This is a genomic window from Motiliproteus sp. SC1-56, from assembly GCF_017309075.1.
In the GTDB taxonomy this organism is placed as follows: domain Bacteria; phylum Pseudomonadota; class Gammaproteobacteria; order Pseudomonadales; family Balneatricaceae; genus Motiliproteus.
In genome coordinates this window covers 1-54,595 of the sequence record NZ_JAEMGS010000001.1, presented here as the reverse complement: position 1 = coordinate 54,595, position 54,595 = coordinate 1, and the positions used below count along the sequence as shown (strand labels likewise).

The following is a 54,595-nucleotide window of genomic DNA, read 5'->3' as shown; positions in this document are numbered from 1 at the left end:
GTGGGATTGGCGGTGTTGCCGATCCGTGGGCCGATCTTGAAGCCGCGGGAGCCGTCCCGATTGGCGTAACCCACACCCCAGCGTACCCCCAGCTCCTTGGTGATATCCGTGGTGACGGTAACGATACGGGCCTCGATCATGACCTGGCGCACGGCGATGTCCAGCTTCTTGAGGGCGCGGCGCACCTTGGAGATGTTGTTATCCGTATCCTTGATCAGCAGGGTGTTGGTGCGCGGGTCGGCGCGCACGCTGCCGCGCTCGGACAGCAGCCCCTGTTCGGTGCCCAGCAGGGCGACGATCTCGGAGGCTTTGGCGTAGTTGACCTGGAGGAACTCGGTGCGCAGGGGCGCGAGCTCGGCGACCTGCTTGTTGGTCTCGATCTCGAACCGCTCCCGCTCGGCGATCTCGGATGCCGGCGCGATCATCATCACGTTGCCGATGATCCGCTTATCCAGGCTCTTGGTCTTGAGTACCAGTTCCAGGGCCTGGTCCCAGGGGACGTTCTTCAGGCGCAGGGTGATGTTGCCGCTGACGGTGTCGCTGACCACCAGGTTCATGTCGGTGACGTCGGCGATGATCTGCAGCACCGAACGAATATCGATATCCTGGAAGTTCAGGCTGAGCTTCTCGCCGGTGTAGGGGAAGCGCTCGCGCTCGCGCTCCTGGGCTTCCAGGTCGGTAACCGGCTTGAAGTCGATGATCAGCTGATTCTCGGATTGGTAGGCGAGGTAGTCGTAAGGCTCGGCGGAGGGCTTGACCAGGATGCTGGTGTTGAGCCCGTCGCCCATGGCGTCGATAAAGGTCACCGGGGTGGCGAAGTCCTGCACATCCAGGCGCTGCTCAAGTTCAGCCGGCAGTTGTGCCCCGATCAGGTTGACCACGACGTTGCTGCCTTCCTCGACGATATCGACACCGGCCTTGCTGTCGGTGAGGTCGATCAGCACGCGGCCCAGGTTTCCTTCCACACGGCGAAAATCAATGCTTTGCACCTGGGTGCGCATCGGTTCGGGGGCGGAGGCGGTCTGTGCCGGCGTGTCGTCGGAGGCGGTGTCGACCGCGGCTGCAGCGCCCGCGCCAAAGACGATGAAGAGGCTGTTGTCTTCGACGTAGGCGTTGTACTCGGCGGGCTCATAGAGGTTGGCGATGACCCGCACGCGGCCTTTCACCTCGGCGATGCTGATGCTGTCCACCTGGCCGCTCTTGATATCGATGTTCTTGGTGGCAAGCCCGTTGCGCGCGTCCCACAGGTCCAGAACCACTCGTGCGGGCTCTTCGATCATGTAGCTGCGGGGCAGGGGAGGCGCGCCGTCGAAATCAAGGCGCACTTCCATGCGGTTGCCGGGAAGTGACACGAACGAGGAGTTCTCAATCGTCACCTCGGCGCGCGCCAGGCTGGCCAGCAGAAGGCAGGTGGTGAGTAGCAGCCCCTGCACGAGGCGAAGGGGTGCCCAACCAATATTAGTATCGTGATTAACAGCCATCTTCATTTCCATACCTTCTTATTGGTTTTCCACCAAGACTAAGTTTCTCGGGCGCTTCATCCATCCGTCCCGCCCGTTGGGAACGATCTCCAGAATATCCAGCTGGGTTTCGTCCACCTGAGTGATTTCGCCGAAATTGCGTCCCAGGTAGTTGCCGCTGCGCACCCGGTGAATTTCGCCGTTGGCGTCGCGGATCAGGGCAGTGAGGTCGCCGTTCTCGAGCATGTGAATGGTGCCGACCATGCGCAGGTTTTCCAGTTTGAACGCTTCGAGCGGCTCTTTCGGGCGCTCAAAGTCGGGCTTGAGGTCGTTCTTGACGAACTCTTCTTCATCGCTGGGCTCAATGCGAACCAGCTCCTGGAAGGGCCCCCGCAGGCTGGTGGCCCGGTAGAGGAAGCTCTCGTAGGGTTCGAACTTGGGTAGCGGGTCGATCCGGCCGCTGGGCTTGGCCTGGGTCTCGCGTACATACTGCTGCAGGTCCGAGAGGTCGTTGACCTGGCTGCAGGCTTGCAGAAGCATCAGCCCAAGGGCGGTAATCGCCGCTCTTGCCAGCGGCCGGCGCTGTTTACTGGGTGTCGTCATAACGATAAGTCCTTGCCGCGATGGTCATACTGAGATCGCCTGCCTGCGAGATCGGCCGAATGGAAAAGTCGTGCAGGGTGACGATGCGGGGGAGTGCTGCGACTCCGCTGACGAATTCGCCCAGCTGGTGATAGCTGCCCTTAACCTGGATATTGATGGGGAGCTCGATGTAGAACTTGACCTTTTTCTCCGGCGCCAGGGAGATCACATCGAAACTCAGGCCGCTGTTCTGGCCGATCTCGGTGATGTCCTCCAGCAGGCCGGGCACCTCGGTGTCGGTGGGCAGCTGTTTGAGCAGCTCGGCGAAGGTCTCCTCCACGTCCGCCATCTGCTTTTTCAGTGCCTCCAGGTTGGCCACCTGAAAGGCTTTCGATTGGTATTGACGCTTGAGATCCGGTTCCTTGGCGATCTCCTGCTCGAGGCGGGTCTGCAGATCCTTGATATAGAAGTGGTAGCCGCCTGCCGAGACGGCCACGAAAACGATCAGGAAGAAGACGGCCTTGACCCCCACCGGCCAGGAGCCGGCGGTGTTGAAATCCAGGTTGTTGATGTCAAAACCGCGGAAGGCGTTTTTCAGCTTTTCCATGATCAGCCCTCCTGCTTACGCTGGGGTTTGGTGAGCCCCACGTTCATGTCGAAATTCTTGTAGGTGTCGCCCTTGCCCACGGTGCTCAGGTTGGGGTTCTTGAACCACTCGGAGCGGTCCAGGTTGCGCATCAGGGCGGAGACGTCCTTGTTGTTCTGTGCCCGCCCGGTTACGTGTAGGCTTTCGCCCTGGCGGGTCAGCGCGGTGTAATAAAGCTCGTCGGGAAGCACCCGGACCAGTTCGTCGAAGGTGCGCACAATCACGGGCCGGTTACCCTGCAGGTCCTGAATGGCCTGCAGGCGCTCCAGCAGGCGCTCGCGCTGGGCGCGAAGAGTGCGGATCTCTTCGATCTTGGAGTCCAGCTTCGCCATCTCCTGGGTCAGGAAACTGTTGCGGTTCTGCTGCTTGGTGGTCTGGGTCTGAATATAAAAGCCCACCGCCCACACCAGCACGATGGCCATGATGGTGGTAAAGAAGGTGGAGACCACGAAGCGCTGCTGGCGGTCCTTTCTTCGGTCCTCACGCCAGGGGCGCAGGTTGATCAGCGTTGCTGCCATGGTTAGTCCTCGAAACTTCTCAGTGCCAAGCCGCAGGCCAGCACCAGCGAAGAGGCTTCTATATCAAACTTGCCGCGGTTGATGCGGCTATCGATCGCCATGTCCCGGAAGGGGTCGGCGATTTCGGTGCGCACGCCGAGTTCTTGAGTCACCGTATCGGCGATCTCGGGCAGGGCCGCCACGCCACCCATCAGCAGCAGGCACTCGATTTCGCCGTGGGTGCCGGAGGAGTAGTAGAACTGAAGGGAGCGAGAGATCTGCTGCGCGGTGGTCTGTTTGAAGGGCTCGATGTAGTCACGCACCAGGTCGTCGGGGAGCTCGCCCAGTTTTTTGGCCCGCTCGGCTTCATCGGCGGTCATATCGGTGATCTGGGTGAGGTTGTGGGTCAGGTCGTTGCCGCCAAATGCCTGCTCGCGGCTGTAGATCACTTCACCGCCGTCAAAGACGTACAGCGTCATGCTGCTGGCCCCGATGTCCACCAGGCCCACGGTCTTGCCTTCCAGCTCATGGACCGCGCTGAGGGGCTTGAAGGCCCGTTCGAGGGCGTAGGTGTCGACATCGATCACATCGCAGGTCATGCCGGCCCCGTTGACCGCGTCTTCTCGGGACTGAACGCTGTCCTGGCGGCAGGCCACCAGCAGTACCTCGTTGAGGTCGGGGCTGGTGGCGGACTCGCCCTTGATCTGGAAGTCGATCGCCACCTCGTCCAGCGGGTAGGGGATAAACTGGTCGGCCTCCACCTTGATCTGCTCTTCGAGCTCATCTTCGGTGAACGATTTACTGAACTCGAGGTTCTTAACGATGACGACTGAGGCGGGCACCGAGGTCACCGCGGGTTTCAAACGGCTGCCGGAGACGCGGAGCGCTTTCTCCAGGGCCTCTGCAACCACCGGGACATCTTGGACATTGTTGTCAATTACCGCGCCTTCGGGAAGGTGGGAGACAGCGTAGGAGTCCACCTTGAATCCCTGCGAGCTTTGGGAGAGACCCAGCAGCTTGACGTAGGAAGAGCCGATATCGACACCGAGGAGGGACTTGGACTTGCTCTTGAAAAAGCTTATCACCGATTGATCCTTGAACTATCTACACCGACAACCTGACTAGTTCGGTCGATTTTCGGCAGTGTAAGGCAAAAAGACTCGATTTCGAATCCGTCAGTAAACTGGCATTATTATATATCGCCAAAGAGCTCTTCACCTTTAGGTTATCATGATCAAAATCAAAACTCTGTTCAGCTTCTTGCTAATAACCGGTCTTATTGGAGTGGTTTTGGCCGTATTAATAGTCGCTGGCGGCTATTTTTACCTGAAGCCCGGCCTTCCGGATGTGGAGCGGCTGCGCGATATCCAGCTCCAGACCCCCCTCAGGATTTATTCGCAGGACGCCAAACTGATCGCTGAATTCGGCGAAAAACGGCGCACGCCCATCGACTATGAACAGATTCCGGAGCGCTTTATTCAAGCGATTCTGGCGGCCGAAGACAGTCGCTTTTTCGATCACCCTGGCGTTGATATTAAGGGACTGGCGCGGGCGGCTTTTCAGCTGGTGAGCACCGGGCGGATTCAGACCGGCGGCAGCACCATTACCATGCAGGTGGCGAAAAATTACTTTTTGACCCGGGAGCGTACGTTCGTGCGCAAGTTCAGTGAAATCCTTCTGGCGTTGCAGATCGAGCAGGAGCTGACCAAGGAGGAGATTCTCGAGCTGTACGTCAACAAGATCTATCTGGGAAACCGGGCTTACGGCATCCAGGCGGCCGCCAATGTCTATTACGGTCGGGATATCGACGAGCTGACCCTGGCGGAGCTGGCGATGATCGCTGGCCTGCCCAAGGCGCCCTCGGCGTTTAACCCGTTGGCGAACCCGGAGCGGGCCTTGGAGCGCCGTAACTGGATCCTTTCCCGCATGCGTGATCTTGGCTTTATCGAGGAAGAGGCGTTCGAGGTTGCCCTTCAGGCCCCGGTCAGTGCCGAGTACTACGGTTCCGATATCGAACTGTCTGCGCCCTATGCCGCCGAGATGGTGCGGGCGGAGTTGCAGCAGCAGTACGGGGACCGGATCTATACCGACGGCTTTCGCGCCTACACCACCCTCGACAGTACTCAGCAGGCGGCGGCCAACCAAGCGCTGGTGGATGGGCTGCTGGCTTACGAGCGGCGCCACGGCTACCGGGGGCCGGAGAAGCAGCTGCCGGACCCCGCTGACCGAGAAGCGCTGTTGGCGGCGCTCGCCGAGACACCCAATTACGGCAGCCTAGTGCCGGCGGTGGTGCTGGCGGTGGAGGAACAGCAGGCGCAACTGCTGCTCGCCGGCGGCAGTGAGGCGCTCCTGGCCTGGGAGGGGATGAGCTGGGCGCGGCCCTACATCGACCAGAACCGTCGGGGCCCTGAACCGAAGACGGCGGCGGACATTCTCGCACCCGGCGATCTGGTCCGTGTGCGCCTGACTGAAGAAGGGATGCAGCTCAACCAGGTGCCGACCGTGCAGGGGGCGCTGACCGCTCTTTCCCCACGAGACGGCGCGATTCGGGCGCTGGTGGGGGGGTTCAATTTCGCTCATAGCAAGTTCAACCGCGTGACCCAGGGAACCCGTCAGCCCGGTTCCAACTTCAAGCCGTTCATCTACAGCGCGGCCTTGGCCAACGGCTTTACGCCCGCTACCCTGATCAACGATGCGCCGGTGGTTTTTGAGGACAGCCAGCTTGAGAGCCAGTGGCGGCCGGAGAACTACAGTCGCAAGTTTTACGGACCTACCCGCCTGCGCGAGGCCTTGTACAAGTCCCGCAACCTGGTCTCCATTCGTATTCTGCGCCGGATTGGTATTCGCCCTGCCCTGGGCTTCGTGGAGCAGTTCGGCTTCGATCCTGCCCGGCTTCCTGCCAATCTCTCGCTCGCCCTGGGTAGCGCTGATGTTACGCCTCTTGAGCTGGCTACGGGGTACGCCACCTTCGCCAATCAGGGCTTTAAGGTGGATCCTTACCTGATCGCCCGGGTCGAGGACGTGGACGGCAGCGTGCTTTACCAGGCGGAGCCGGCGACGGTCTGCGACGGGTGCCGGCGGGTGCCGGTGGAAACCACCATGGCGGCTGCGTCTGAAGCGACAGTGTCACTGGCAGAGTCCGGTGAGGCTACCGAAGGTGATGCCGGTGCCGAGACCGATGCTGAAGCATCTGCGTCAGGAGAGCTGGTGACGACCTTGCCTCTGGCCCCCCGTATCGTCGACCCCCAGACCGTCTACCTGATCAACAACATCATGCAGGATGTGATCAAGCGCGGGACGGGGCGCAAGGCCAAACAACTGGGACGCAGTGATCTGGCCGGCAAGACCGGTACCACCAATGACCAGAAAGACGCCTGGTTCTCCGGTTTCAACCAGAACCTGGTGGCCTCGGTCTGGGTGGGCTTTGACCAGCCAAAAAGCCTGGGCCGACGTGAGTTTGGCAGTACCGCGGCCCTGCCGATCTGGATCGACTTCATGGAAAAAGCACTGGCGGAAACCCCGGAGACGCCGCTGATTCCCCCCGAGGGTATCGTCAGCGTGCGCATCGACCCGAAAACCGGGCTGTTGGCGGCCCCCGGCCAGGACGACGCTATCTTCGAGGTGTTCAGGGAAGGCGAGGTGCCGGAGAAAAGTGCGGTGGCTGAAGCCGCTGTTGGCGAACAGATCAACCCGGAGCAGCTGTTTTAACGCGGCTCAAATCAGGTGCGGTGCGCCATTTAGGGGCCGGCTGAGGCATTAATGGTGTGGGCGGCTGGAAGCCCGGTTGTTCTGTCGCACCGCCCCCACCCCGCTGAAAACCATCGCTTTAGCCAGGCGGATGAGCGAGCGGAACGAAGAGAACCCGGTGGTTTAAGTCTAGACTTCAGCCCATGCCCGGAACCGGTGACCGGGGAAAGAGGGGGGAGCTGCGATGCTGATGAAGTTGGAGGAGAGCCGTACCGACATCCTGGGCTTTATGGCCAGCGGACGGCTGACTGACAATGACTACAAAAACTTTCTGATCCCGCAGGTCAAGGGGGCTATCGAGCGCGAAGGGCGCATCCGCCTGCTGTTTCGAATGGACGGCTTTCGTGGCTGGGACATTCAGGCCGCCTGGGACGATTTGTCTTTTGGTATCGAGATCAACCCTCAGGTGGATAAGATCGCCATCGTGGGTGATCGCAAGTGGGAGCGTTGGGTAGCGCGCCTGCTGGGGCCCTTTGCCCACGGTGAAATTCGCTATTTCGACGTCGCCGAGTTGCAGGCAGCCTGGTCCTGGATCAGAGCGTGACGGGCTCGCCTGACGTCTCCTGCCGGTACAGCCATAGCGCCAGGGTGGCGGTAACCATGAGTACCGCCAGTGAGCCCCCTACCACCCCGGACCAGCCCCAGGGCAGCCAGAACAGGTTCAGATAGATGCCGCCGGCGCTGGCCCCCAGGTAATAAAACACCAGGTAGAGTGAGGACGCGCTGGCCCTTGCGCCCTGGGCATGGCGGTTGATCCAGCTGCTGGCCATGGAGTGGCAGAAGAAGAACCCGAAGCTGTTGATCAGCAGGCCGCCGATGATGGCCGGGAGGCTGTCGATCAGCGTCACCAGCGAGCCACTCATCAGTATCAGGATCCCCAGCAGCATGCACAGCGACTGCGGCAGCTGTTGGGCCACCCGCCCGGATAAGGCTGACCCCAGGGTGCCTGAAAGGTAGGTCAGAAAGAGCATCCCCAGCCAGGTGGGGGGCAGGCTGTAGGGCGCCTCGCTGAGTACGTAGGTGATAAAACTGTACTGGTTGGCGAAGATAAAAAAGTTGAGCCCGCCCACCGCGTAAGCCGCCAGCAGCAGCGGGTTGCGCAGGTGCCCGCCGAGATCGCGCAGCATGGTGGCGGGGCGCAGGGGGCGGGGCTGGAAATGGCGTGAAGGCGGCAGCAGCCAGATAAACAGCACCACGGCGACCAGGCTGGCGGCCGCCAGCGCCTGAAAGGCGAAAGGCCAGTCCACCCGGTCTGTGAGCCACCCGCCCGCCAGCCGACCGCCGATGCCGCCCAGGCTGTTGCCACTGATATAAAAACCCACCGCCATCAGCAGCGCCTTGCGGTTGAACTCGTCGCCGAGGTAGGCGATGGCGATGGCGGGCAGCCCGCCGAGGAAGAAACCCTGCACCACCCGCCAGCCCAGCAGGGCGCCGTAGCTCTCCACCCGGGCGATCAGAAAGGGCACCAGCACGGCTCCCAGCAGACTCACGATCATGATTTTGCGTCGGCCCAGAGCATCGGAGAGGGGCCCATAGAGCAGCAGCGACAGGCCCAAGCTCAGGGTGCAGATCGACAGGGACCAGGTGGCTTGCAGGGCGCTGATTCCAAAGCGGGCGCTGAACAGCGGCATCAACGGCTGGGTGATGTAGAGGTTGGCGAACACCAGGAAGGAGCCCAGGCAGAGGGCCAAGGTCGCGCGCCAGAAGGCATAAGTGCCGGGTTCGATCATGGGGGGCCTCGTCATCAGGATGAAGCGATCGTACCCGGATAGCGTTAATATATTAAATATATACTTAATATCTTAACCATATATAAAATATATGAATGGATCTGAAAAAACTGCGCATCTTCAATACCGTGGCTGAGCGCCTTAGTTTCACGGCGGCGGCCGAAACCCTGCACATGGCACAACCGGCGGTGAGTATCGCGGTGCGCAAGCTGGAGGAGGAGCTGGATCTTCTCTTGTTTCACCGCCAGGACCGGCGCATCGCCCTTACCGCTGAAGGCGTCGCGCTCAAGCGCCATGCCGAACGTCTGCTGGCAGATGCGCACCGGGCGCAACTGGAGATGGCCGAGCTGCGCGGGCTGCGCAAAGGGACGGTGCGCATTGGCATTCCCAGTATGCTCGGCAGCTATTACTTCCCCGAGGTGTTGATGGCCTTCAAGGCGGCGTATCCGGCCCTGCAGCTGCAGGTCCAGGAGGCGGGAGCGCGCGATATTCAGCGCATGATCGACCGGGGGGAGCTGGACATGGGGATTATCGTCCGCGAGGAGGTGCCCCCGGACCTGGAAGCGGCTTTGTTTCTGCGCGAAGAGATGGTGGTCGCGGTCCCCCTGGATCACCCCTTTGCCCAGCGCGAGAGCATCAATCCCGAGGCCTTGTTCGCCGAGCAACTGGTGCTGTTCCGTCCCGGCTATTTTCACCGCGAGTTTATCAACCGCTTGGCCGAGGCCAACGGGCAGCCGCTGCAGGTGGCGTTTGAGACCAACCTGATTCCCCTGATCCGTGCGGTCGTAAAGAAGGGGTTTGGTATCACCACTTTTCTGCGCATGGTGGTGGAGGGCGACCCGGAACTGCATGCCTGCCCCTTTACCCAGCCGGTCTGGCTGGACTTGTGCATTGCCTGGAAGCGCAACGGCTACCTCTCCCACGCGGATCGACGATTTGTCGACTTCCTCCTCGAAAATGCGCCCATTGAGAAGGATTCATAGGTCTGGGAAAATTTTTCACCCCTTTGAATTCGGGTACTTAAATCTCTCTGTGCTATGATTGGCGCCCCTTTATAAGCGGGGGCTCCGTGACCGGCTCCTGAGGCAAAACAGAGGTTTAAGCGAACCCTATGAGCAAGATTACCTCCCTGGAAAAGAGCAAGATCAAGTTTTTGCTGCTGGAAGGCGTGCATCAGTCAGCCGTCGACACCCTCAACGCCGCCGGCTACACCAATATCGATTACCTGACCACGGCGCTTCCCGAGGAGCAGTTGATCGAGCGGATCAAGGACGTGCACTTCATCGGTATTCGCTCGCGTACCCAGCTTACCGAGGCGGTGCTGGAGGCGGCGGAGAAACTGCTCGCGGTGGGTTGCTTCTGTATCGGTACCAACCAGGTGGATCTGACGGCGGCCATCGAGCGCGGCATCAGCGTCTTCAACGCCCCCTACTCCAACACCCGCAGCGTCGCCGAGCTGGTGCTGGCCGAAGCCATCATCCTGCTGCGTGGCGTGGCGGAGAAGAACGCCAAGGCCCATCGCGGGGTCTGGGAAAAATCTGCCAAGCACGCCTACGAGATTCGTGGCAAACGCCTGGGTATCATCGGCTACGGCAGTATCGGCTCCCAGCTCAGCGTCATGGCCGAATCCCTGGGGATGGAGGTCTGCTTTTACGATGTGGTGACCAAGCTGCCGATCGGCAACGCGACCCAGGTTGGCAGCCTGCAGGAGCTGCTGGAAACCTCCGATATCGTCAGTCTGCATGTCCCCGAGACCCCGGCCACGAAGAACATGATCGGTGCCGAGCAGCTGGCGCAGATGAAAGAGGGCAGCATCCTGATCAACGCCGCCCGCGGAACGGTGATCGAGATCGACCGCCTCTGCGAAACCCTGCGCTCGGGCAAGCTGCTGGGCGCGGCCATCGACGTGTTCCCGGTGGAGCCCAAGTCCAACGACGAGGAGTTTGTCTCCCCCCTGCGTGAGTTCGACAACGTGATCCTGACTCCTCACGTGGGCGGCAGCACCATGGAGGCGCAGGAGAACATCGGCTACGAAGTGGCGGAGAAGCTGGTCAAGTACAGCGACAACGGCTCCACCATCACCTCGGTCAACTTCCCCGAGGTGGCGCTGCCCGCCCACCCGGGTAAGCACCGCCTGCTGCACATTCACCGCAACGTGCCCGGGGTGCTGACCAAGATCAACACCGTGTTCTCGGAGAACAACATCAACATCAGCGGCCAGTACCTGCAGACCAACGACAAGGTGGGCTACGTGGTGATGGACATCGATGCCGAGTACAGCGATCTGGCGCTCAGCGCACTGCAGCAGGTGCCGGGTACTATCCGTTGCCGGGTGTTGTTCTGATCGCACCATGCTCTGACGACTAAAAGAGGGCCCTGAGCCCTCTTTTTTTGTTTCTGAAACTTTGTTTTCAGGTCAGGGGTATCGCGTCTATGGCAACGCGGCTTTCTGACCTTGGACCTTTTCCGTCACGCTTGCGGGTGGGTGCGACGCCGCTGCTCTTGCAAGGCCAGCCAGGAGTGGACGCTGATGGCTGCCAGGATTACGGAGCCGCCCACCAGGGTCAGGGGCGGGATGGGCTCGTGGATCACCAGCCAGACCCAGATGGGACCGAAGACGGTTTCGATCAGCAGAAACAGGCTCACCTCCGGCGAGGAGAGGTAGCGGGTGGCGTTCATGATCAGTACCGAGGCCAGGGGCATCTGCACCAGTCCCATCAGCGCCAACCAGGCGAATTGCTCGGCGGGCAGGATGAGCGCCTGACTCATCGGCAGCGCAAGCCCCATCATCACCAGCCCGCTCAGGGCAATGATCAGCATGCGCGGAATCTGCGCGTAGCGGCGCATCAGGCTCAGCATCACCCCCATGGAGAGGGCGAGGATCAGCGCCAGCAGGTCGCCGCGCCAACTGGCCAGCCCCAGCGAGCCGGCGAACACGATGATCACGCCGGCAATGGAGACGGCGATGGCGGCCCAGGTGCGCCGGCGCACCGGCTCACGGAGCAGCAGCCAGGAGAAAAAGGCGGCAAAAAAGGCGCTGCTGCTGAGAATCACCACGGTGTTGGCGGTACTGGTGTGGCTGATTGCGAGCACGAAGAGCAGGCCATTGACGCCGTAGAGGACCGCCAGCGCCAAGATGGCTTTCCAGAAACGGCGCGCCAGGGGCAGGTAGTCTAGCCGGCGGGTGAGGACCATCAGTCCTCCCAGGCTCAGGGTCGTGAGGATGCCGCGCCAGAAGGCCACGGTCCAGGGGTCGGCGTTGGCCAGACGTATCAGCAGGGCATCGAAACTGAGCACCAGCACGCCGCTGACGGCCAGCTGGATGCCGAGGCGGTGATCGGTGCTGGGGTGGTGGCTCGGCACGGGCTTCCTTGGGCTCGGGTAAGGGGGCACGCCATCATACTTGGAGTTTGGCGGTGGGGAAATCTGGCGTTGCTACTGATGTGGTCGGGCGTGGAGTGGCTCGCGTGTGCGAACAGCGCTAGGGCGGATCCCGTTCGAGCAGCCAGCGGCTGGCGCGTGTGGTCAATTCGGCACCGGACTTAAGATGAAGCTTCTGCTTGATTCTGGAGCGATGGGTCTCGACGGTATTGGGGCTGATGCTCAGACGCTGCGCGATGGTGCGGGTGGCCAGGCCCTGCCCGATCAGGGTGAAAATTTCCAGCTCACGGTTTGACAGCGCATCGGCGAGGTGGGTTTTGTGGTCCTGGCTGCGGTTTAGTGAGCGCGACAGCAACTCTTGGAAAAGAGCCTCGTCCAGGTAGAGTTGGTGGCGGGCGACCGTTCTAATGGCTTCAACCACTTCCTGGGTGCTCTGGGTTTTGCAGATGAATCCCAGGGCGCCGGCGCGTATCGCGCGCTCGGCGTAGAGCGGCTCGGCGGAGGCGGCCCAGAGCAGTATTGCTACCGGGTAATTCCGCGATTTGATTTGCCTGACCAGGGTGAGCCCGCTGCCGTCGCTGAGGTTCATCTCGATGACCACTGCGTCCGGTCGAGACTGTTCAAGCTGCTCCAGGGCTTGTTCAATGCTCTTTGCCTCGGCGCAGACGCTCATCTTTGATTGCTGGCTGATACGCCATGCCAGCCCCTCCCGCGAGGCGGGGTGAGGATCGACGATCAAAACACGACAGGTCCCCATTCAGGACAGGCTCGACGATGGGGGGGGCTGAACAAGGGTGCTTGGCTGGAGGTGTTCGCGTTTGCCCGGTCTTGCCGGAACGGGGGGGCGGACAGCCTTTGGGTCTTTCATGGCGTCTCCCTGGGCGCTTGAGCGAACCCTTGCCGACGATGGCTTTGGGGGGCTGCGGTGGCGGCGCACGCGCCCGGCCGGTCAGTCCCATGGTTGGTTGGCGTGAGTGGAAATGACGCTTCCCAAGAGGGTACACGGGCTGCGCAACCCTGGTCAATTTACTCCCCCCTGCTCATCGGTTATGGTGTGTTTTGTAGTTGAATTAACTACAAGCAAATGAATGAATACAGGGATATCCCCGATTAGATGCCCTTGCGATGATAGATGCCTGTATAAGGCGTCAGTATTGGTTCTGTAGTTGGGTGTTTAGTCCGGCTGAGGCTCGCTGGTTGTGATCCGCCAGGATGGTTGGTCCCGCTTTTCCGTGGTTTTGCCATTGGCAAGCTGTATGTTCATTGACAAAGGGAATTGGCCACTGTTTTGGTCGAGACAAACGCGATGGAAAATGTCAATTATAAAGATCCATTAACCGGCCTGTACGATCACGATTTCTTTCAGCAACAACTCTCTCCTCTCCTCAAGCAGATGGCGGACAATCAGCGCTGGGGAGCCTTGGTGTTGGTTGAGCTGAAGAACCTGGATGAATTGAGCCGTACTTCCGGGCAGGAGGTCGCCGATAGAATACTGGCGCGGGTGGCCGAGATGGTCCGCTACAGTGTCCGTATCTCCGACTTGGTGGCCCGTTACGGCGACAACCGCTTTGCCATCCTGCTGCAGGAGGGAATGCAGCCCACCGCCGCGATTAACCTGGTGAAGCGCCAGTTTAGCCGGCTTGCCGAACCGATTCGGGTCCGCGGACAGCAGGTGGAGCTGGAAATAGCTGTCGGTATTCGTGTCGTTGCCCCAGAGGGGCGTGAAGCGGTCGAGCTGATTGCCCAAGCCGAACGGGCGCTTGAGGAAGCGAAGGGAGTCGAGGGCGGCGGCTACCATATCTTCCAGGAGGAAGATGACCACCGCTTCGATATCGCCCCTTCTCACAGTGGTGGGCACTTGGCCCACTGAACCGCTAGACGCAAGCGCGGGGTTAGAAGATCCCCGCTTCCAGCCCTGCGGCCAGGCCCATCCCCAGCTCTTCACACTGGCCGAGAAAGGCTTCGTCAAAGGGGCCCCGCATCACCAGCGGGGCTTGCACCGCCCGCCACCTGAGTCCCGCGACGATCCTCTCCACGCTGCTCACCGCGCCCCGACCATCGTTGCCGGCTCTGACAAAGAGCGCATAGGGGCGGCCTTGGGTGTGCTCCAGGCATGGATAATAGATGCGTTCGAAAAAATCCTTCAGGGCCCCGCACATGTAGCCGAAATTCTCCGGCGTGCCGAGTATCAGGGCGTCGGCGGCCAGCACCTCTTCGGGACCTGCGTCAAACGGCGAGCGCATTTCCAGTTCCACGCCCGCGATATCCGGATGGCGAGCGCCGCGGGCGACGGCCTCGACGAGCCGTTTCAGGTTGGGGGAGGGGGCATGGGCGACCAGCAGCAGGCGGGGCATAATCAGATCATCCGGGTCACAGTCAGGCTACCGAGGTCATAGTCAAACCGTCCAGTGGCGTTGCAGCCAAGCCAAGTACTCGTGCCGGATTTCGGGGGCTTCATTGGCGAGGTGGTGCCGTCCCTGCTCCAGGTAGCAGATTCGGCAACCGGGAAATTTGTCCTGCAGTACCCCCAGATTGTAGCGCCAGTCCACGGTGCCGTCCTCGCGTCCCTGGATGATCAGGGGGCGGTAGTCAGGGGCTGGTGCCAGCGCCAGAAAACCAGGAATCCAGCGTCGCAGCGCGCCGATCCAGGCCGCAGAGATGATGCGCGCCTGCAGGGGGTCTTGCTCGCGCAGGAAACGCAGGAAATCGACATCGTGGCTGTTGCTGGTGAAGGTGCGGGGGATTCCGTTCGTCCACGGGGTCAGCAGGCGGTGAGCGGTCTGCACCAGCTGCCATTTGGCCGGGCGTACCAGGGGGGCGAGCAGCACCACGGTACCGTCGGGGCTCGGGCGCTGCTGCAGCAGGTGCTGGCAGAGGATGGCGGCACCGGTGCTCTGGCCCAGCAGGTGCAGCGGGCCGGGCCAGTCCAGCGTGGCCCGGTGGGCGAGCACCCCCTGTAGCACCTGCTGGTAACGGTCGAAGTCGTCGATGCTGGCCCGCGGGCCGGCGGAGAGACCGTGGCCGGGGAGGTCGAAGCAGAGCACCGCCAGGTGGCGCTTGAGGGCGTACTCGATCAGGTGGCCGTATAGACCATGGTGGTCCTGGTAGCCGTGTACCAGCAGTACCGTGCCGCGGGGTGCGTGGGGCAGAAAGTGGTGCACGGCGATGGTCACGCCACCGACGGTCAGCCCCTGGAGCCAGCGCCGGCGCACGAGCCGAGCGGGGAAGTCGAGGCCGTAGTAGCGGCTGAAGGCAAGGCCCGGCTCTGCCAGCTGTTCGGGGGAGGCGCCTGCGTGTAGCCGGGTCGCCAGGGGGGTGGGATCGTAATCCATTGGATTTCACAAAGAAAAAAGGCGGCTAAGCCGCCTTTTTTACGCGAGATACGCGCCGGGGTAAAGCCGTGATCAGTTGACCTTGGGGTCCAGCTCGCCGCTGAGGTAGCGGTCGGTCATCGCTTCCAGGGAGAGGGCGCTGATGCTGGAGGCCTTGCCGGCGGTACCGAAGGCCTCGTAGCGGGCGATACAGATATCGCTCATCGCCTGCATGGTGGCCTTGAGGTATTTGCGCGGGTCGAATTCGGCGGTGTTCTGGGCCAGGAAGCGGCGTACCGCGCCGGTGGAGGCCAGGCGCAGGTCGGTGTCGATGTTCACCTTGCGCACGCCGTGTTTGATCCCCTCGACGATCTGCTCCACGGGGACCCCGTAGGTCTCGGGGATTTCGCCGCCGTGCTCGTTGATGATCGCCAGCCACTCCTGGGGCACCGAAGAGGAACCGTGCATGACCAGGTGGGTGTCGGGCAGGCGGTTGTGGATCTTCTTGATGGTGTCGATGGAGAGCACGTCGCCGGTGGGCGGGCGGGTGAACTTGTAGGCGCCGTGGCTGGTGCCGCAGGCGATGGCCAGGGCGTCGACCCCGGTGCGCTTGACGAAGTCGGCGGCCTCGTCGGGGTCGGTCAGCAGCTGGTCGTGGGACAGGATGCCCTCGGCGCCGATGCCGTCCTCTTCGCCGGCCTGGCCGGTTTCCAGGGAGCCCAGGCAGCCCAGTTCGCCTTCCACGGAGACGCCGCAGGCGTGGGCCATCTCGACGGTACGACGGGTGACCTCGACGTTGTAGTCGTAGTCGCTGGGGGTCTTGCCGTCTTCTCGCAGGGAGCCGTCCATCATCACCGAGGAGAAGCCCAGCTGGATGGAGCGCTGGCACACCGCCGGGGAGGTGCCGTGATCCTGGTGCATACAGACCGGGATATGGGGAAACTCCTCGATCGCGGCCAGGATCATGTGCTTGAGGAAGTTGGAGCCGGCGTACTTGCGGGCACCGGCCGAAGCCTGGACGATGACCGGGCTGTCGGTCTTGTCGGCGGCTTCCATGATGGCGCGCATCTGCTCAAGGTTGTTGACGTTGAAAGCCGGAATGCCGTAGCCGTGTTCGGCGGCGTGGTCCAGCAGTTGACGCATGCTGATCAGAGCCATAGTTGTCTCTCTCGTTCTCTTGTTTGGGCCGGTTGGTCGGGCCGATGGTTAGACCGGTTGTCAGGCGTTCGCCCGTTCTTCAAGGATGGCCACCGCGGGCAGGGTCTTGCCCTCGACGAACTCCAGGAAAGCGCCACCGCCAGTGGAAATATAGGAGACCTGGTCGGCGATGCCGTACTTGTCGACCGCGGCCAGGGTATCACCGCCGCCGGCGATGGAGAAGCCGCTGCTGTTGGCGATCGCCAGGGAGAGGGCCTTGGTGCCTTCCCCGAACTGGTCGAATTCAAAGACCCCTACCGGGCCGTTCCAGACGATGGTCTGCGCCTCGGTGAGCAGGTTGGCCAGGGCCGCGGCGGACTCGGGGCCGATGTCGAGGATCATGTCGTCTTCGCGGATCTCGTCGACTTTCTTCACCGTGGCGGCGGCGGATTCGGCAAACTCGGTGGCGACCACCACGTCGGTGGGCAGCGGAATCTGGGTTTTGGCCATCAGCGCCTTGGCCTGGTCGATCAGGTCGTGCTCGCAGAGGGACTTGCCCACGGAGTAGCCGGCGGCGGCGAGGAAGGTGTTGGCGATGCCGCCGCCGACGATCAGCTGGTCCACCTTCTCGGACAGGGCCTCGAGCACCGTCAGTTTGGTGGATACCTTGGAGCCGCCGACGATGGCGGTCATCGGCCGGGCCGGGGTCTTCAGGGCCTTGGCCAGGGCGTCCAGCTCGTTGGCCAGCAGGGGGCCGGCGCAGGCGCTGGGGGCGAACTTGGCGACGCCGTGGGTGGAGGCCTGGGCGCGGTGGGCGGTGCCGAAGGCGTCCATCACGAAGACGTCGCACAGGGCGGCCATTTTCTTAGCCAGGGCATCGTCGTTCTTCTTTTCGCCGACGTTGAAGCGCACGTTCTCAAGCAGCACCAGCTCGCCTGCGCCGACCTCGACGCCGTCGAGCCACTCCTTTAGCAGCGGCACGTCGCGGCCCAGCAGGTCGCCGAGATGTTCGGCCACCGGGGCCAGGGAGTAGGCTTCCTCGTAGTCGCCCTCGGTGGGGCGGCCCAGGTGTGACATCACCAGCACCCGAGCACCGGCCTTGAGGGCGTGCTCCAGGGTGGGCAGGGCGGCCCGAATGCGGGCGTCGCTGGTCACTTTGCCGTCCTTGACGGGGACGTTCAGGTCTTCGCGGATCAGCACGCGCTTGCCGCGCAGATCCAGGTCGGTCATTTTCAAGACACTCATGGGCGCTTCCTATAAGTGGTGCTTAACGTTCAAGGTTTGGAATCGGGTAGTTTGAGCCAGGCCTGGGCCACGTCCAGCATTCGGTTGGCGAAGCCCCACTCGTTGTCGAACCAGCACAGCATTTTCAGCAGGGTGCCGCCGCTGACGCGGGTCTGGGTACCGTCGACGATGCCGGAGCGGGGGTCGGTGTTGAAGTCTACCGAAGCGTGCGGCTCCTCGGTATAGCCTAGCAGCCCGGCAAGGCTGCCCCGGGCCTGGGCCTGGAACAAGCGGTTGACTGCCTGGGGGGTGGTGGCCCGCTGCAGTTGCACTGACAGGTCCATCACCGAGACGTTGATGGTGGGCACCCTCAGGTGCAGGCACTGAAAACGGCCTGAAAGCTCCGGCAGCAGCCGGTCGATGCCCCGGTCCAGCCCCGTGTCCACGGGGATGATCGACTGCAGGGCGCTGCGGGTCAGGCGCAGGTTGGTGTGGTGGTAGCTGTCGATTACCGGCTGGTCGTTCATTGCTGAATGCAGGGTGGTGGTGACCCCGTGCTCAATGCCGAAGGCCTCGTGCAGCAGGTTCAGCACCGGGACGATACAGTTGGTGGTGCAGGAGGCGCTGGAGACGATGCGGTGTGCGGGCTTGAGCAGGCCGTGGTTGAAGCCGTAGACGATGGTGGCGTCCACTTCGGCGGAGGCGGGCTGGGAAAACAGCAGGCGTGAGGCGCCGCTGCTCAGGTGCTGGCTGGCGGTGGCGGTGTCATTGAAGGATCCTGAACACTCCAGCACCAGGTCCACTTCCAGCTCGGCCCAGGGCAGGCGGGCGGGGTCGGGCTCGTTGAGCACGCGGATGGCATGGTCGCCGATCATCAGGTGCTCGCCGTTGCGTTCCACCGGCAGGGGAAAGCGGCCGTGGGTGGTGTCGTAGCGGGTCAGGTAGGCGAGGGTGTCGATATCGCTCAGTTCGTTGATCGCCACCACGTGCAGGTCATGGCGGGCGCGGTGGGAGTAGAGCGCCCGCAGCACGCACTGGCCGATGCGGCCGTATCCGTTGATCGCTACCCGATATCCCATAGGCTTCCTTCAATCGTCGGATCCCGGCAAATTGCGTTGCCGGGATCCACGCTATGCCGTCAGACGGCCGCGTTTACAGCAGCTCGCGCGCGGTTTTGACCAGGTTGTCCACTGTAAAGCCGAACAGCTTGAACAGCTCGCCGGCGGGGGCTGATTCGCCGAAGCGGGTCATGCCGACGATGCGCCCGTTCAGGCCCACGTACTTGTACCAGAAGTCGCTGTGGGCCGCCTCGACCGCGATGCGGGCGGTGACCGCCGACGGCAGCACCTGCTCGCGGTAGTCGTTGGATTGCGCTTCGAAAGCCTCGGCGCAGGGCATGGAGACCACCCGCACCTGTTTGCCGTCCGCGGACAGCGTCTCTGCCGCTTCCATGGCCAGCGAAACTTCGGAGCCGGTAGCGATGAAAATCAGGTCGGGCTGGCCCTGGCAGTCGCGCAGGGTGTAGCCGCCGCGGCGGATGTTGTTGAGGCGCTCGGCGCAGCGCTCCTGGTGGGGCAGTCCCTGGCGCGAGAAGATCAGGGCACTGGGGCCGTCGACCCGGCTCAGGGCCTGCTTCCAGGCGACGGCGGATTCCACCGCGTCACAGGGCCGCCAGACGTCCAGGTTGGGGGTGTGGCGCAGGTTGGCGATCTGCTCGATAGGCTGGTGGGTGGGGCCGTCTTCACCCAGGCCGATGGAGTCGTGGGTATAGACGAACAGGGCCCGCTGCTTCATCAGCGCCGCCATGCGCACCGCGTTGCGGGCGTATTCCATGAACACCAGGAAGGTGGCGCCGTAGGGAATGAAGCCGCCGTGCAGGGCCAGGCCGTTCATGATCGCGGACATGCCGAATTCGCGCACGCCGTAGTAGATGTAGTTGCCGTCGGCTTCGTCTTTGCTCAGCCCCTTGCAGCCTTCCCACAGGGTCAGGTTGGAGCCGGCCAGGTCGGCGGAGCCGCCCATCAGCTCGGGCAGCAGCGGGCCGAACGCGTTGAGGGCGTTCTGTGACGCCTTACGGCTGGCGATGGACTCGCCTTTCTCCTGCAGGTTCTCGATAAAGCGGTCGGCCTGGGCGGCGAAGTCTTCTGGCAGGTCGCCGCTGATGCGCCGCAGGAATTCGGCGGCGAGCTTGGGGTGCGCCTCGCTGTAGGCGGCAAACAGCTCGTTCCAGCTGTTCTCCACAATGCAGCCGTCATCCTTGGCGTCCCACTCGGCGTAGATCTCTTCGGGAACTTCGAAGGGGGCGTGCTTCCAGCCCAGGGCTTCACGGGTCAGGGTGATCTCGTCGTCGCCCAGGGGCGCGCCGTGACAGTCCTCCTTGCCCTGCTTGTTGGGCGAACCGAAGCCGATGACGGTCTTGCAGCAGATCAGGGTGGGCTGCTCGGTGTTTTCGCGGGCCTGCTCGATGGCCGCGGTGATCGCCTCGGGGTCGTGACCGTCGATTGCCGGAATGACCTGCCAGCCGTAGGCTTCGAAGCGCTTGACGGTGTCGTCGGTGAACCAGCCTTCGACTTCGCCGTCGATGGAGATGCCGTTGTCGTCGTAGAAGGCGATCAGCTTGCCCAGCCCCAGGGTGCCGGCCAGGGAGCAGACCTCGTGGGAGATGCCTTCCATCAGGCAGCCGTCGCCGAGGAAGGCGTAGGTGTAGTGATCGACAATGTCGAAGCCGTCACGGTTGAACTGCCCGGCCAGGGCCTTCTCGGCGACAGCCATGCCCACCGCGTTGGCGATGCCCTGGCCCAGGGGGCCGGTGGTGGTTTCGACACCCGGCGCATAGCCGAACTCGGGGTGACCGGCGGTCTTGGCGTGGAGCTGACGGAAGTTCTTCAGATCCTCGATGCCGAGCTCGTAGCCGCTCAGGTGCAGCAGGGAGTAGAGCAGCATGGAGCCGTGGCCGTTGGAGAGAACGAAGCGGTCGCGGTTGATCCACTGCGGGTTGCTGGGGTTGTGCTGCAGGTAATCGTTCCATAGCACTTCAGCGATATCCGCCATGCCCATGGGGGCACCGGGATGACCGGATTTGGCGCGCTGAACGGCGTCCATGCTCAAGGCGCGAATGGCGTTGGCAAGTTCTCTGCGGGAGGACATTGAGGCTAGCTCCTGGGTTGGACCCTGAGGGTAAGTCGAAAAAATCAGACGCGTATTCTCTCTCACTCCTTAAGCAGCTTCAAATGGGAATCGGAAAAAAACGACCGGTTGAATTGATTTCAGGTGATTACGCCGATTTTTCCGGGCTTTTGGCCGCAAAAAAAATGCGCACCGAGGTGATAGCCGGTATCATACGGCTTCTTGATTCCCGCCCCGGCCAAGTCGCCACGCGACACCTGCGCCGGTAAGACCGTCACTCGGGCGCTCAGGAACCCGCTGTAGACGTTTTATTGCTTGGTAATTAAGTCACTGTTTTTATCAAAACATTCAATTATTAAGGCAACCGCTTTATGAGTAACTATTCCCTGTTTACCTCCGAGTCCGTGTCCGAGGGGCACCCGGACAAAATGGCCGACCAGATTTCCGATGCGGTGCTGGACGCCATTCTGCGTGACGACCCCCATGCCCGCGTTGCGGTGGAAACCCTGGTCAAAACCGGCATGGCGGTGATCGCCGGCGAGGTGCGTACCTCCACCTACGTGGATCTGGAAGATATCGTGCGTAACGTGATTCTCGATATCGGCTACACCAGCTCCGAGGTGGGGTTTGACGGCGCCTCCTGTGCGGTGCTCAACGCCATCGGCAAACAGTCGGTGGACATCGCCGTGGGCGTTGATGAAGGTGAATCCAAGGATCTGGGGGCCGGTGACCAGGGGCTGATGTTCGGTTACGCCACCAATGAGACCGAGGTGCTGATGCCGGCGCCGATCTACTACGCTCACCGACTGGTGGAGCGCCAGGCGCAACTGCGCAAGAAGGGCATCCTGCCCTGGCTGCGGCCCGACGCCAAGTCTCAGGTCACCCTGCGCTACGAGGATGGCAAGCCGGTAGCGGTGGATGCGGTGGTGCTCTCCACCCAGCATGCCCCCGATATCGAACAGGCCGATATCCGCGAGGCGGTGATGGAGGAGATCGTCCAGCACGTGCTGCCCAAGGAGTGGCTGCACAAGGACACCAAATACCATATCAACCCCACCGGCCAGTTCATCATCGGCGGCCCCATGGGGGATTGCGGTCTGACCGGGCGCAAGATCATCGTCGACACCTACGGGGGCATGGCCCACCACGGCGGGGGCGCGTTTTCCGGCAAGGATCCCTCCAAGGTTGACCGTTCCGCCGCCTACGCCGGGCGTTACGTGGCCAAGAACATCGTTGCCGCGGGTCTGGCCGAGCGCTGCGAGATCCAGGTCTCCTATGCCATCGGCGTCGCCGAGCCCACTTCGATCAGCGTCAATACCTTTGGTACCGGCAAGCTGAGCGACGACAAGATCGTGGCCCTGGTGCGCGAGCACTTCGACCTGCGTCCCCAGGGGCTCATCGAGATGCTGGACCTGCGCCGTCCCATCTACCGTCCGACGGCGGCCTACGGTCATTTCGGTCGTGAAGACGCAAACTTTACCTGGGAGCGTACCGATCGCGCCGAGGCCCTGCGCGCCGCTGCCGGCCTCTAACGGCCTGTTAAAAGGGGGCTGCGAGGCGGCTCCTTTGAGTATCTGCTTATGCGAGTTCCCCGCGTCTACGACCCGCAACCGCTCCACGAGGGCGCTGAGCTTGCGCTCGGTGCCTTTGCCGCCCAGCACCTAGGGCGTGTCTTGCGCATGGGTCCCGGCGATGAGGTGGTGGTGTTCAACGGTGAGGGCGGTGAGTTTCCCGCCCGCATTGTTGAGGTCACCAAGAAAACCGTCCGGGTACAGTTGGCCGAGTGCAGGCCGGTGCCGGCTGACCCCCGGCTGAGTATCAGCCTCGGCCAGGGCATCTCGCGGGGCGAGCGCATGGACTATGCCCTGCAGAAAGCCACCGAGCTGGGAGTGGGGACGGTGACGCCCCTGTTTACCGAGCGCTGTGAAGTGCGCCTCAACGCCGAGCGCCAGGCCAAGCGAACCGCCCACTGGCAGCAGGTGGCGGTGAGCGCCGCCGAGCAGTGCTTGCGCAGCCGGGTACCCGATGTCAGCGCGCCGCGGGTGCTGGCTGACTGGGTTCAGCAGGTCGATGCGGAACTGAAATTGATCCTTCATCCTGAGGCGCCTCGCGCCCTGGGCGAGTTTGCCCGTCCCGCCTCCGTGGCGCTGCTGGTCGGCCCCGAGGGCGGGCTCAGCGATACCGAGCTGGAGCAGGCCCGCGCCGCCGGCTTTGTGCCTCTCTCGCTCGGCCCACGGGTGCTGCGCACCGAAACGGCGCCGGTGGCCGCGCTTTCGGTGCTGCAATACCTGTGGGGCGACCTAGCCTGAAGCGGGGCTTACCGTTACGCTTTTTGTCCCCCCGGTGCAGGCCTGATCTGGTACTATGGGAGCCCGTGAATTTAGACCCTTCTACTCAAGGCGACAGGTAGCTTTATGAGCCTAAACGTCGGCGTGGTCATGGACCCGATCGAGTCCATCACCTACAAAAAAGACAGTACCCTGGCGATGCTCTGGGCGGCCCAGGACCGGGGCTGGAATCTCCATTACATGGAGCAGTCCGGACTGTTCTCCCGGGACGGCCAGGCCATGGCGCGCATGGCTGATCTGCGGGTTGCCCGGGATCCTGAAGCCTGGTTTGAGCGCGGGGCTTACAACGAAAAGGCTCTGGCCGAACTGGATGTGATCCTGATGCGCAAGGATCCGCCTTTTGACAACGAGTTCCTCTACACCACCTACCTGCTGGAGCAGGCCGAACGGCAGGGGGTTCTGGTGGTCAACCGGCCCCAGAGTCTGCGGGATTTCAATGAAAAGCTGTTTGCGACCCAGTTTCCCCAGTGCTGTCCGCCCCTGCTGGTCAGTCGTGAGCCGATGCTGCTCAAGGAGTTTTACCGGGAGCAGAAGGACGTGATCTTCAAGCCTCTGGATGGCATGGGCGGCGCGTCCATTTTCCGTTGTAAGGAGGGGGATCCCAACCTCAGCGTGATCCTGGAAACCCTGACCCAGCACGGCCAGCGCCAGATCATGGCGCAGCGTTTTATCCCCGAGATCAGCGAGGGCGACAAGCGGATTCTGATGGTTGACGGGGAACCGGTAGATTATGCCCTGGCGCGTATTCCCGGTGCCGGTGAGACCCGGGGCAACCTGGCCGCCGGCGGACGCGGCGAAGGCCGCCCCCTGACCGAGCGGGATCGCTGGATCTGCGCCCAGGTGGCGCCGGTGCTGCGGGAGAAGGGACTGTTGTTTGTCGGCCTCGACGTTATTGGCGACTACCTGACGGAGATTAACGTGACCAGCCCCACCTGCATTCGCGAGCTGGACGATCAGTTCGGTCTGGATATCGCCGGGCGGCTGATGGATGTTATCGCCGAGCGCTGTGCAAAGCGCTGAGGGGCATATGGCTGTGCAGTCTGTGTCTCCGGTCCGTCCCATCACGCCCTTCGACCGCCTTGGGTTTACCGTTTTTCTGGCCATTGCGGTACACGCCATCGTTATCCTGGGGCTCGGTTTCAAAACCGATACCGCCAAGCCCGTGGCCCGCACGTTGGAAGTGACTCTGGCTCAGTTTGAAAGCGAGCAGGCCCCGAAAGAGGCGGACTTCCTTGCCCAGCACGACCAGGTGGGCAGCGGCAACGTGGCCGAGAAAACGCTGCCAAGTACCCGGGAAGTGGCCCCCTTCAAAGCCAACCAGCCCCGTGACGTGGCGCCCCGGGTGCAGCCTGCTCCCGCCCAGGAACAGGCCCTTGAGCCTCAGCCGGTACCCGCGCCGGAACCGGTGCCCGAGGTGGTTGAGCCCAGTCCGAAACCGCCGGCCGAGAGTCGCAGTCTGCGCGAGCTGGTGGTGACGCAGAGCGAGCGGGCGTTGTCGCTGCTCAGTGACCGGGCGAACGCGGAGGCCGCGGCGGCAAGGCCCGCGACGGGGTCGGCGACCTCGCTGTTGGCCCGCAGCCTGGAAATTGCGAGCCTTGAGGCCAAGCTGGATCTCTACCAGCAGCAGAGCGCCAAGCAACCGCGGGTGCGGCGGCTCTACTCGGCCTCCACCCGCAAGGCGTTCGACGCTGCCTACCTGGATAGCTGGCGGCGCAAGGTGGAGCGCATCGGCAACCTTAACTACCCCGAGGAGGCCCGGAAGCGAGAGCTTTACGGGCACCTGCGGTTGCTGGTGGTGATTCGCCCGGACGGTTCTCTCGAGCGGGTGGATGTGCTCCAGAGCTCGGGCTACAAACTGCTGGACGACGCCGCCCGGCGTATCGTGCGTCTGGCGGCCCCCTTTGCGCCTTTCCCGCCGGAGCTGCGTAAGCATGCCGACATGGTGGAGATTATCCGTACCTGGAAATTCGAGCGCGCCCGCTTCGGCCTTAACAGTTAGGTCGGGGCCGGTTCCTACCGTCTTCGGCTAAAATTCAGCCATCAGTACTTGCATCCTGTTCTCTTCAGGAGGTTTGAGATGGCTGTTACTCCCTTGGGAAGCGGGTCTAGCGCGCCGGCGCGAAGCGATCAGCCTAGTAATCCCGCACCCGCGCAACGAACCCTTTCCCCTGTCCAGCGCCAGAACCTCGCCGTTTTGGAGGCGGGCCAGCGGGTCAGCCTGGCCGCCGGTAATCAGCCTCTCGCGTTAACCTACGCCGCGGCGATCGAGGCCATCAACGAGACCCTGGCGCCGGCGCTGGGTGCCGATGCGCTGCAGCGGACGCGGCAGGAAGCTCTCGACGTGTCGCCGCAGGCTACGGCGGAGCGAATCCTGAGTCTGAGCACGGGGTTGTTGGCGCGCTTTCAGGCGCAGCACCCGGAACTGACCCAGCCTGAGCAGGTGGAAGGCTTTTTGGAGCTGATCGGCTCCGGCATCGAGCGCGGCTTTGAGGAGGCCCGCGACATTCTCCAGGGGCTCGGGGTGCTCGAGGGGCGTATCGCCGATGACGTCGACAGTACTTATCGCCTCGTGCAGCAGGGGCTGGAGGCGTTTCGTGAGCGGATGTTGGGCGAGGCTTGAGGAGTGCGCTTGAAGGAGCGTCTATAAGGGTTGAAAGCGAGCCCCGAAGCCGGGGCCCGGGCTAAAATCAGGCCCCCGGAACGTATTTCCCGCTGACGGTGCCCTTGGCGATCATTCGCGACAGGTAAGACAGTTTGGCCGGATCCTGGTCCACCAAGGTGGTGGTCACGTTGATCAGGCTGCTGTCCATCGTCGGCTCGGCGGCCTGCAGTTGATGCACATAGGCATTGAGCCGCGCGATGTCTTCGCCGGCCGACCCTTGCTCCAGATCCACCACCACCGACTCGAGGATCGAAGGTACGCCGTCCTGGGCGCGACACACCAGGATGATCTGCTTCAGGCTCATGGATTTGACGATGCATTGAACCGTCTTCTCGCCAAAGCGCAGGTGGGCCGAGCTCTTCATGGCCGTCTGTTTGGGTGCGGGCGGGGCTTTGCTCGCGGTCTTGGCGGTCAGTGCGGCGACGCTGCCGCCGGCTGCGGGCTTGGGTGCGGAGGCGGGTTTGGCCGCCGGCTTCACCGCGCGGCCGCCGGTCAATGCCTGCAGCGAGCCGTCGCCGACATTGCCGCTGCTGACCTGTCGCCCGCCCTCCATGGCCTGGAGGCTGTGACGTTTACCCATCACCTTGAGCACTTTGCCCAGCAGCTTGTCGTTGGAAAAGGGCTTGCCGATATAGTCGGTCACCCCGGCCTGGATCGCCTCGACCACGTTTTCCTTGTCCCCCCGGCTGGTGACCATGACGAAGGGGGTGTCGGCCTTGTGCTCCTGGCGCAGCCAGGTGAGCAGTTCAATGCCGGACATTTCAGGCATCTCCCAGTCGCACAGTATCAGGTCATAGCTCGTGCGGCTGAGGATCTTCTGGGCTTTGCGGCCGTCGATCGCCTCGTCCACTTCCATGCCGGGGAAGCGTGCGCGGATCGCCTTGCGCACCATGTCGCGAATAAAGGCCGCGTCATCCACGACCAGAACTTTCAATTTTGTCATATTACGGCGCCATCCTCCTGAAGCGCAAAGCATAACCGAGGGGGTGAGGGGACGCTAGGCGCCAGATCAATGTTTGGTGTGCACGGGGGAAGTTGAGGGCGCGCAAATGGACTTGTGTAGCGGAGTTTAGGGATCGATACTAAGGCCATGGAAGCCTCAATGAACGACATTAATCTGCGCGATCACTTTTTGATCTCCATGCCGCACCTGAATGACGGCAATTTCAGCCATACGCTGACCTATATCTGCGATCACAGCGACCAGGGGGCGATGGGGCTGGTGATCAATCGGCCGATGGAGCTGTCCCTCAAGGATATACTGGGTCACCTTGAGATCGACGTCGAGGCGCTGGCCAGGCCCGAGATGCCGGTTTACGCCGGCGGTCCCGTGCAGGGGGAGCGCGGCTTCGTGCTTCACCGGCCCTGCGGGCGAGCGTGGAACTCCACCTACGAGATCAACGCTGACCTCCACCTGACCACTTCCCTTGATATTCTCGAAGCCATTGGTGCCGGCAAGGGGCCGGATCAGTATCTGATCGCGCTGGGCTATGCCGGTTGGGGCGCCGGCCAGCTGGAACAGGAAATGAGCGACAATGCCTGGTTAAGTTGCCCCGCCGATTTGGATATAATCTTCGCCACCGCGGCGCCGGAGCGACTCGAGGCGGCAGCCTCGAAGCTTGGGGTCAATCTTGACCTGCTGACCTCGCAATCCGGGCACGGCTGAATTTGGCGCAGGGACAACGGAAAGCGGATTGATATTAGCCTTTGATTTCGGCACTCGCCGTATCGGTGTGGCGGTCGGCCAGCAGGTCACCGCGACGGCCACCGCGCTGGCCCCGGTATCGGCCCGCGATGGCGTCCCGGCCTGGGAGGCGCTGGATGCGTTGATCGCAGAATGGCAGCCGCAACACCTGGTGGTGGGCCTGCCCCTTAACATGGACGGTTCCCTGTGCGAGATGTCCTTCCGGGCGCGTAAATTCGCCAACCGGCTCCAGGCCCGTTACCAACTGATCGCTTACCTGATGGACGAACGCCTGACCAGTCACGAGGCCAAGGGGATCCACCTGGCCCGCGGCGGGCGCGCCGACTTCAAGACCCATTCGATGGATGGCATGGCCGCCCAGCTGATTCTCGAGAGCTGGTTCCGGGAGCCCTCCCTGCGCAACAGTCAGGACAAATTAGAGGAGTAGTAATGTCCGAAACCCTCGCTGTCGAGCCTTTGCTGGAGAGTATCCAGCAGCAGCTTCGCGCCTACCTGGACCAACGCCAGATAGACAACCCACTGCTGGTGGGCATTCGCACCGGCGGCGTCTGGCTCGCAGAACGCCTTCACCAGGCGCTGGAGCCGAGCAGCCCGGTGGGCGTGCTGGACATCAGCTTTTACCGCGATGACTTTACCCGCATCGGGCTGAACCCGAAGGTGCGGCCCTCGGCACTGAACGAGGCGGTGGAAGGGCGTCATATCGTGCTGGTGGACGATGTGCTGATGACCGGACGGACCATTCGGGCAGGCCTGAACGAGCTCTTTGACTACGGTCGCCCGGCGTCGGTGACGCTGGTGGCCCTGGTGGACCTGGAGGCGCGGGAGCTGCCGATTCGCGCAGACGTGGTGGGGCGCAGCCTGAACCTCGACCCCGGTCAGCAACTGAAACTGACCGGGCCCGAGCCGCTGCGGCTGGAGCTGCAGGAAAAAAACCGCTGACCCTTTTACCCCGTTTTCGGACCCGACACCATGAATCAGCCTTGTGATCTTGCCAAGCTGCAACTGAACCGGCGCGGCCAACTGCGCCACTTCCTGACCACCGAAGGGTTGAGCCGTGAGCTGCTCACCGAGATTCTCGATACGGCCGACTCCTTTGTGGACATGAGCGATCAGGCGGTAAAAAAGGTTCCCCTGCTGCGCGGTAGCACCGTGGTTAACCTCTTCTTTGAAAACAGCACCCGTACCCGCAGTACCTTTGAGCTCGCGGCCAAACGACTGTCCGCCGACGTACTCAACCTGGATATCAGCACCTCGGCGACCTCCAAGGGGGAGACCCTGATGGACACGCTGCGCAACCTGCAGGCCATGCACAGCGACATGTTCGTGGTCCGCCATCCCGACAGCGGTGCGGCCCACTTCATCGCTCAGCACGTCACCCCGCGGGTGGCGGTAATCAACGCCGGCGACGGTCGTCATGCCCACCCTACCCAGGCGATGCTGGACATGCAGACCATCCGCCGTCACAAGGGCGACTTCGGGGCGCTGAAGGTGGCCATTGTCGGCGATATCCTGCACTCCCGGGTGGCTCGCTCCCAGATTCACGCCCTCAATACCCTGGGAGCCGGAGAGGTCAGGGTGATCGGCCCCAAGACGCTGCTGCCCAAGCACATCGAAGAGCTGGGGGCGCGGGTTTACTATGACCTGGGCCAGGGCCTGCGTGACGTGGATGTGGTGATCATGCTGCGGCTGCAGACCGAGCGCATGGCCAGCGCCTTTCTGCCGAGCCAGAGTGAATTCTACAAACTTTATGGTCTGACCCGAGAGCGTCTGGCGCAGGCTAAGCCGGACGCGATCGTGATGCACCCCGGCCCGATCAACCGCGGGGTGGAGATTGAATCCGAGGTGGCCGATGGCAGCCAGTCGCTGATTCTTAAGCAGGTCGGTTACGGCGTTGCCACCCGCATGGCGGTGATGTCGATGGCGGTGAGCGGTCAAACCACCGAACACCTCAATGAATAGTCGAAACGGTACAGCAGGCGAGTGAATCCTCCGGTGATCAATCAACAGACGCAATCCATGAACATTCACATTCGGGGTGGACGGCTGGTCGACCCCTTTAACGGGGTCGACGCCCATCAGGACCTCTTTCTTCAAGCCGGCCGGGTCGTGGCCATCGGCGACCACCCGGCGGGGTTTGAGGTCGAGGAGGTTGTCGAGGCCGAGGGTTGCGTGGTCGCGCCCGGCTTTATCGATCTGCAGGCGCACCTGCGTGAGCCGGGACTGACCCAGAAGGGCACGATCGAAACCGAAACCGCCGCCGCTGCCGCCAGCGGGGTCACCACTCTGTGCTGTCCGCCCCTGACTCAGCCGGTTATCGACACCCCCGCCGTGGTGCAGCTGATTCTGGACCGGGCCGCCGAGGCGGGCTATTGCCGGGTGCTGCCCCTGGGGGCTTTCACCCGGGGGCTGGAGGGCGAGCAACTGAGCAACATGGTGGCGCTTAAGGAAGCTGGCTGTGTGGCCTTCACCAATGCCCGCCGGCCACTGCCCAGCAACCGCACCCTGATGCGCTGCCTGGAATATGCCGCCACCCACGACCTGCTGGTCATGGTGCAGGCGCAGGATCCGGGGCTGGGAGCCGGCGGTTGCGCCCACGACGGGGCCACCGCCGACCGGCTCGGCCTGGCCGGGATTCCGGAAACCGCGGAGACCGTGGATGTGGCACGTCATCTGCTGCTGGCCGAACAAACCGGGGCCCGCCTCCATTTTGGCCAGCTCTCGTCCCGCGCCTCGTTGCGGATGATCGAGGAGGCCCGTGCCCGCGGCCTTCGCGTCAGCTGCGACCTGGCCGTGCATCAGCTGATCTTCAGCGACGCCGACCTGAGCGGCTTCGACAGCCGTTTCCACCTGCTGCCCCCCCTGCGCTCGCAGGCCGATCGCGACGGCCTGCGCCAGGGTCTGGCGAGCGGGAGCGTTGATGCCGTCTGCTCCGACCACCAGCCCCATGAGGCAGCGGCCAAGGCGGCGCCCTTCGCCGCGACCGAGCCGGGTATGAGTAGCCTGGAAACCCTGTTGCCCCTGGCGCTGGCGCTGGTGGAGCAGGGCGTGCTGACGCTGGATCAGCTGGTCGCCCGGTTGACCGTCGGTCCGGCCCGGGTGCTGGGATTGGCCCATGAGGGGCTGAAAGAGGGCGCGCTGGCGGACATCTGCGTGTTCGATCCGGTACGGGAGTGGAGCCTGACGGCAGAAAGTTCACGCTCGCGGGGGCTCAACAGCCCGCTGCTGGGGCAGCCCCTGAAAGGGCAGGTGAGGACGACCCTGCTGGAGGGGCGGGTGGTTTTCAGGCAGCCCTGAGTGAACGGCCTTGCGGATACGAAAAAGGCGATGGATGACTCCATCGCCTTTTTTCTTTCGGGGTGGGGCGCAAACGCCCTTCGCTGTTAGAAGTTGAGGTAGTCGTCCTCTTCCTGGAGGAAGAACATATCGCCGTCCTCGCCGCCCTTGATGCGGCTCTGCAATTCCGGGTTGGTTTCGGCCGAGAGCTTGATCATCAGGCGCAGGTCGTTGGCCGAATCCGCGTGGGCCAAGGCGTCTTCGTAGGTGATTTTGCCCTCCTCAAAGAGGTTGTAGAGGGCCTGGTCGAAGGTCTGCATGCCCACGTTGGTGGACTTTTTCATCAGCTCCTTGAGCTCGTGAACCTGGCCCTTGCGGATCAGGTCGGAGACCAGGGGCGTGTTCAGCAGCACCTCGATGGCGGCGACGCGGCCCTTGCCGTCGGAGGTGGGCAGCAGCTGCTGGGCGACGATCGCCTTGAGGTTGAGGGACATATCCATCCACAACTGGTTGTGGTGATCGGCGTCGAAGAAGCTGACGATCCGGTCCAGCGCCTGGTTGGCGTTGTTGGCGTGCAGGGTGGCAAGGCAGAGGTGGCCGGTTTCGGCGAACTGCAGGCCGTAGCCCATGGTGTCCTTGCTGCGAATCTCCCCCATCAGAATGACGTCGGGCGCTTGGCGCAGGGTGTTCTTCAGGGCTACCTCAAAGCTGTCGGTATCCAGACCCACCTCGCGCTGGGTGATGATGCACTTCTTGTGGTCGTGGATGAACTCGATGGGGTCCTCGATGCAGATGATGTGGCCTTTGCTGTTCTGGTTGCGGTAATCGATCATCGAGGCCAGCGAGGTGGACTTACCGGTGCTGGTGCCGCCCACGAAGAGGATCAGCCCGCGTTTGCCCATGGCCAGATCCTTGATGATCGGCGGCAGGCGCAGTTCGTCCATGCTGGGGATTTCGTTCTTGATTCGGCGCAGCACCATGCCCGGGGAGTTGCGCTGGAAGAAGGCGCTGACCCGGAAACGGCCGATGCCCGGCGCGCTGATGGCATAGTTGCACTCGTGCTTGGCCTCGAACTCGCTCTGCTGCATGTCGTTCATGGTGGCGTAGGTGAGGCCTCGCGCCTGGGAGGGGGTGAGCGCGTCGCGGGTCAGGGGCTTGAGGGTCCCGTCCACCTTGATGCTGGGCTGGGCGCCGGCGGTGACGAAGAGGTCGGACGCGTCCCGCTCGACCATGACTTTCAACAGCTGGGTGAAATCCACGACATTACCTTCAATGTTGTAAACCTAGAGGGTCGCGGGGCTGTGTGCCCCCCGGCTCCTCGGGAAGCCGGACCCCGGTCGTGAGCCGGGTACCGGGCCTATGATAACCGAATCAGAAATTCTGCGGCATCTTCGCCTTCTCGCGCGCCGCCTCGCGGGAGATCAGTCCTTTCTGCATCAGGTTCTGCAGGCACTGGTCCATGGTCTGCATCCCGAAAGCGGCGCCGGTCTGAATGGCGGAGTACATCTGCGCGACCTTGTCTTCGCGAATAAGGTTGCGGATGGCGGGGGTGCCGACCATGATCTCGTGGGCCGCGACCCGGCCGCCCTTGGGCTTTTTCAGCAGGGTCTGGGAGATGATCCCTTCCAGCGATTCGGACAGCATGGAGCGCACCATCGCTTTCTCCTGCGCCGGGAACACATCGATGATCCGGTCGATGGTCTTGGCGGCGGAGGTGGTGTGCAGGGTGCCGAATACCAGGTGGCCGGTTTCGGCCGCGGTCAGGGCCAGGCGGATTGTCTCGAGGTCACGCATCTCGCCCACCAGGATGATGTCCGGGTCTTCCCGCAGGGCCGAGCGCAGCGCTTCGGCAAACCCCAGGGTGTCGCGGTGCACTTCCCGTTGGTTCACCAGGCACTTCTTGCTGGTGTGGACGAATTCGATCGGGTCCTCGATGGTGAGGATATGGTCGTTTCGGGTGTCGTTGACGTAGTCGACCATGGCCGCCAGGGTGGTGCTCTTACCGGAGCCGGTCGGGCCGGTCACCAGCACCAGTCCCCGGGGGCGCTCCGACAGGTCCTGGAACACCTTGCCCATGCCAAGGGTTTCCATCGACAGGATCTCGGTGGGGATGGTCCGAAAGACCGCGCCGGCGCCGCGGTTCTGGTTGAAGGCGTTGACCCGGAAACGGGCCAGGCCCGGTACCTCGAACGAGAAGTCCGTCTCGAAGAACTCCTCAAAGTCCTTGCGCTGCTTATCGTTCATAATGTCGTAGATCAGCGAATGGACCTGCTTGTGATCCAGCGAAGGCATCTTGATCCGGCGCATGTCCCCGTCCACCCGGATCATGGGGGGCATGCCGGCGGAAATATGCAGGTCAGAGGCGTTCTGCTGCACGCTGAAAGTTAGAAGCTCTGTAATATCCATGGCACCGCTGGACCCTGTAAACGCAATCAAATAAAGTTGGGCCCCCCCAACCACCCGGGTGGCTGATGACCCCTGAAAACGAGATGTTTAGCATAACAGAGAATATTTCTCGAACGTTGACCCTGATCAGAGAAGCAGAGCTTCGCGCAGGCCGCCCGGAAGGGGCGGTGCGCCTGCTGGCGGTCAGCAAAACCAAGCCGGCGCGAATGGTCCGCGAGGCGGCGTCCGCGGGGCAGCGGGATTTCGGTGAGAACTACCTGCAGGACGCGCTGGATAAAATGGCGCAGCTGACCGACCTTGACCTGGTATGGCATTTCATCGGTCCCCTGCAGTCCAACAAGACCCGGGCCGTGGCCGAGCATTTCGACTGGGTCCACAGCATCGACCGGCTCAAAATTGCCCGCCGCCTGAGCGAACAGCGTCCTGTCGGCCTGCCGCCTTTGAACGTCTGCCTGCAGGTAAACATCAGTGGAGAGGCGAACAAGGCCGGGGTTACGCCTGATGAAGCGCCGGCGCTGGCGGAGGCGATCGTCAAACTGCCCAACCTGATGCTGCGCGGCCTCATGGCCATTCCCCGGCCGGAAACGGAACAGGCGGCCCAGCGCCATGCCTTTTCCCAGCTGCGCCAGCTGCAGGAGCGGCTCAAGCCCCAGGCGCCGACCATGGATACCCTCTCCATGGGCATGAGCGGTGATATGGATGCGGCGATCGCTGAAGGCTCGACCCTGGTGCGTATTGGCACCGCCCTTTTCGGGGCGCGTGACTAGCGAACGGTCGCCAGAAACTCCCAACCCAGAAGGAACACACCGTGACTGGACAGAACTCTTACCCCGTGCTGGCATTTATCGGTGTCGGCAACATGGCTTCGGCGATTATCGGTGGCCTGCTGGCCAATGGTTATCCCCCCCGGCGTATCTGGGCCACGGCCCGCTCCGCGGACAAGCTGGAGCGCCTGCATGCCGATTGGGGCGTCCAGGTGACCACCGACAACGAAGCGGCGGTGCGCGTCGCCGAGGTGGTGGTGCTGGCGGTCAAGCCGCAGATGTTCAAGGATCTGTGCGTCTCCCTGCGTGAGGCTATTGCCGAGACAAAGCCGCTGGTGGTGTCGGTGGCCGCCGGCGTCCTCTGCTCCAGCTTGGAGCAGTGGCTGGGGCGCGATACCGCGCTGGTGCGCTGCATGCCCAACACGCCGTCGCTGGTGCAGAGCGGCGCCAGCGGGCTTTACGCCAACGCGGCCGCCAGCACGCTGCAAAAGCAACAGGCAGAGCGGGTGATGAAGGCAGTCGGCTTGACTGTCTGGGTGGAGGAGGAGGCGCTGCTGGATGCGGTGACCGCGGTGTCTGGCAGTGGCCCGGCCTACTATTTCCTGTTTATGGAGGCGATGATCGCCGCCGGCCAGAAACTGGGGTTGAGTGACGAAGTGAGTGCCCAACTGACGCTGCAGACGGCACTGGGAGCGGCCCGAATGGCGCAGCAAAGCGATCTGACACCGGCAGAATTGCGCCGGCGGGTGTGCTCGCCCAACGGTACCACCGAGCGGGCGATCAAGGCGTTTCAGGCCGGGGGGCTCGAGCCCCTGGTGGAGAAGGCGATGCAGGATTGTGTCGAGCGGGCCCGGGAGATGGCTGAGGAGCTGGGGCGGGGCTGAACGGTGGAAAAGCCCCCCGCGCGCCCCTATTATAGGACCCTCGCTTTCAATGGCTTGGCAGCATAACCGGAGATTTCTGCTCAATGGGACACGACACTTTAAGCCTGATCATCCGTACACTGGGGGAGTTTTACGTTTTCCTGGTGATTCTGCGCTTTCTCCTGCAGATGGCCCAGGCGGACTTCTACAATCCCATCTCCCAGGCTGTCTACAAGCTGACCCAGCCCCCGGTGTCACCACTGCAGAAGCTGCTGCCGCGACTGGCCGGGCGGGACTTTTCTGCCTTGGTCCTGGCCCTGTTGGTGAAGATGCTGACCTTCGGTCTGCTGTTTGGCCTGCGCGGCGGTTTCCCCGAGCCGGTCAGCCTGCTGGTTGTGTCCCTGGTGGGCCTGCTGAGCAACATTCTGGATATCTATTTCTACGCGGTGATTGCCTCGGTCATCATCAGCTGGGTGGCGCCCAACAGCTACCACCCGGCGCCGCAGCTGATCAACCAGCTGTGTGAGCCGGTCTTCAACCTGGCCCGTAAGGTGGTGCCCCCCATCGGCGGCCTGGATCTGTCGCCGATCCTGATTTTTCTGGTGATCCAGGTGATCCAGCTGCAGTTGCACCGCATTATCTGATGAGCGGGCCGGGCCGCTGGCAGGGGGAGGACCTCTACCTTGCCTGCTATCTGCAGCCGCGGGCCTCCCGTGACGAGATTGCCGGGCTGCACGGTGACAGTGTTAAGATACGGCTCAGCGCACCGCCGGTGGATGGCCAGGCCAATGCTCAGTTGATTCGCTTTATGGCCAAGGCCTTTGGTGTCGGCCGCCAAGCCGTTGAAATTGTCAGCGGTGAGCGGAGTCGGCGCAAGCAGGTGCGGATCCAGCATCCTTCCAGGGTGCCGCCGGAGTTGGGGATCACAAGGGACGACTGACCATGGGCTATTACGAGATCAGGCTGCTGTACGACATGTAAGGCGCGACGCCGATGCTCCCGTTCTGTCCGTATTTTTGCTTCGAGTAGACTGATGCCCCACGATTTTCCCGCCGATTCGGTCGGTTTGGTCGAGCCCCAGACCTTCCATTTCAACGAGCCCTTGCTCCTCACCTGTGGCCGCAGCCTGTCCAGTTATGATCTGGTGGTTGAGACCTACGGCGCCCTTAACAGCGAAGGCTCCAATGCCGTCCTTATCTGTCATGCTCTGAGTGGTAACCACCACGTGGCCGGCTACCACAGTCCCGAGGACCGCAAGCCCGGCTGGTGGGACTCGGCGGTTGGTCCGGGCAAGCCAATCGACACCGATCGCTTCTTCGTAGTGGCGCTCAACAACCTGGGCGGTTGCCACGGCAGCACCGGTCCTGACAGCATCAACCCGGAGACGGGGGAGCGCTACGGGCCGGACTTTCCCATGGTAACGGTGCGGGACTGGGTTGCCAGCCAGGCCCGCCTGGCGGACCGCCTGGGTATCAGGCAGTGGGCGGCGGTGGTCGGCGGCAGCCTGGGTGGCATGCAGGCCATGCAGTGGGCAATCGACTTTCCCGAACGGCTGCGACACTGTCTGGTGATTGCTTCCGCGCCCAAGTTGTCGGCCCAGAATATTGCCTTTAACGAGGTGGCGCGGCACGCCATCAGCAAAGATCCTGAGTTCCTCGGGGGGCGCTACCAGGATCACGACACCTACCCCAAGCAGGGCCTGATGCTGGCGCGCATGGTCGGCCATATCACCTACCTGTCTGATGATGCCATGGGGGCGAGATTCGGCCGCGAGCTGCGTGGCGGCAAGCTGAGTTTTGACTACGATGCCGATTTTGAGGTCGAAAGCTACCTGCGCTACCAGGGGGAGACCTTTTCCCGGAGTTTTGATGCCAACACCTACCTGTTGATGACTAAAGCCCTGGATTACTACGACCCGGCCGCCGAGTACGGGGACGACCTGGTCAGTGCCCTGGAGCGAACCCGCTGCCAGTTCCTCGTGGTGTCGTTCACCACGGACTGGCGCTTTTCGCCGGAGCGCTCGCGGGAGATCGTCGATGCTCTGGCCGCGGCGGGTAAGCCGGTCAGTTACGCCGAGGTGGATGCACCCCAGGGCCACGATGCCTTCCTGATGCCGATTCCGCGCTACATGGATATTTTTCGGGGCTATATGCAGCGGGTGGCGCGGGATATTCCGGGGACGGAGGACAACTGATGCGTGCGGATCTGGAGATTATTCAGGAGTGGATCAAGCCCGGCGCCCGGGTGCTGGACCTGGGCTGCGGACGGGGCGAATTGCTCAGTTTTCTTACTCGTCACAAGGGTGTCCAGGGCTATGGCCTGGAAATCGATCCGCACGACATCACCGCCTGCATCGAAGCTGGGGTCAACGTGCTTGAGCAGGACCTGGACAAGGGGCTGGGGAACTTCAAGGACAACAGTTTCGACGTGGTGGTGATGACCCAGGCGTTGCAGGCCGTGCATCGTCCCGACCGGGTTCTGGAGGAGATGTTGCGGATCGGCAAGGAGACCATCGTGACCTTTCCCAACTTCGGCCACTGGCGCGCACGCTTCTACTTGGCCTTTCGGGGAAAGATGCCGGTTTCGAAATTTCTCCCCTATACTTGGTATGACACGCCCAACATACACTTCTGTACTTTCAATGACTTCGAAGAGCTTTGTTGGCAGAAGAACATCCATATCGTGGAGCGGACCGTGGTCGACAGCCGTCACCGCAATCGCTGGTCCAACCGGCTGTGGCCCAATATGTTGGGAGAAATCGCTATCTATCGGGTGACCCGATAGCCCGCGGGGCGGTCACCGCAGCGTTCAAGGAGAAGCTTTATGCGACTGACCCGTCTGGCTGCCGCCGTTCTGGTTCTGTTCGGAATGGGGGCGGGGAGCGCGGTACACGCCGAGCAGTTCCAGCCCTTCGATGACTACGAAGTCCACTACAACGCCTTTAACAGCAGCTTCCTGCCGCCCGAAGTGGCCCAGGCCTACAACATTCAGCGCAGCAAATACGGCGCGCTGCTGAACGTGGCGGTGCTGCAGGTGGGGGACAACGGCAAGAAGCCGGTCCGGGCCAACGTGGTCGGGACCCTCAAGAACCTGATGGGGCAGGTGCAGGACCTCGAGTTCAAAGAGATCGAAGAGGGAGAGGCAGTGTACTATATCGCCGATTTCCGCTTCACCAACGACGAAATACTGAGCTTTGACCTCAAGGTGGTGCCGGCACCGACCTCATCCGCGTATGAGATCAGCTTCAGACAACACTTCTACGCCGATTAAGGATTTATGCAAAAGATTGTACTGGCCAGTGGCAACCGGGGAAAACTGAAAGAATTCAACCAGGTGCTCGGCCCGCTGGAGTGGGAAGTGCTGCCCCAGGTCGAGCTTGGGGTCGCCGATATTGAAGAGCACGGGCTGAGCTTCGTGGAGAATGCCCTGATCAAGGCCCGTCACGCAAGCCGCTGCACTGGCCTGGCTGCCCTGGCCGATGACTCCGGCCTTGAGGTGGATGTGCTCAAAGGTGCGCCCGGAATCTATTCCGCCCGTTACGCCGGTCCCGGCGCCACCGATGCCGATAACAACGCCAAGTTGCTCGAAGCCCTGGAAGGGGTGCCCGAGGAGCAGCGTACCGCCCGTTTCCAGTGCCTGTTGGTATTTTTGCGCCATGCCGAGGACCCCACCCCGCTGATCTGTCAGGGGACTTGGGAGGGGCGTATCGCCCTCGCCCCCAAGGGGGCAAACGGCTTCGGTTATGATCCGCTGTTCTACGTGCCCGAACACCGCTGCCACAGCGCCGAGCTGGACCCGGCGCAAAAGCACCGGCTGAGCCATCGCGGCCAGGCGGTGGCGGAATTGGTTCGGCGCCTGCAAGCGCGCCAGGTCTAAGTCATGGTCAGCCAGGACGGGGCGGCGCTCTTGCCGCCCCTTGGGCTTTACGTGCATGTGCCCTGGTGTGTGCGCAAATGCCCCTACTGTGACTTCAACTCCCACGCTCAACGGGGAGACCTTCCCGAAGATGATTACCTCGCGGCCCTGCTGCAGGACCTGGAAGCCGAGGCGCGGGAAGCCGGCGGGCGTCCGTTATCCAGTATTTTTATCGGCGGCGGCACCCCCAGCCTGATGAGTGCCGAATTTTACCGGCGGCTGCTCGATGGAATCGAGGAGCGCTTCCCCGGGGTTCGTGATCAGGAGATCACCCTCGAGGCCAACCCCGGTACCTTTGAACAGGCGCGGTTCGAGGCGTACCGAGCGGTGGGAATCAACCGCCTATCCCTCGGTATCCAGAGTTTTGCGGACGACAGCCTGCGGCGACTGGGCCGTGTGCACAGCGGCGCGGAGGCGCTGCAGGCGGTGCAGGCGGCGCAGCGAATTGGCTTTGAGCGACTCAATCTCGACCTGATGCACGGCCTGCCGCAGCAGACGCCCGCCATGGCTCTGGGCGACTTGGAGCAGGCGCTGGCCCTGGACCCGGGCCATCTCTCCTGGTATCAGCTGACCCTGGAGCCCAATACCGAGTTTTACAGCCGTCCGCCGAATTTGCCCGAGGACGAGGCCTTGTGGACCATTCAGGATCGTGGTCAGGCCCTTCTGGCGGAGCGGGGTTATGCCCAGTACGAAGTTTCCGCCTACAGCCGCGGCGGCGATGAACGCTGTCGGCATAACCTCAATTACTGGCGTTTCGGTGATTACCTGGGCATCGGCGCCGGGGCGCACGGCAAGCTTACCGATATCCGCACCGGCAGTATCCGCAGACGCTGGAAGCCGCGCCAGCCCAAAGCCTATATGGGCGGGCTCCAGCCGGTAGGGGAGCAGGTGTTGAGTCGTGACGAGCTGCCGTTGGAATTCATGATGAACGCGCTGCGATTGAGCGAGGGGGTTGAGGCGGACCTGTATCCGCGCCGGACCGGGAGCCCTTTGGCAGACCTGAAGCCGGGGTTGGACCGGGCGAGGGCGTTGGGGCTGCTGGAAAACCGGCCGGACAGGCTGCAGCCCAGCGAGCGAGGCCGGCGCTTTCTCAACGACCTGCTTGAGCTGTTCCTTGCCTGAGCTAGCCGTCGGCGCCTGATCCCTGCGTCGGCGCCTGGTTGGCGAGGGCTTCAATCGCCGCCGGAATATCGCTCAGGCAGTGCACCTCTAGGCTCGGCGGTTTTGCCCCCGGCCAGGGTTGGCGCTCGAAGTTGACCCAGAGACTGTGGATGCCGGCGTTCTGGGCGCCCAGGATGTCGTGCTCGGGGTGGTCGCCGACATGCACCACCTCGGTGGGCTCGGCCCCGGTAAAGCGCAGCATCTGTTCAAACATCAGCGGATCCGGCTTGGCTCGGCCGACCTGGTCGGCATTGAAGCAGAAGTCGAAGTACTCTCCCAGCCCCACCTTTTCGATATCGGCATTGCCGTTGCTGAGGGCGCCCAGTTGGTAGCGCTGACCCAGGTGGGTGAGCATGGCAAGGGCGTGTTGGAAGAACTCCACCTGATTGCGGGCGTTGAGAAAGTGAGTGAAGGCGGCCTCGGCTAGATGCTCTGTGTCGTGCGGGCTGTAACCGCTGGCGCGCAGTCCTTTGCGCAGCACGCCCAGGCGGATCGCGGTGACGCTGTGGGCCCACTCCGGGTGTTCTCGGACCACCTCTCTGCGCAGGCTGTCGAAGTCTTCCGGTTGCCAGCGGCGGGTGAACAGGGGCGCCTGCTCGTCGAGCCAGGTGTAGAGTTCGCGGTTGGCACGCTCGATGACCGGGGCGACGGCCCAGAGGGTGTCGTCGAGATCAAAGGTGACGACGCGGATCATCGTTGCTTCTTGGCCCGAGGATGGGCGCGGTCGTAGACATCCGCCAGGTGGCCAAAGTCCAGGTGGGTATAGATTTGGGTGGTGGAGATATCGGCATGACCCAGGAGCTCCTGGACCGCGCGCAGGTCGCCGCTGGATTCAAGCAGGTGACTGGCAAATGAGTGGCGCAGCCGATGGGGGTGGAGATGGCCGGCGTGGCCCACCTGCAGGCCCCAGCGCTGCAGCCGGAGCTGCACGCTGCGCTGACTCAGCCGCCGCCCCTGACGGCTGACGAAAAGCGCCTGTTGCTCCGGGGACGCCAGCGCATCGCGCTCATCGAGCCAGCGATCCAGAGCTTTAAGGGCCTTGGCGCCGATGGGCAACTGGCGGCCCTTGCGCCCCTTACCCATCACGCGCAGGCTCGCGTCGCGAAAATCGATATCGCCCAGGTCGAGCCCGACCAGTTCGGCCAGGCGCAGCCCGCAGGAGTAGAAGAGCTCCAGCATGGCGTGGTCGCGACAGGCCAGGGGGCCTTCCACAGGTTGCTCGAGCAGGTGGTTGAGCTGATCGGCATCGAGGGTCTTGGGTAAAGGTCTCGATGCCTTGGGCGCGGAGACTCCCAGGGCCGGGTTATGGGTGACGCGGCCCTCGCGCAGGAGAAAGTTGAAAAAAGAGCGGGCGCTGGAAAGGTGGCGTTGCAGGGTACGCCCGCCCAGGCCGACACCGTGGAGACCGGCGATGTGACGTCGCAGGCCGCGGGTGGTCAGCGCCGACCACTCGTTTAGCGCCTCCGCCTCCAGGGTCTGGGCTAACCGGTCCAGGTCGCGACGGTAGTTGCTGAGTGTGTGCGGCGAAAGCTGCCGCTCCGCGGCCAGGTGGTCGATAAAATCGTCAATCCAGGCGCTTAAGCCGCTCACTGGAAAGGCCTAAGCGTCGTCCCGGCTCAGGCGAAACAGCACCCGGCTCAGCACTTCGCCAACGTAGTTGAGAAACAGGGTGCCCATGCTGCTGTGAAAGTAGTTGGCCTCGAAACTGCCGATGGCGAGCAGCCCCAGGTTACGCCCCTTGACCAGGGGGACTACAGCCGCCGAGAGCACCTTGTCGGCCCGGTCATCAAACAGAAAGCGGCGCTGGGGCTCGGTGAGGCTGCCGCAGATGGCCCAGTCGCTCTCGGTGAGCTCGGCGACCTGGGTTTCGGCTTCAGCGGGCGGCAGGCACTTGAGGTGGTTGCCGGTGATCCGCTGGTGCTCGTCAAACAGGATGATGCGGGTCAGGTCGCCGTTAAAATCCTGGCAAAGCCCTTCGTCCACCGCCATCACCAACTCGTCCAGGTTGTGGGCTTCGAGCATCGCCAGGATCAGGCGCTTGGTGCGTTCAAACTGCAGGTCGTTCTGTCGTGCCGCGTCCAGCAACTCATTCAGCTGGCTGCGCATCTCCCGGTTCTGCTCCCGCAGCAGGCTGGTCTGGCGCTCCACCAGTGAGATAGCACCTCCGCTGGCGTGGGGAATACGCAGGCTTCCCAGCAGCCCCTGGTGGTGGGTGAAAAAGTCGGGGTGCTGTTTTAAGAACTCGGCCACCTGGGCGGCGTCGGGAAGGGTGTTGGCGGGTTGATTATTACTCATAGGTACTGTCTGCTGCTCGGGCTGGGTCAGATGTGGATCTGGCCTTCAAAAACGGTGGTGGCGGGCCCGGTCATGACGACCGGCTGGCCGGGGCCGGCCCAGTGGATTTCCAGTTGGCCGCCCGGGAGTTGCACTTTGACCCGGTCGTCCAGAAGCTCGCGCAGCCGCCCGGCGACCACCGCCGCGCAGGCGCCGGTGCCGCAGGCCAGGGTCTCCCCGGCGCCGCGTTCAAATACCCGCAAGCGGATGTTGCGGCGGTTGACGATCTCCATAAAACCGATATTGGCTTTTCGCGGAAAGCGCGGGTGGGACTCCAGCAGGGGGCCCAGGCGCTCGACCGGCGCCTGATCGACGCTGTCGACCACCAGCACCCCGTGGGGGTTGCCCATGGAGATAACGCTGATCTCCACCTGCTCGGACTGCACGGCCAGGGTGTAGCTGTGGGCCTCGGCATCGGCGACAAAGGGGACCGCGGCCGGGCTCAACACCGGCTTGCCCATGTCGACGCGCACATGGTCACGACCGACGAGGGTCAGGTAGATCGGCCCTTTGGCTGTTTCTACGGCGATGGTGGATTTGCCGGTCAGGCGCTTGTCGGTGACGAACCGGGCAAAACAGCGGGCGCCGTTGCCGCAGTGTTCCACTTCGCTGCCATCGGCGTTGAAGATGCGGTAACGGAAATCCATGTCCGGCTGGGTGGGGGCCTCGACCACCAGCAACTGATCGAAGCCGATGCCGAAGTGGCGGTCAGCCAGTCGCTGCACCCGTTCCTTATCCAGGCGCAGCCGCTGGGTGATCAGGTCCAGGACCGCAAAGTCGTTGCCCAGCCCGTGCATTTTGGTAAAGCGTATCTGCATGCAGGTTTCCGTCAGTCCGGCAGTTGTTGCTCGCCCTGGAGCAACTGGTCCAAGGTTTCGCGGGCGCGGACCTGGTGCACTTTGTCCCCGTCCACCATCACTTCGGCGGCGCGGGCGCGGGTGTTGTAATTGGAGCTCATGGTGAAGCCGTAGGCGCCGGCAGAGCGCACCGCCAGCAGGTCGCCGGGCGCCAGGTTGAGACGGCGGTCCTTGCCCAGGAAATCCCCGGTTTCGCAGACCGGGCCTACCAAGTCCCACTCCTGGCTCGATTCGCCGTCGTCGGCTTTTTGCTGAACCGGCACGATCTCTTGGTAGGCGCCGTAGAGGGCCGGACGCAGCAGGTCATTCATGGCGCCGTCGATGATGGCGAAGTTCTTGTGGGCGGTGGGCTTGAGATACTCCACCCGGGTCAGCAAGACGCCCGCATTGGCGGCGATGGAGCGCCCGGGTTCGAGGATCAGTTCAAGGGGGCGAGTCCCCAGCTTGCTGACGACCGCCGTCATGTAATCCGAGGGATCCGGAGGGGTTTCGTCGGTATAACGCACGCCCAGGCCGCCGCCGAGGTCCAGGTGGCGGATATGGATGCCTTCCAGGCCCAGTTGGTCGACCAGCGCCAGCATACGGTCGAGAGCGTCGAGGAAGGGGGCGAGTTCGGTCAGCTGGGAGCCGATATGGCAGTCCAGCCCGACTACCTCCAAGTGCTCCAGTGCGGCGGCCTGGCGGTAGACCGTGAGGGCCTCCTCAATGGCGATGCCGAACTTGTTCTCCTTGAGACCGGTGGAGATGTAGGGGTGGGTCTTGGCGTCCACATCCGGGTTGACCCGCAAAGAGACCGGGGCCCGGGTGCCGACTTCCCCGGCGACCTGGTTAAGCCGCTGTAGCTCGGCGCTCGACTCCACGTTGAAACAGTGAATGCCCACTTCCAGCGCACGTGCCATTTCATCGGGCCGCTTGGCAACGCCGGAAAAGACCACCCGGGCCGGGTCGCCCCCGGCCTTGAGCACGCGCTCTAGCTCGCCCCCGGAGACGATGTCGAAACCGGCGCCCAGGCGGGCGAGCACATTCAGTACGCCCAGGTTGGAGTTGGCTTTGACCGCGTAACAGATCAATCCCGGGTGTGTGCCCAGCGCGCGCGCGTAGGCCTGGTAATGCCGCTCCAGGGTCTCTCGGGAGTAGACGTAGGTGGGGGTGCCGAACGCCTCCGCAATCTGGGCCAGGGGCACATCTTCGCCAAACAGCTGGCCGTCGCGGTAATTGAAACTATCCATTTAACTGCCTGTGGTTGCCGACTCGGCAGGCGGTGCGGGCGGCGGTAGGAAAAGGTCGCCTTTTTGCCCGCAACCGGCGAGCAGGGCGAGTCCCAATACTGTGATGGCCAGCCTGCGCATAGCACTACTCCGAGTCGTGGTCCAATCGAACGGGCCATTATAGCGGCTGGGTTACGCCTTGCCCATTGTGCCTTATACTAGGCAGTCCCTAATTTTGCAGTGTCGAGACAGGCGATGACCGAGAGTGAATTTAATGCACTGGTAGACGATACCCTGATGGCGATCGAGGAGGTCCTGGACGAGGCCGAGAGCGACCTGGATCCGGAAACCTCGGGAGGAGTTTTGACCGTGCGCTGCGAGAATGGCTCGCAAGTGATCTTTACCCGGCAGGTGCCGGTGCGTCAGCTTTGGGTCGCAGCCGTCAGCGGCGGATTTCATTTCGACTATGATGGGGCAGAGGGGCAGTGGGTGCGAGATAGCGATGGCCGTAAGCTGGGCCCCTTTCTCGAACAGGTTTTTGCTGAGCAGGCCGGCGAAACATTCACGTTTGATCTCTGAGTCAGCCTGCCAGGCTGGTGAGGGCGCTGTAGAGCAGTCGCACCGCCAGCAGGGTCAGCACCAGCTTGAAGCCGCGGTCGAACAACCGGTTGCTCATTTTTGCCAGCAGGTGCAGGCCAATCCAGGTGCCCGCCAGACCGGAGGCGATCATCATCAGCACCAGCCCCAGCCAGTCGGCGAAGGCAAACCCGAGCCAGCCGAATACCAACAGCTTGAATCCGTGCTGCACGCTCATGCAGGCTGAAAAGTTGGCGATGCGGCGATGGCGGTCGTCCGAGGCCTGTTTGGCGAACGCCGCCACCAGCGGACCGCTGGCGCCAACAAACATGGAGGTAAGTGTGGTCAGCGCTGCAGCCAGGCGAAAGCGCCAGCCAGTGAGGTGTTTGGATTGGAGCCGTGGCCCCCAGGTCAGATAAAGCACGAACAGGGCGATGCTCAGTTGGATCGCAGCCACCGGTAACTGCACCACCACCAAGCTCGCCAGGGCCGCCCCCAGGGTTGCGCCGAGCAGAAAATCGGTGAACAGGCGGCGGTCGACGTGCTGCCGGGTGAGCAGGGTGCGATGGCCGTTGGCGCCGGCCTGAACTAGGCCGTGAACCGGAATGATCGCCACCGGTGGCAATATGCTGGCGATAACGGCGAGCAGCAGGACGCCGCCGCCGACACCTAGCACCGCGGTCATCGTCGCGGTCACGAAGCTCGCGGCCAGCAGCAGCAGGGTCTGCGCAGGGGCTAGGTCGGGGGGGAGAAGCCAGGTAATCCAGTCCATCAACGGCTCGGCTGAAAAGAGAAAGTAACTTCAGTGTGCCGGTTTATGTCAGGCGCATCCAGAGGTTACAGCCACCCAGCCTTGTCTCTACGACTTATGGCTAATGGCACTGAATCCGCGTCCCTCTATGATGTCCCTCGCATAACAACAAGAAAGTCCACGCCCTGATGAGGGTAGCAAGAAAAAAAACAACGGTGGGGACGCCGAGCGCCTGATAAGAACAACAAGAAGTGGGCATGAAAAGAGGACCTTCGGGTCCTTTTTTTATGCCCGTTTTTTATTCACGCTCCTGGATACCCGGGGGCTAAAGACACGATCAGCCGGGAATAAAAACCCCGCCCCGGCGAATGGCCTTGATCAGGCTTTGATTGCTGGCCTCCTGGCGTTTAACGGCTGTCTCGAAGTCGCCGCCCCGTGCAGCCGCCTGGGCTTCGGCGTATTCGCTGCGCGCCTGGGCCTGGAATGCCTCCATCTGTGCCTGAGTGGCGGGCGCCAAGGATTTTTTCTCGGTCAGGAGTTTAATCAGCATGGCGAACGTCTCGTAGCGATCAAGCTCGTAGCGGTACTCTTCTTCTTTGTTGGCGAAGTTCAGGCTGCGCACCAGCGTTTCCCGGTTGCGCAGCGTGGCAATGGCGGTTTTTACCGTGACCAGGGCCTCGTCCAGCTCGGCGCGGGCGGCGTCCAGAGCGCCCCGGTCAGCCAGTGCGTTTGCTGAGTGCTGATGGTGGTGAACCTGGGTTCGAATCTCCTCGGCCAGCTCCTTGCGTCCTTTCTCTTCGCCGATCGCCACCAGTGCGCCGAGCAAGGCATCGAGGCTGTCGTTGATATGCTTGAGGTCTGCACGACGCTTTTCTTCCAGGTGCGGGCTCGGCGCGTCGGCCTCGATCGCAGGCCCCGAGCCACCGCGTACTGCAGCGATGCGGATTTTCAGGTCGGTAAAGGCCTCTTCCAGCAGGGCAGATGCCTGCTCGTTTTGACCCTTTTCGGCCAGGCGCCGGGCTTCTTTCTGGCGCTGTTGCACGCTGTTTAGCGTGTCACGGGTGGCGGTATCCGGTTTGCCTTCGCTGATTCGCTCGAGCGCCTGGTAAAGCGCAGACAGACTGGCATCCAGATGCTCGATTCGGGCGGCATCCGGTGCAACATGGCTTGCTGCGTTGCCGGTTATCGCGACCAGCAACAAAAGCACCGCGAGGGTGTACTTCGAATAGCTCATTGATTCATCCTTGATTCATTCTGAGTTCAGCTTCCGGTAGCTACGTTAAGTATATGCGCAGCTACACTGAATTCCATGTGAGTTTAAGGGGTTATGCGCAAGGCTTGCCTCACAAGGCCCCCGCAGGGGAAAATTCGGGCCGAACTTATCGGGGATCCGTGGTTCCAAGCACGCGATTTTATTGATTAAAGGGGAATACAGGTATGTTGAAACTACTCAAGCGCATGGCGTTGATCCTGGTGTTGCCGGGGTGGGTGCTGACGGCCCAGGCCGCTCAATACACGGAGGGGGTTCATTACGAATCACTGCCGCAGCCGGTGCGTACGCAAGACCCCAGCAAGGTGGAGGTAGTGGAGGTGTTTGGCTACTGGTGCCCCCACTGCAACAACTTCGAGCGTTACCTTGGTCCCTGGAAGGCGCAAGTGCCCGAGTATGTCGACTTCAAACACATTCCAGTGGTGTTCCGTCCCAACCAGCAGGAGGCGGCCAAGGCTTATTACCTGGCCAAGACCCTCGGTGTCGAAGAGCAGCTGCACCCGGCCATGTTTGACCAGTACCACCGTATTCGTCGCCCGATCAATACGCGCGAGCAACTGGCCGAGCTCTTTGCCGCCTTCGGGGTCAGTCAGGCGGACTTTGACAAGGCCTATGACTCCTTTGCCCTCAATGCCCAGATGAGCCGGGGCAAAAAGAAGGCGCAGGAATACCGCATCAGCGGCGTCCCTTCGATGGTCGTCAACGGCAAGTACCTGGTCACCGCGGAAAAAGCAGGCAGCCAGCGCGAGATGCTCGAGGTTGTCGACTACCTGGTCGAAAAAGAAAAGGGCGGCTTGTAAGCGCTGAGGGGCCATTGGCGGCCCTCGGGGGCATTGGCTATGATGGCGGGCGGTTGCAGTATCGATAGAGAGAACCACGATCTTGAGTCAGATTCCTGATGATGCCGACATCGGCGCCTGGAAGCGGCGCTGCCTGGAGCTTGAGCAGCAGCTGGAAACCGGTGAAGCGGATGTTGAGACGCTGGGAAAGACCTTGCAGCGTCTGTGTGCCGTTGCCAAAGGCCTCGACCAGGAGCTCGACAGCCAGGTCTTGCCGCTGCAGGCTGCGCTGAAGCAGAAACCCTTTGATCCCCGCTTTCGTAATCAGGCCGGTGCGCTTGAGCGGGGCATCCTGGGCTACTTCCAGCGTCGCGAGGAAGGGGTGAACCGCTCTCTGGAGGCGCTCCGGCAGCAGCTCACCCAGCTGGACGAGCTGCCGTTGGCGGAAGAGGGGCGTTCCCGGCTCGATGAGTTGCTGCAATCGCTCTCGGAGCGGGTTGAAAACTACTACGAATACCCCCGCCTGCTGCATGAAGTCGCTTTGCTTCAGCAGCAGGCTCTGCGCACTGTGGCCGCGACTGCGCCAGGCAGCGATGCGGGGGAAGCCGCTGAAGCGGAAGAGGAGCTTCAGCTGGTTTCGCTTCGGATCGGAGGGCTGCTGATCGAGCTTTTGGAGCAGCTCTCGGTGCCCGTCGGGCTCCTGCCGCAGGCCCGCAAGTTGATCACCCGTATTGAGTCCGGGTTTGCCTGGAACGAGCTGGAGTCGCTGTTCAGTAATGCACTGGAGCTGGCCCTAAAGTCCGCAGTGACGGGGCAGGAGGAGTTCGAGAACTACCTCGCCGGGCTGAACGCCCAGCTGCACGATATTCAGGAATTTCTGGGGGCGAGCCGCCAGCACCAGACGCTGGTGCGTAACAATGCTAACCGTCTGGATACCACGCTGCGCCGGGATTTTGCCCAGGTTGAGCAGAGCTTGGATACGGCGCAGACCCTGGATCAGCTGAAACGCTCCGTTCGTCAGCAGCTGGGGGACATCGTCGCGGCCATGGACCGGTACCGGGAAGATCAGGCTCAACGAGAGCAGGAGACCGAAGCCCGGCTGGCGGTGATGCAGAAGAAACTGGCGGGCATGGAGGCCGAGGCCAAACGGGTGCAACACCACCTGGAAGAGCAGCGGTTGCGCGCGCTCTCTGACCCGCTCACCGGCCTGCCCAACCGCGCAGCCTATGACGAGCGGGTAAAGCAGGAGTTTGCCCGCTGGGCCCGTTATGCCGGGGAGCTGACCCTGGTCGCCTGCGACTTAGACCGGTTCAAGCAGATCAACGATACCTTCGGTCACCTGGCCGGGGACAAGGTGTTACGCCTGATCGGCAAGCTGCTTCCCATGGGGATTCGGGAGACGGATTTTGTCGCCCGATACGGCGGAGAGGAGTTTGTCCTGCTGCTGCCTGAAACCAGCGCCGAGCACAGCCGGGCGGTGATGGAAAAACTGCGGGCGAAAATCGCCGCCAGTCCTTTCAACTTCAAGGGTGAGCCGGTGAAGATCACCATGTCGTTCGGTATCGCAGAATTTGGCCCCTCCGAGACCCCGGCGGAGGTGTTCCACCGGGCGGACAGCGCGCTGTACGAGGCCAAGCGCAAGGGGCGTAACTGCTGCGTCATAGCTCCCTGACGGGGAATAGGGCTATAATGGCCGCTTTTTATTCCACCCGGCTTTTGGCCCACTGACCTCAGAGCGCTTATGAACAATCCGCACGACGCCTCCAATACGACCCATTTCGGTTATCGGCAAGTCGATATCCATGAGAAAGAGCAGCGGGTTGCCGAGGTGTTCCACTCCGTGGCCGCCAAATACGACATCATGAACGATTTGATGTCCTTCGGAGTTCACCGTCTGTGGAAAGCGTTCACCATCGAATACAGCGGTGTCAGGGCGGGGCAGCGGGTGCTGGATATTGCCGGCGGCACCGGCGACCTTACCCGCAAGTTTTCGCGTCTGGTCGGTCCCCAAGGGCAGGTGATCCTAGCCGATATCAATGACTCCATGCTCAACGTTGGTCGGGATAAGCTGCAGGACAGCGGGGTTAGCGGCAACGTGCGTTTCGTCCAGGCCAACGCCGAGGCCCTGCCTTTTCCGGATAACTACTTCGACTGCATCACCATCGCCTTCGGCTTGCGTAACGTGACCCACAAGGACCGTGCGCTCGCCTCCATGAAACGGGTGCTCAAGCCCGGTGGACGCCTGCTGGTGCTGGAGTTTTCCAAGCCGATTCTGCCGATTCTGAGCAAGGTCTACGACACCTATTCATTCAGCTTGCTGCCGATGATGGGCAAGGCGGTGGTGAACGATGCCGACAGCTACCGTTACCTAGCCGAGTCCATTCGCATGCACCCGGACCAGGATACCCTGAAGGGAATGATGGAAGCGGCCGGGCTGGTCCGCTGCCAATATCACAACATGACCGGTGGTGTGGTCGCCTTGCACAAGGGCATCAAACCCTAGGCGCCGCCCCTGCTCCCAAAAGACTGTTGTTGAAGGCCCGAAGCTGTGTCCCGATTGCTCCGTCTACTGAAAATTACCCGCGTGGTGGCCCGTTATCGCCTCGACAACCTGTTCGATGGCTTGCCGCTGCCTTGGTACGTGCGCGCCTGGCTGATGTTGGTCCCCTGGCGCTATCTTTGGCGCTGCCAGCGTCCTCGCGGTGAGCGCCTGCGTCTGGCAATGGAGGAGCTGGGGCCGATTTTCGTCAAGTTCGGTCAGATGTTGTCCACCCGGCAAGATCTGCTGCCTGAGGATATCGCCGCAGAGCTCACCCTTTTGCAGGACCGGGTGCCGCCCTTCTGTGGAGAGCGCGCAGTTCGGATTGTCGAGCGTGCGCTGGGGCAGACCGTGGCAGAGCTGTTCAGCGAATTCGACTCCACGCCGCTGGCCTCTGCCTCCGTGGCGCAGGTCCATACCGCACGCCTGCATTCCGGTGAGGCCGTCGTGGTGAAAGTGATCCGACCGGGTATCAACCGAGTGATCCGCCAGGATGTCAGTCTGCTCTTTACCCTGGCTCACCTGGTTCAGGCCGTATGGTCGGAAGGTCGGCGCCTGAGGCCGGTGGAGGTGGTGGCCGAATATGAAAAGACCATCTTCGACGAGCTGGACCTGCGTCGCGAGGCGGGTAACGCTTCCCAGTTGAAGCGTAACTTTGAAAACTCCCCGATTCTCTATGTGCCGGAGGTTTACTGGGACTATACGCACCGCGATGTGCTGGTCATGGAGCGTATCTACGGCGTGCCCGTTTCCGATGTGGCGTCCCTCAAGGCCCAGCAGACTGACTTCCGCCTCCTGGCCGAGCGGGGGGTGGAGATTTTTTTCACCCAGGTGTTCCGTGACAGCTTCTTTCACGCCGACATGCACCCGGGCAATGTTTACGTTTCTCATCAGCATCCCCAGGATCCGCAATACATCGCGCTGGATTTTGGCATCGTGGGCTCTTTGACTCCTGAGGATCAGAGCTATCTGGCCCGTAACTTCCTTGCTTTTTTCAAGCGTGATTACAAGCAGGTGGCGCAGCTGCATGTCGAATCCGGCTGGGTGCCGCGGGATACCAATGTCAACGATTTCGAGTCGGCCATTCGCAGTGTCTGCGAGCCGTTCTTTGAGAAGCCGCTGAAAGAGATCTCCTTTGGTCAGGTCCTGCTTGGGTTGTTCCAGACCGCCCGCCGGTACAATATGGAGGTGCAGCCGCAGTTGGTGCTGCTGCAAAAAACGCTGCTCAACATTGAGGGGCTGGGACGGCAGCTGTACCCGGACCTGGACCTCTGGCAAACCGCCAAGCCCTTCCTCGAAAAGTGGATGCGAGAGCGGGTGGGTGCGCGGGCGTTGTATCGCAATATGAAGGAACGCGCGCCGGAATTGATTGAGCACCTTCCCCAGATGCCGCAGCTTTTTCATGGCGCTCTTCAGCAGCTTAAGCAGCTGGAGGAGCTTGAGCTGGCGGCGCGGGTGAATCCCGAGCCAAGACGGGGTTGGGACGTGCACTGGGGACGCCTTGCCGGCCTGGTTGCTGTCGGGGCTGCCCTTTTGAGTGCTCAGGTTGTGACCTGGCCGCAGGTGGAGGCGATGCCCCCGGCGAGTTGGGTGCTGGCCGCCGCCGGCGTTGTTCTGCTGAGTCTGGAGCGCAGGAGGTAAGGTATGAGCCTAGCCTGGCTGGATGAAATTCAATGGACCCCTGACGGACTGGTTCCCGCAATTGCCCAGGATTATCGCAGTGGCCAAGTACTGATGATGGCCTGGATGAATCGTGAATCTCTGGCGCTTTCCGTGGCCGAAGGGCGCGCCATTTACTGGTCACGCTCAAGGGGGAAGCTTTGGCGAAAGGGCGAAGCCTCCGGTCATGTCCAGAAGCTTCATGGAATGCGGCTGGATTGTGACAGCGATGTGATTCTCCTGCAGGTCGAGCAGCTGGGCGGCATTGCCTGTCACACCGGCCGGGAGCACTGTTTCTACAAGGCGTTGCGTGACGGGCAGTGGCAGCCGGTGGAGCCGGTGATTAAAGACCCGGATTCAATCTATGGGTAACCCAATGATGACAGACCAAGTGTTGGGCGCCCTTGCCCAGGTTCTGGAGGCCCGGAAAGAGGCGCCGGCAGAGAGTTCCTATGTGGCGAGCCTGCACGCCAAGGGGCTGAATAAGATCCTAGAAAAGGTTGGCGAAGAGGCAACCGAAACCATTCTGGCGGCCAAAGATGCGGCATCGTCGGGCAGGACTGACGAGTTGGTTGGTGAAACGGCGGATTTGTGGTTTCATAGCTTGGTTATGCTGTCCCACCTGGGCCTGGGGCCTGAGGATGTGCTCAACGAGTTAGGCCGTCGCTTCGGTCTGTCCGGCTTGGAGGAAAAGGCCTCGCGTGGGCAGAAGTGAGGGCTAACGGGCCGCACGACGGCTGATAAAAGAGCGTTCGTTACCGGGAGGAACAGATCGCCCCTAGAGGCGTGACCCGGCTTGAGTGCCTGGACCAGGCAACCTGATAGGAGAATAAATATGGGCTTTGGTGGTATTAGTATCTGGCAGTTGCTGATCGTCCTGCTGATTATCGTCCTGATTTTTGGAACGAAGAAGTTCCGCAACCTCGGCGGCGACCTGGGTAGCGCGGTTAAAGGGTTCAAGAAGGCCATGAACGAGGACGAGGAGAAAGAGCCCAAGCAGATCGCCAAAGAGGAAAAGGACGCCGAGTTCACGGACACTACCGCGCAAGCTAAAGAGCAGGAGAAAACCCCGGAAAAGTGACCGTGGGTCACGGCAGTCGGGTTAATCCATGTTTGATATCGGCTTCACAGAGATTCTAATCGTCGCCGTGGTCGCGCTCATCGTACTGGGGCCGGAGCGGCTGCCCACGGCCTTGCGGACGGTGGGTTTGTGGGCGGGGCGGATCAAGCGCACCATCGGCAGTGTTCAGAAAGAGATTTCGGAAGAGCTGCGGGTCGAGGAGATGCGCCGGGCGGCCAAAGAACAGCAGGAGAGGCTGGAGTCGGGCATGGAAACCATGCAACGCCCCTTCCACGAGTCTCTGCGCGATGAAATTCTGCCGACAGGCAAACCTGAAGCCGGTCAATCCGCTAGCCAGGATAAAACTCAGCTCGAGCCGGAGCCCGCTGCCGAGGCGTCCGCCGCGCCTTCTCCGTCGGATACCAAACAATCATGAGCGAAAATCAGTACGACCCCGCATCCGAGGACGCGGTGCAGCCGCTGGTGTCCCACTTGGTGGAACTGCGCGACCGAATCCTACGCAGTCTTCTGGTCGTGCTCGTCATTTTTCTCCCGCTCTTCTATTTTGCCAACGACCTCTACGCCTATCTGTCCGCGCCCCTGACCGAGCTGCTTCCCGAGGGGACCAGCATGATCGCCACGGACGTGACCTCGCCGTTCTTCGCACCCTTCAAGCTGACGTTGGTGCTGGCTATTTTTGGCGCCATACCCTTCATCCTGCACCAGGCTTGGAGCTTTATTTCGCCGGGCCTCTACCAGCATGAGAAGAAGGTGGCGATACCGTTGCTGGTCTCCAGTATCGCTCTGTTCTATTCCGGGGTCGCGTTCGCCTATTTCGTGGTGTTTCCTCTGATCTTCGGCTTTTTCACCAGCACCGGTCCGGAAAACGTGGCGGTGATGACCGATATCAGCAGCTACCTCAACTTCGTGCTGAAGCTCTTTTTCGCTTTCGGCATCGTGTTCGAAATTCCCATCGCCACCCTGTTGTTGCTTTGGAGCGGGGTAACCACGGTAGAGAGTCTGCGTGAGAAGCGGGCCTACGTTATCGTCGGCTGTTTCGTGATCGGTATGTTGCTGACACCGCCGGACGTAATCTCCCAGACGTTGCTCGCCCTACCTATGTGGCTGCTTTTTGAAGCGGGCATTATCATGGGCCAGATCTTTTCCCCGAAGGGCGCCGACGAGGAAAGTGCCTAGCCTACAGTCGGCAGGTGCGGATGAGCCCACCGGGGCCTCCAATCACTAAGTTTGCCTTTTTCTAAAAAAGTCGTTGACGGCAGGAAACGGGGCTGTAGAATACGCCCCCACGTTGTCGCTGAGGCAGCACACGAAGCCAACCGGCAGACAAGTTTTCAAACAAATTTCTCTGCAAAACAAGTTGACTTCGAAATTGGTTGAGATAGAATCTCGGCCCCGCTTGAGGAAAGCGGAACGCTCTTTAACAAATCGACCATGCAATTCGTGTGGGCGCTTGCCGGGATAGGTTGTAAAGACTTATCGAAGCAAGTGACTCGTGAATTCATAGAACTATTCGTACTTACGAACAGTTAAGTATTCCAGTTTTTGCTTTGAGCTAGATTTTAGTCACTTTCGAGTGGCGACAAATTTAAACTGAAGAGTTTGA

The 54,595-nt window shown here is 62.1% G+C and carries 60 protein-coding genes (1 of these 60 cut by a window edge); 35 read left to right on the top strand and 25 right to left on the bottom strand.

What is annotated here, in order from left to right:
* The 5 genes in view from pilQ to pilM are tightly spaced (at most 18 nt apart) and all read right to left on the bottom strand, a layout consistent with a single transcriptional unit that may run on beyond the window.
* Positions 1–1,481, bottom strand: the 5' portion of a protein-coding gene (gene pilQ / locus JGZ97_RS00300; RefSeq protein WP_242521440.1) for a type IV pilus secretin PilQ. It extends 607 nt beyond the left edge of the window; only the first 1,481 of its 2,088 coding nucleotides appear in the window; the start codon lies at positions 1,479–1,481; its stop codon lies beyond the left edge, outside the window.
* 18 nt (positions 1,482–1,499) lie between these two features.
* Positions 1,500–2,063, bottom strand: coding sequence for a pilus assembly protein PilP (locus JGZ97_RS00295; protein ID WP_207060597.1), 564 nt, complete (start codon positions 2,061–2,063; stop codon positions 1,500–1,502).
* Complete coding sequence (locus JGZ97_RS00290) at positions 2,047–2,649, bottom strand: type 4a pilus biogenesis protein PilO (protein WP_207060596.1); 603 nt, start codon at positions 2,647–2,649, stop codon at positions 2,047–2,049. The genes JGZ97_RS00295 and JGZ97_RS00290 overlap by 17 nt, the downstream gene beginning before the upstream one ends.
* A 2-nt stretch (positions 2,650–2,651) precedes the next feature.
* A complete protein-coding gene (locus JGZ97_RS00285) occupies positions 2,652–3,206 on the bottom strand; it encodes a PilN domain-containing protein (protein WP_207060595.1) in 555 nt (184 codons plus the stop codon).
* Positions 3,207–3,208: 2 nt separating this feature from the next.
* The gene (gene pilM / locus JGZ97_RS00280) at positions 3,209–4,270 is read right to left on the bottom strand and encodes a type IV pilus assembly protein PilM (protein ID WP_207060594.1); all 1,062 of its coding nucleotides are present in this window, start codon (positions 4,268–4,270) and stop codon (positions 3,209–3,211) included.
* A 199-nt stretch (positions 4,271–4,469) separates the two neighbouring features.
* Between pilM and JGZ97_RS00275 the strand changes: the two genes are divergently transcribed.
* Together JGZ97_RS00275 and JGZ97_RS00270 are read left to right on the top strand one after the other, a co-directional pair.
* A complete protein-coding gene (locus JGZ97_RS00275) occupies positions 4,470–6,893 on the top strand; it encodes a penicillin-binding protein 1A (protein ID WP_370583971.1) in 2,424 nt (807 codons plus the stop codon).
* 223 nt (positions 6,894–7,116) lie between these two features.
* The gene (locus JGZ97_RS00270) at positions 7,117–7,476 is read left to right on the top strand and encodes an STAS/SEC14 domain-containing protein (protein WP_207060592.1); all 360 of its coding nucleotides are present in this window, start codon (positions 7,117–7,119) and stop codon (positions 7,474–7,476) included.
* Here the strand turns inward: JGZ97_RS00270 and JGZ97_RS00265 are convergent.
* A complete protein-coding gene (locus tag JGZ97_RS00265; RefSeq protein ID WP_207060591.1) occupies positions 7,466–8,662 on the bottom strand; it encodes an MFS transporter in 1,197 nt (398 codons plus the stop codon). The two genes, JGZ97_RS00270 and JGZ97_RS00265, sit on opposite strands and share 11 nt — an antisense overlap.
* A gap of 95 nt (positions 8,663–8,757) precedes the next feature.
* Here JGZ97_RS00265 and JGZ97_RS00260 point away from each other — a divergent pair, with 95 nt between their 5' ends.
* Both JGZ97_RS00260 and serA read left to right on the top strand, forming a co-directional pair.
* Positions 8,758–9,645, top strand: coding sequence for a LysR family transcriptional regulator (locus JGZ97_RS00260; RefSeq protein ID WP_207060590.1), 888 nt, complete (start codon positions 8,758–8,760; stop codon positions 9,643–9,645).
* Positions 9,646–9,773: 128 nt separating this feature from the next.
* On the top strand, positions 9,774–11,006 hold the full coding sequence (gene serA, locus JGZ97_RS00255) for a phosphoglycerate dehydrogenase (RefSeq protein ID WP_207060589.1): 1,233 nt from the start codon (positions 9,774–9,776) through the stop codon (positions 11,004–11,006).
* Positions 11,007–11,131: 125 nt separating this feature from the next.
* Here serA and JGZ97_RS00250 read toward each other — a convergent pair whose 3' ends face one another.
* Both JGZ97_RS00250 and JGZ97_RS00245 read right to left on the bottom strand, forming a co-directional pair.
* Entirely contained in the window at positions 11,132–12,025 is an 894-nt protein-coding gene (locus tag JGZ97_RS00250; protein ID WP_207060588.1) for a DMT family transporter, read from the bottom strand.
* A gap of 118 nt (positions 12,026–12,143) precedes the next feature.
* On the bottom strand, positions 12,144–12,782 hold the full coding sequence (locus tag JGZ97_RS00245) for a response regulator transcription factor (protein ID WP_207060587.1): 639 nt from the start codon (positions 12,780–12,782) through the stop codon (positions 12,144–12,146).
* A gap of 567 nt (positions 12,783–13,349) precedes the next feature.
* Here JGZ97_RS00245 and JGZ97_RS00240 point away from each other — a divergent pair.
* Complete coding sequence (locus JGZ97_RS00240) at positions 13,350–13,913, top strand: diguanylate cyclase domain-containing protein (RefSeq protein ID WP_207060586.1); 564 nt, start codon at positions 13,350–13,352, stop codon at positions 13,911–13,913.
* Between the two features lie 22 nt (positions 13,914–13,935).
* On the opposite strand, the gene JGZ97_RS00235 is transcribed toward JGZ97_RS00240, so the two are convergent.
* The 6 genes from JGZ97_RS00235 to tkt all read right to left on the bottom strand — a co-directional run bounded on the left by JGZ97_RS00235 (position 13,936) and on the right by tkt (position 20,862).
* On the bottom strand, positions 13,936–14,397 hold the full coding sequence (locus JGZ97_RS00235; protein WP_207060585.1) for a flavodoxin family protein: 462 nt from the start codon (positions 14,395–14,397) through the stop codon (positions 13,936–13,938).
* A 42-nt stretch (positions 14,398–14,439) separates the two neighbouring features.
* Positions 14,440–15,375, bottom strand: a complete 936-nt coding sequence (locus JGZ97_RS00230; protein WP_207060584.1) for an alpha/beta hydrolase — start codon at positions 15,373–15,375, stop codon at positions 14,440–14,442.
* Between the two features lie 72 nt (positions 15,376–15,447).
* Positions 15,448–16,512 carry a class II fructose-bisphosphate aldolase gene (gene fba / locus JGZ97_RS00225; RefSeq protein WP_207060583.1) on the bottom strand — a complete coding sequence of 355 codons (1,065 nt, stop codon included), beginning with the start codon at positions 16,510–16,512 and terminating at the stop codon, positions 15,448–15,450.
* Between the two features lie 60 nt (positions 16,513–16,572).
* Positions 16,573–17,736: a phosphoglycerate kinase gene (locus tag JGZ97_RS00220; RefSeq protein ID WP_207060582.1), complete on the bottom strand. Its 1,164-nt coding sequence runs from the start codon at positions 17,734–17,736 to the stop codon at positions 16,573–16,575.
* Positions 17,737–17,765: 29 nt separating this feature from the next.
* Positions 17,766–18,794, bottom strand: a complete 1,029-nt coding sequence (locus JGZ97_RS00215; protein WP_207060581.1) for a type I glyceraldehyde-3-phosphate dehydrogenase — start codon at positions 18,792–18,794, stop codon at positions 17,766–17,768.
* A 73-nt stretch (positions 18,795–18,867) separates the two neighbouring features.
* A complete protein-coding gene (gene tkt / locus JGZ97_RS00210) occupies positions 18,868–20,862 on the bottom strand; it encodes a transketolase (protein WP_207060580.1) in 1,995 nt (664 codons plus the stop codon).
* Between the two features lie 83 nt (positions 20,863–20,945).
* Here tkt and JGZ97_RS00205 point away from each other — a divergent pair, with 83 nt between their 5' ends.
* From JGZ97_RS00205 to JGZ97_RS00180, 6 genes are all read left to right on the top strand, one after another.
* Positions 20,946–21,110 (top strand): hypothetical protein, encoded by a 165-nt coding sequence (locus JGZ97_RS00205; RefSeq protein ID WP_207060579.1) that lies wholly within the window; start codon positions 20,946–20,948, stop codon positions 21,108–21,110.
* 102 nt (positions 21,111–21,212) lie between these two features.
* A complete protein-coding gene (gene metK / locus JGZ97_RS00200; RefSeq protein WP_207060578.1) occupies positions 21,213–22,373 on the top strand; it encodes a methionine adenosyltransferase in 1,161 nt (386 codons plus the stop codon).
* A 48-nt stretch (positions 22,374–22,421) separates the two neighbouring features.
* The gene (locus JGZ97_RS00195; RefSeq protein ID WP_207060577.1) at positions 22,422–23,150 is read left to right on the top strand and encodes a 16S rRNA (uracil(1498)-N(3))-methyltransferase; all 729 of its coding nucleotides are present in this window, start codon (positions 22,422–22,424) and stop codon (positions 23,148–23,150) included.
* A gap of 105 nt (positions 23,151–23,255) precedes the next feature.
* Positions 23,256–24,209 (top strand): glutathione synthase, encoded by a 954-nt coding sequence (gene gshB, locus JGZ97_RS00190; protein ID WP_207060576.1) that lies wholly within the window; start codon positions 23,256–23,258, stop codon positions 24,207–24,209.
* Between the two features lie 7 nt (positions 24,210–24,216).
* The gene (locus JGZ97_RS00185) at positions 24,217–25,188 is read left to right on the top strand and encodes an energy transducer TonB (RefSeq protein WP_207060575.1); all 972 of its coding nucleotides are present in this window, start codon (positions 24,217–24,219) and stop codon (positions 25,186–25,188) included.
* Positions 25,189–25,266: 78 nt separating this feature from the next.
* Positions 25,267–25,809 (top strand): DUF5610 domain-containing protein, encoded by a 543-nt coding sequence (locus JGZ97_RS00180; RefSeq protein WP_207060574.1) that lies wholly within the window; start codon positions 25,267–25,269, stop codon positions 25,807–25,809.
* A 67-nt stretch (positions 25,810–25,876) separates the two neighbouring features.
* Here JGZ97_RS00180 and JGZ97_RS00175 read toward each other — a convergent pair whose 3' ends face one another.
* On the bottom strand, positions 25,877–26,794 hold the full coding sequence (locus tag JGZ97_RS00175; RefSeq protein ID WP_207060573.1) for a response regulator: 918 nt from the start codon (positions 26,792–26,794) through the stop codon (positions 25,877–25,879).
* Positions 26,795–26,953: 159 nt separating this feature from the next.
* Here JGZ97_RS00175 and JGZ97_RS00170 point away from each other — a divergent pair, with 159 nt between their 5' ends.
* The 5 genes from JGZ97_RS00170 to JGZ97_RS00150 are packed head-to-tail and all read left to right on the top strand — an operon-like array spanning position 26,954 to position 30,850.
* Positions 26,954–27,517, top strand: a complete 564-nt coding sequence (locus tag JGZ97_RS00170) for a YqgE/AlgH family protein (protein ID WP_242521438.1) — start codon at positions 26,954–26,956, stop codon at positions 27,515–27,517.
* 28 nt (positions 27,518–27,545) lie between these two features.
* Positions 27,546–27,983 carry a Holliday junction resolvase RuvX gene (ruvX, locus tag JGZ97_RS00165; protein WP_207060571.1) on the top strand — a complete coding sequence of 146 codons (438 nt, stop codon included), beginning with the start codon at positions 27,546–27,548 and terminating at the stop codon, positions 27,981–27,983.
* 2 nt (positions 27,984–27,985) lie between these two features.
* A complete protein-coding gene (pyrR, locus tag JGZ97_RS00160; protein WP_207060570.1) occupies positions 27,986–28,495 on the top strand; it encodes a bifunctional pyr operon transcriptional regulator/uracil phosphoribosyltransferase PyrR in 510 nt (169 codons plus the stop codon).
* Positions 28,496–28,525: 30 nt separating this feature from the next.
* Positions 28,526–29,515, top strand: a complete 990-nt coding sequence (locus JGZ97_RS00155; RefSeq protein ID WP_207060569.1) for an aspartate carbamoyltransferase catalytic subunit — start codon at positions 28,526–28,528, stop codon at positions 29,513–29,515.
* Positions 29,516–29,572: 57 nt separating this feature from the next.
* Entirely contained in the window at positions 29,573–30,850 is a 1,278-nt protein-coding gene (locus JGZ97_RS00150) for a dihydroorotase (protein ID WP_207060568.1), read from the top strand.
* Between the two features lie 86 nt (positions 30,851–30,936).
* On the opposite strand, the gene JGZ97_RS00145 is transcribed toward JGZ97_RS00150, so the two are convergent.
* Positions 30,937–32,088, bottom strand: a complete 1,152-nt coding sequence (locus tag JGZ97_RS00145) for a PilT/PilU family type 4a pilus ATPase (RefSeq protein ID WP_207060567.1) — start codon at positions 32,086–32,088, stop codon at positions 30,937–30,939.
* Between the two features lie 112 nt (positions 32,089–32,200).
* Positions 32,201–33,235: a type IV pilus twitching motility protein PilT gene (locus JGZ97_RS00140; protein WP_207060566.1), complete on the bottom strand. Its 1,035-nt coding sequence runs from the start codon at positions 33,233–33,235 to the stop codon at positions 32,201–32,203.
* An 83-nt stretch (positions 33,236–33,318) separates the two neighbouring features.
* Between JGZ97_RS00140 and JGZ97_RS00135 the strand changes: the two genes are divergently transcribed.
* The 9 genes from JGZ97_RS00135 (at position 33,319) to hemW (ending at position 39,899) form a co-directional block, all read left to right on the top strand.
* Positions 33,319–34,002: a YggS family pyridoxal phosphate-dependent enzyme gene (locus tag JGZ97_RS00135; protein ID WP_207060565.1), complete on the top strand. Its 684-nt coding sequence runs from the start codon at positions 33,319–33,321 to the stop codon at positions 34,000–34,002.
* Positions 34,003–34,043: 41 nt separating this feature from the next.
* Positions 34,044–34,883: a pyrroline-5-carboxylate reductase gene (gene proC / locus JGZ97_RS00130; protein WP_370583970.1), complete on the top strand. Its 840-nt coding sequence runs from the start codon at positions 34,044–34,046 to the stop codon at positions 34,881–34,883.
* An 83-nt stretch (positions 34,884–34,966) separates the two neighbouring features.
* Complete coding sequence (locus JGZ97_RS00125; RefSeq protein WP_207060564.1) at positions 34,967–35,506, top strand: YggT family protein; 540 nt, start codon at positions 34,967–34,969, stop codon at positions 35,504–35,506.
* A complete protein-coding gene (locus JGZ97_RS00120; protein ID WP_207060563.1) occupies positions 35,506–35,802 on the top strand; it encodes a DUF167 family protein in 297 nt (98 codons plus the stop codon). The genes JGZ97_RS00125 and JGZ97_RS00120 overlap by 1 nt, the downstream gene beginning before the upstream one ends.
* Before the next feature lie 93 nt (positions 35,803–35,895).
* Positions 35,896–37,056 (top strand): homoserine O-acetyltransferase, encoded by a 1,161-nt coding sequence (locus tag JGZ97_RS00115; protein ID WP_207060562.1) that lies wholly within the window; start codon positions 35,896–35,898, stop codon positions 37,054–37,056.
* The gene (metW, locus tag JGZ97_RS00110; protein WP_207060561.1) at positions 37,056–37,646 is read left to right on the top strand and encodes a methionine biosynthesis protein MetW; all 591 of its coding nucleotides are present in this window, start codon (positions 37,056–37,058) and stop codon (positions 37,644–37,646) included. The genes JGZ97_RS00115 and metW overlap by 1 nt, the downstream gene beginning before the upstream one ends.
* Positions 37,647–37,685: 39 nt before the next feature.
* Positions 37,686–38,132 carry a DUF4426 domain-containing protein gene (locus tag JGZ97_RS00105; RefSeq protein WP_207060560.1) on the top strand — a complete coding sequence of 149 codons (447 nt, stop codon included), beginning with the start codon at positions 37,686–37,688 and terminating at the stop codon, positions 38,130–38,132.
* Positions 38,133–38,138: 6 nt separating this feature from the next.
* Positions 38,139–38,738 carry an RdgB/HAM1 family non-canonical purine NTP pyrophosphatase gene (gene rdgB / locus JGZ97_RS00100; protein WP_207060559.1) on the top strand — a complete coding sequence of 200 codons (600 nt, stop codon included), beginning with the start codon at positions 38,139–38,141 and terminating at the stop codon, positions 38,736–38,738.
* 3 nt (positions 38,739–38,741) lie between these two features.
* A complete protein-coding gene (gene hemW, locus JGZ97_RS00095) occupies positions 38,742–39,899 on the top strand; it encodes a radical SAM family heme chaperone HemW (protein ID WP_207060558.1) in 1,158 nt (385 codons plus the stop codon).
* Between the two features lies 1 nt (position 39,900).
* Here the strand turns inward: hemW and JGZ97_RS00090 are convergent, their stop codons facing one another.
* The 6 genes from JGZ97_RS00090 to JGZ97_RS00065 are packed head-to-tail and all read right to left on the bottom strand — an operon-like array spanning position 39,901 to position 44,478.
* On the bottom strand, positions 39,901–40,632 hold the full coding sequence (locus tag JGZ97_RS00090) for an HAD family hydrolase (RefSeq protein ID WP_207060557.1): 732 nt from the start codon (positions 40,630–40,632) through the stop codon (positions 39,901–39,903).
* Positions 40,629–41,528, bottom strand: a complete 900-nt coding sequence (xerC, locus tag JGZ97_RS00085) for a tyrosine recombinase XerC (protein WP_207060556.1) — start codon at positions 41,526–41,528, stop codon at positions 40,629–40,631. Before xerC ends, JGZ97_RS00090 begins: the two co-directional genes overlap by 4 nt.
* A gap of 9 nt (positions 41,529–41,537) precedes the next feature.
* On the bottom strand, positions 41,538–42,233 hold the full coding sequence (locus tag JGZ97_RS00080) for a DUF484 family protein (protein ID WP_207060555.1): 696 nt from the start codon (positions 42,231–42,233) through the stop codon (positions 41,538–41,540).
* A gap of 26 nt (positions 42,234–42,259) precedes the next feature.
* Complete coding sequence (gene dapF, locus JGZ97_RS00075) at positions 42,260–43,090, bottom strand: diaminopimelate epimerase (protein WP_207060554.1); 831 nt, start codon at positions 43,088–43,090, stop codon at positions 42,260–42,262.
* A gap of 11 nt (positions 43,091–43,101) precedes the next feature.
* Positions 43,102–44,358, bottom strand: a complete 1,257-nt coding sequence (gene lysA, locus JGZ97_RS00070) for a diaminopimelate decarboxylase (RefSeq protein WP_207060553.1) — start codon at positions 44,356–44,358, stop codon at positions 43,102–43,104.
* A complete protein-coding gene (locus tag JGZ97_RS00065) occupies positions 44,359–44,478 on the bottom strand; it encodes a lipoprotein (RefSeq protein WP_207060552.1) in 120 nt (39 codons plus the stop codon).
* Positions 44,479–44,592: 114 nt separating this feature from the next.
* On the opposite strand from JGZ97_RS00065, the gene cyaY reads away from it, so the two are divergent.
* Complete coding sequence (gene cyaY / locus JGZ97_RS00060) at positions 44,593–44,916, top strand: iron donor protein CyaY (protein ID WP_207060551.1); 324 nt, start codon at positions 44,593–44,595, stop codon at positions 44,914–44,916.
* A gap of 1 nt (position 44,917) precedes the next feature.
* On the opposite strand, the gene JGZ97_RS00055 is transcribed toward cyaY, so the two are convergent.
* Positions 44,918–45,685: a sulfite exporter TauE/SafE family protein gene (locus tag JGZ97_RS00055; RefSeq protein WP_207060550.1), complete on the bottom strand. Its 768-nt coding sequence runs from the start codon at positions 45,683–45,685 to the stop codon at positions 44,918–44,920.
* Positions 45,686–46,001: 316 nt separating this feature from the next.
* Complete coding sequence (locus JGZ97_RS00050; RefSeq protein ID WP_207060549.1) at positions 46,002–46,898, bottom strand: hypothetical protein; 897 nt, start codon at positions 46,896–46,898, stop codon at positions 46,002–46,004.
* A gap of 203 nt (positions 46,899–47,101) precedes the next feature.
* Here JGZ97_RS00050 and JGZ97_RS00045 point away from each other — a divergent pair, with 203 nt between their 5' ends.
* From JGZ97_RS00045 to tatC, 9 genes are all read left to right on the top strand, one after another.
* A complete protein-coding gene (locus tag JGZ97_RS00045; RefSeq protein WP_207060548.1) occupies positions 47,102–47,734 on the top strand; it encodes a thiol:disulfide interchange protein DsbA/DsbL in 633 nt (210 codons plus the stop codon).
* Between the two features lie 82 nt (positions 47,735–47,816).
* Entirely contained in the window at positions 47,817–49,385 is a 1,569-nt protein-coding gene (locus JGZ97_RS00040; RefSeq protein WP_207060547.1) for a GGDEF domain-containing protein, read from the top strand.
* A 69-nt stretch (positions 49,386–49,454) separates the two neighbouring features.
* Entirely contained in the window at positions 49,455–50,216 is a 762-nt protein-coding gene (ubiE, locus tag JGZ97_RS00035; protein ID WP_207060546.1) for a bifunctional demethylmenaquinone methyltransferase/2-methoxy-6-polyprenyl-1,4-benzoquinol methylase UbiE, read from the top strand.
* A 45-nt stretch (positions 50,217–50,261) separates the two neighbouring features.
* Positions 50,262–51,893: a ubiquinone biosynthesis regulatory protein kinase UbiB gene (gene ubiB, locus JGZ97_RS00030; protein ID WP_207060545.1), complete on the top strand. Its 1,632-nt coding sequence runs from the start codon at positions 50,262–50,264 to the stop codon at positions 51,891–51,893.
* Positions 51,894–51,896: 3 nt separating this feature from the next.
* On the top strand, positions 51,897–52,283 hold the full coding sequence (hisI, locus tag JGZ97_RS00025) for a phosphoribosyl-AMP cyclohydrolase (RefSeq protein WP_207060544.1): 387 nt from the start codon (positions 51,897–51,899) through the stop codon (positions 52,281–52,283).
* A gap of 7 nt (positions 52,284–52,290) precedes the next feature.
* Positions 52,291–52,626: a phosphoribosyl-ATP diphosphatase gene (locus JGZ97_RS00020; protein ID WP_207060894.1), complete on the top strand. Its 336-nt coding sequence runs from the start codon at positions 52,291–52,293 to the stop codon at positions 52,624–52,626.
* A 120-nt stretch (positions 52,627–52,746) separates the two neighbouring features.
* Positions 52,747–52,992, top strand: coding sequence for a Sec-independent protein translocase subunit TatA (tatA, locus tag JGZ97_RS00015; protein WP_207060543.1), 246 nt, complete (start codon positions 52,747–52,749; stop codon positions 52,990–52,992).
* Between the two features lie 28 nt (positions 52,993–53,020).
* Positions 53,021–53,407: a Sec-independent protein translocase protein TatB gene (gene tatB, locus JGZ97_RS00010; RefSeq protein WP_207060542.1), complete on the top strand. Its 387-nt coding sequence runs from the start codon at positions 53,021–53,023 to the stop codon at positions 53,405–53,407.
* Entirely contained in the window at positions 53,404–54,168 is a 765-nt protein-coding gene (tatC, locus tag JGZ97_RS00005) for a twin-arginine translocase subunit TatC (protein WP_207060541.1), read from the top strand. The genes tatB and tatC overlap by 4 nt, the downstream gene beginning before the upstream one ends.
* The last annotated feature ends 427 nt before the right edge of the window (positions 54,169–54,595 follow it).

Bases quoted from the DNA above. Each gene is read 5' to 3' on its own strand.
- JGZ97_RS00180 (WP_207060574.1), top strand. From the start codon at position 25,267: ATGGCTGTTACTCCCTTGGGAAGCGGGTCTAGCGCGCCGGCGCGAAGC.
- JGZ97_RS00140 (WP_207060566.1), bottom strand. From the start codon at position 33,235: ATGGATATTACAGAGCTTCTAACTTTCAGCGTGCAGCAGAACGCCTCT.
- JGZ97_RS00285 (WP_207060595.1), bottom strand. From the start codon at position 3,206: ATGGCAGCAACGCTGATCAACCTGCGCCCCTGGCGTGAGGACCGAAGA.
- JGZ97_RS00195 (WP_207060577.1), top strand. From the start codon at position 22,422: ATGCGAGTTCCCCGCGTCTACGACCCGCAACCGCTCCACGAGGGCGCT.
- JGZ97_RS00240 (WP_207060586.1), top strand. From the start codon at position 13,350: ATGGAAAATGTCAATTATAAAGATCCATTAACCGGCCTGTACGATCAC.
- JGZ97_RS00235 (WP_207060585.1), bottom strand. From the start codon at position 14,397: ATGCCCCGCCTGCTGCTGGTCGCCCATGCCCCCTCCCCCAACCTGAAA.
- ubiE (WP_207060546.1), top strand. From the start codon at position 49,455: ATGAACAATCCGCACGACGCCTCCAATACGACCCATTTCGGTTATCGG.
- JGZ97_RS00155 (WP_207060569.1), top strand. From the start codon at position 28,526: ATGAATCAGCCTTGTGATCTTGCCAAGCTGCAACTGAACCGGCGCGGC.
- JGZ97_RS00265 (WP_207060591.1), bottom strand. From the start codon at position 8,662: ATGATCGAACCCGGCACTTATGCCTTCTGGCGCGCGACCTTGGCCCTC.
- cyaY (WP_207060551.1), top strand. From the start codon at position 44,593: ATGACCGAGAGTGAATTTAATGCACTGGTAGACGATACCCTGATGGCG.
- gshB (WP_207060576.1), top strand. From the start codon at position 23,256: ATGAGCCTAAACGTCGGCGTGGTCATGGACCCGATCGAGTCCATCACC.
- JGZ97_RS00260 (WP_207060590.1), top strand. From the start codon at position 8,758: ATGGATCTGAAAAAACTGCGCATCTTCAATACCGTGGCTGAGCGCCTT.
- JGZ97_RS00055 (WP_207060550.1), bottom strand. From the start codon at position 45,685: ATGGACTGGATTACCTGGCTTCTCCCCCCCGACCTAGCCCCTGCGCAG.
- JGZ97_RS00295 (WP_207060597.1), bottom strand. From the start codon at position 2,063: ATGACGACACCCAGTAAACAGCGCCGGCCGCTGGCAAGAGCGGCGATT.
- tatA (WP_207060543.1), top strand. From the start codon at position 52,747: ATGGGCTTTGGTGGTATTAGTATCTGGCAGTTGCTGATCGTCCTGCTG.
- tkt (WP_207060580.1), bottom strand. From the start codon at position 20,862: ATGTCCTCCCGCAGAGAACTTGCCAACGCCATTCGCGCCTTGAGCATG.
- fba (WP_207060583.1), bottom strand. From the start codon at position 16,512: ATGGCTCTGATCAGCATGCGTCAACTGCTGGACCACGCCGCCGAACAC.
- pyrR (WP_207060570.1), top strand. From the start codon at position 27,986: ATGTCCGAAACCCTCGCTGTCGAGCCTTTGCTGGAGAGTATCCAGCAG.
- JGZ97_RS00270 (WP_207060592.1), top strand. From the start codon at position 7,117: ATGCTGATGAAGTTGGAGGAGAGCCGTACCGACATCCTGGGCTTTATG.
- dapF (WP_207060554.1), bottom strand. From the start codon at position 43,090: ATGCAGATACGCTTTACCAAAATGCACGGGCTGGGCAACGACTTTGCG.
- metK (WP_207060578.1), top strand. From the start codon at position 21,213: ATGAGTAACTATTCCCTGTTTACCTCCGAGTCCGTGTCCGAGGGGCAC.
- JGZ97_RS00185 (WP_207060575.1), top strand. From the start codon at position 24,217: ATGGCTGTGCAGTCTGTGTCTCCGGTCCGTCCCATCACGCCCTTCGAC.
- JGZ97_RS00065 (WP_207060552.1), bottom strand. From the start codon at position 44,478: ATGCGCAGGCTGGCCATCACAGTATTGGGACTCGCCCTGCTCGCCGGT.
- JGZ97_RS00215 (WP_207060581.1), bottom strand. From the start codon at position 18,794: ATGGGATATCGGGTAGCGATCAACGGATACGGCCGCATCGGCCAGTGC.
- JGZ97_RS00120 (WP_207060563.1), top strand. From the start codon at position 35,506: ATGAGCGGGCCGGGCCGCTGGCAGGGGGAGGACCTCTACCTTGCCTGC.
- JGZ97_RS00020 (WP_207060894.1), top strand. From the start codon at position 52,291: ATGACAGACCAAGTGTTGGGCGCCCTTGCCCAGGTTCTGGAGGCCCGG.
- JGZ97_RS00175 (WP_207060573.1), bottom strand. From the start codon at position 26,794: ATGACAAAATTGAAAGTTCTGGTCGTGGATGACGCGGCCTTTATTCGC.
- hisI (WP_207060544.1), top strand. From the start codon at position 51,897: ATGAGCCTAGCCTGGCTGGATGAAATTCAATGGACCCCTGACGGACTG.
- JGZ97_RS00090 (WP_207060557.1), bottom strand. From the start codon at position 40,632: ATGATCCGCGTCGTCACCTTTGATCTCGACGACACCCTCTGGGCCGTC.
- metW (WP_207060561.1), top strand. From the start codon at position 37,056: ATGCGTGCGGATCTGGAGATTATTCAGGAGTGGATCAAGCCCGGCGCC.
- rdgB (WP_207060559.1), top strand. From the start codon at position 38,139: ATGCAAAAGATTGTACTGGCCAGTGGCAACCGGGGAAAACTGAAAGAA.
- JGZ97_RS00080 (WP_207060555.1), bottom strand. From the start codon at position 42,233: ATGAGTAATAATCAACCCGCCAACACCCTTCCCGACGCCGCCCAGGTG.
- JGZ97_RS00205 (WP_207060579.1), top strand. From the start codon at position 20,946: ATGGGAATCGGAAAAAAACGACCGGTTGAATTGATTTCAGGTGATTAC.
- tatC (WP_207060541.1), top strand. From the start codon at position 53,404: ATGAGCGAAAATCAGTACGACCCCGCATCCGAGGACGCGGTGCAGCCG.
- lysA (WP_207060553.1), bottom strand. From the start codon at position 44,358: ATGGATAGTTTCAATTACCGCGACGGCCAGCTGTTTGGCGAAGATGTG.
- JGZ97_RS00135 (WP_207060565.1), top strand. From the start codon at position 33,319: ATGTTTAGCATAACAGAGAATATTTCTCGAACGTTGACCCTGATCAGA.
- hemW (WP_207060558.1), top strand. From the start codon at position 38,742: ATGGTCAGCCAGGACGGGGCGGCGCTCTTGCCGCCCCTTGGGCTTTAC.
- JGZ97_RS00105 (WP_207060560.1), top strand. From the start codon at position 37,686: ATGCGACTGACCCGTCTGGCTGCCGCCGTTCTGGTTCTGTTCGGAATG.
- JGZ97_RS00115 (WP_207060562.1), top strand. From the start codon at position 35,896: ATGCCCCACGATTTTCCCGCCGATTCGGTCGGTTTGGTCGAGCCCCAG.
- JGZ97_RS00045 (WP_207060548.1), top strand. From the start codon at position 47,102: ATGTTGAAACTACTCAAGCGCATGGCGTTGATCCTGGTGTTGCCGGGG.
- serA (WP_207060589.1), top strand. From the start codon at position 9,774: ATGAGCAAGATTACCTCCCTGGAAAAGAGCAAGATCAAGTTTTTGCTG.
- JGZ97_RS00150 (WP_207060568.1), top strand. From the start codon at position 29,573: ATGAACATTCACATTCGGGGTGGACGGCTGGTCGACCCCTTTAACGGG.
- JGZ97_RS00125 (WP_207060564.1), top strand. From the start codon at position 34,967: ATGGGACACGACACTTTAAGCCTGATCATCCGTACACTGGGGGAGTTT.
- JGZ97_RS00220 (WP_207060582.1), bottom strand. From the start codon at position 17,736: ATGAGTGTCTTGAAAATGACCGACCTGGATCTGCGCGGCAAGCGCGTG.
- JGZ97_RS00290 (WP_207060596.1), bottom strand. From the start codon at position 2,649: ATGGAAAAGCTGAAAAACGCCTTCCGCGGTTTTGACATCAACAACCTG.
- JGZ97_RS00170 (WP_242521438.1), top strand. From the start codon at position 26,954: ATGAACGACATTAATCTGCGCGATCACTTTTTGATCTCCATGCCGCAC.
- JGZ97_RS00230 (WP_207060584.1), bottom strand. From the start codon at position 15,375: ATGGATTACGATCCCACCCCCCTGGCGACCCGGCTACACGCAGGCGCC.
- JGZ97_RS00050 (WP_207060549.1), bottom strand. From the start codon at position 46,898: ATGAGCTATTCGAAGTACACCCTCGCGGTGCTTTTGTTGCTGGTCGCG.
- tatB (WP_207060542.1), top strand. From the start codon at position 53,021: ATGTTTGATATCGGCTTCACAGAGATTCTAATCGTCGCCGTGGTCGCG.